This is a genomic window from Acinetobacter sp. YH01022, assembly GCF_013420235.1.
Lineage (GTDB): Bacteria > Pseudomonadota > Gammaproteobacteria > Pseudomonadales > Moraxellaceae > Acinetobacter.
In genome coordinates, this window is record NZ_VOYP01000006.1 from 1 (window position 1) to 57,671 (window position 57,671).

Below are 57,671 nucleotides of genomic sequence, written 5' to 3' on the forward strand. Positions count from 1 at the left end.
TTGTGCTGGCGACCATAGCAAGAGTGAACCACCTGATCCCTTCCCGAACTCAGAAGTGAAACCTCTTAGCGCTGATGGTAGTGTGGGATTACCCATGTGAGAGTAAGTCATCGCCAGCTCATTATTCTTAAAAAGCCCCTGCATAAAGCAGGGGCTTTTTTTTTGCCTAGAATTAACGAAATTTAAAAGCCAAGAATAAAAACCGCTATATACCTAGATATAAAAAAGCCCCGACAGGATGTCGAGGCCTTTTCGTATGGGTTAAACATATCACTCCTGATCTACCTCCGCATCCTGCTGTTTTGTACTTTTATTCTTGTTGTTTTAGAAACATCCTGTTTCGGTATGGGTTAAATATAGTTTGAACGCTGCCGCATGCCTAGCCTTCATTTTCTGCAGTCCATGTACGCGAAAGCATACAGTAGTGCTTTAAAAATATGCTTCTATGCCCAGATAAGGGCCTTTAAATTTGAGTTTGGTTTCTGCATTTGAACTTTCTTCCAGCTGAATGTCTAAAATGCGATACCCAACTCTGGCACCTACGTCAACCAAGAGGTTATCGATGAAGTTATATTTGAGTTCTGCTTGAGCATCGCTAATTTGTTCATCATTCAGTGCAGCAAAACTGGCTTCAGCTCGAGCACTTAAGCCGGTAAAGGGCAGGTTTACCCCGGCCTGGGCATAAAGCATCGGTAGCGTACTACTGACATCTAATGTGTCGGTATAGTTTTGCAGAATATCTCCGCTTAGACGTTTGGCCCCAAAGCCGACATCGGCATCGACAATATTGTCCAGTACTTCATAATATAGAATGAAATCTGTATAAGTGAGGTCGACCTGATGGCTTTTTACACCTTCAAAACTTTGATCGCTGTCAGCCTGTAAATGACTATGCTTAATTTTTGCATTGGGTAAAAATGGCACCGGATGTTCTACTGCAACCGAGAATGACAGCGCATGATCATCTTCAAGTTGTGCTTGGGGAAAGGACGATGCCGGTTGGGTTAAGTCGGTGCTGTAGTGCCAGTAATCAATATTGCCTTTAACCGCAATAACATCGGCTTGGGTGGAGCTGAATGCGCCCAGTCCTAGGGCTAAGCAAAGAATTTTGAATGATTGCATAAGAATCCTGAAGTGAGGTGAACTGTTATTTTTGGAAAATCTTTTTGTGACTTAAATGCAGCGGAAGCAAACTTAACTCAGCGCATCATATAGTGAATGATAAAAAATTGCATTGTTGTTGTTTCTCAAAATTACAGGAAATTTATCTCTCATCTTTAGTAAACGAGTTGAAAAAGCCATGCGGCATTTAATTTTTAAATCGTTATTCCACCACCATAAATAAGTAGATTGAAGCATCTTAAGATAACTTCAGGTTTTTATATGTAATTTATGTATTCCCAAAAGTTTATTATTCAATAATAAAGAGAGATTAAAAATAAGCCGATTAAATGAGCATTCAAACTCAACAGATTATAAAAATGAAATGTTTGGTAAATAAATTACAGAAAATTTTTATAAAAGTGAGTATTGTTAAGTTCATATAAAGGATGGGTATTGATCAACATTTTTAAGCAAAATTTGATCCTTACTGATCTGTTTGCAATTTAGAATACTGCACCCAAAAGGTGACCTCTAAATCAGACACAAGAATTATTTTTGAATGGTACTTTTTTTGCTTGCGATATAAACCCGATAACAAGCAGCAACTGAAGATACCGAAGGTTTAGGTGTTGTATGACAGATTCTCGTGAAAATTGGACCTCACGATCCGGCTTTATTATTGCCGCTATCGGATCGGCGGTCGGTTTAGGTAATATTTGGCGCTTTCCATACGTTGCCTATGAAAATGGCGGTGGTGCGTTTCTTATCCCTTATTTGATTGCTTTAATTACTGCGGGTTTACCGCTGTTATTTCTGGACTATGCGGTCGGGCATCGTAGCAGTGGCTCGCCTCCGAAAGCCTATCGTAAGCTATTCCGGGGAGGCGAAACCCTGGGATGGTGGCAAGTTAGTGTCTGTATCATTATTGGCTTGTATTATGCTAGCGTTTTAACCTGGGCAGGCAGTTACGTTTATTTCTCGATTGGTCAAATGTGGGGCAGCGACCCGGAAGGGTTCTTCTTTAAAACCTATTTGCAGACTTCAGAGGCAACAGGTTTTGACCCGCGTTTTGTCAGTCATATTTTTTGGCCATTGGCTGGAATTTGGGTACTGACCTTAATCATTTTATATGGTGGGGTGAAAAAAGGCGTTGAGCTTTCCAACAAGATTTTCATGCCATTATTGTTTGTTTTATTTACCCTGTTAGTGATTCAATCCCTACGTTTGCCGGGTGCAGTGGAAGGCTTGAATGCCTTCTTTACTCCGAACTGGGCAGCCATGATGGACTATAAAGTCTGGCTGGCGGCGTATGGCCATACCTTCTTCTCATTATCCGTCGGTTTCGGGATCATGGTGACCTATGCATCTTACCTGAAGCCGAAAACCAATCTAACCGGTTCAGGTTTAATTGTGGGCTTTGCCAATGCTTCAACTGAAATTTTAGCAGGTATTGGGATTTTCTCAGCGCTGGGTTTCATGGCGTATAGCTCGAACAGCAATGTACAGGACGTGGTGAGTGGCGGTATTGGGCTGGCCTTTATTGCCTTCCCTAAAATCATTTCCAGCTTGGGTGCGGGTGCAGATTTATTTGGTATCCTGTTTTTTACCTCATTGTTTGTTGCCGGTATTTCATCGATGGTCAGTATTTTGGAAGTTCCAATTTCTGCCATGATGGACAAGCTGAAATGGGGCCGTAAGAAAGCGGTTACCATTGTTGGTGGCGGTAGTGCCTTGGTTTCTATCGTTTTATTCTCCAGTGTCAATTCGATTAAACTGGTGGATATCATTGACCATTTCATCAATAACATCGGTATTATTGGTGGTGCATTAATTTCAATTATCAGCATTGCCTGGTTTAAGCGTTCAGCTTTGCTTGAGATCCGGAATCACGTTAATGCCATTTCAACCGTGCATTTAGGCAAAGGCTGGGATTTTACCCTAACGGTCATTACCTCGTTGATTTTATTGATTACATTGGCCATGACCATTTATAACTTGTTATTAAAAGGCTATGGTGACTATAGTATCAGTATGCAGTGGCTGTTTGGCTGGGGCTGTGTGATTTTCTGTGCTGTGGTGGCGTTTGTTTTAGCCAGAATGAAAGATCGCTAGGAGAATAAACATGAATACTTCAGCAATTGTCATGATGATTATCTCGATGCTGTTTTTATGGGGCGGATTGGTGTTATCTATTCTACACTTGATGAAACATCCGGAAGAACTGGATGAGGTGCTGGAAGAAGTGAAAGACCAACATACGCTTTAAATCCGTAAATACTTCAGTTTATACGGTTACAAAAGAAAGCCATTATCATTGACGATAATGGCTTTTTTGTTTCTTGAATACTTGTGTCTTGAATGGAGAATGCTGTTGCCCAACCTTGTGCTATCACAAGTCTGGGTCGCATTTGCACCGATCTTCCTGGCAGCATGGCATATCTCAATAAAAAAGGAGGGTTTTTGCTCCCTCCTTTTTTAAGTATATGGCTTAAGCTGTTTTCTGGATACGGCAATAGAAGAAACCATCGCCCCGGCCGACTTGCGGCAGCAATTGGCGACCATGGATTTGTTCAATGCCCCAGTTGGCTTCAATTTTGATTTCTTTGGCATCTGGATGGTTGGCGAAGAACTCGACCATTTGCTGTTCATTTTCTGCTTTTAAAATCGAGCAGGTGATGTAAAGCAAGGTGCCACCGACTTTCAGTTGTTGCCACATGTTGTCCAAAATCTGTTTTTGCAGTTGGACTGTTTTGGCAATATCAGTTGATTGACGCAGTAAACGGATGTCTGGATGACGGCGCATCACCCCAATCGCTGAACAGGGTGCATCTAAAACAATACAATCAGCCGGTTCAGGTGCTGTCCAGGTTACGGCATCTGCGGTGACAATTTCAACATGTTTGCCATCTAACAGCAGACGCTCCAGGTTTTCAGAAACACGTTTTAAACGTTTTTCATCCTGATCGAGGGCAATCAGTTTTTTCGGCTGATATTTCTCTAAAATGTGCGCAGTTTTACCACCTGGTGCCGCGCAGGCATCAATCACGATTTTGCCATTCAAGTTCGGCAATAAAGTAGCGCATAGCTGGGCATGCTCATCCTGTACCGAGAAACCGCCAGCTTCAAAGCCCGGTAAACTTGGAATGTGCAGGCTTTCGTCCATGACAATCCCGACTTCAGAAATTTCGCAGCGATGTGCATCGATGCCTTCATCTTCCAGAATGTCGAGATATTCGTCACGGCTGACCTGGCGTGTGTTAACGCGTAAAGTCAGTGGCGCAAGCTGTTTCAGCTCATAGCTGAGTTCAGCAAATTGATCGCCCCAGTCTTTTTTCAGACGTTTAGACAACCAGCTTGGTAAATTCGTCGCTTGTTCAAGCACGTCATAGAACTGCTCAGTTTCACGGGTAGCACGACGTAAAATCGCATTCACTACGCCACTTAAACTTTCCATTCCCAATTGTTTGGTTGCTTCAACGGTTTCAGAAATCGCGGCATGTGCAGCCACGCGGGTGCACAGCAATTGGTATAAACCAAGGTACAAACAAGTTTCAACCACTTGATTATCCAGTGGTTTAGAGAGTAATGGTAAAGTCAGTTGTTTCAATGCATGCCATTGACGTAAACAACCCAGTACCAATTCATGGAACAAAGCACGGTCTTTGTCTGACACGATGTTCATTTGCTGCGCCAGCACTGATTGCAGCGATTGACCATTTTGGACAGCCAATAACGTCTTCACCACCTGAGCACGTAAATTAAGGTTTTTGGCTGAGGCGTTGGGAGATTGCTTCATTATAAAATTTGTCCAATAGTCAGTTTTTGGGTTTGTAAAATTTGTACAGGGTTAAGCGGTTTAGCGCCCGGCCATTGTAAAGCAGTCAGCGTGATGACCGTGTTATTTGCACAGGCAACATGAACGCCATCTTTATCAATGGCAATGATTTCACCCGGTTGAGCATTTTCCGCAGTAGCATGAGATAACTTGGAATTCCACACCCGCAAGTTGTTTTTCTCGTCGAGTACAATAAATGCCACTGGCCACGGGTTAAAGGCGCGGATATTACGGTCAATCTGTATGGCATCCGTAGACCAATCAATTTCTGCTTCGGCTTTGGAAAGCTTGTGAGCATACACAGTCAATGCTTCGTCTTGCACTTCACGGGTCGCCAGGTAGTGTTGCAGTTTTTCTTCCGACGCTAAAACAGCTGCAATGGCACTTGCACCTTGTTCGGCCAGTTTGTCATGCAACGTTGCAGAAGTGTCGCTTGCTTCAATCGGACAGATGGTTTTAAACATCATGTCGCCGGTGTCCAGACCCGCCGCCATTTTCATGATGGTCACGCCAGTTTCAGCATCACCTGTGGCAATGGCACGCTGAATCGGCGCTGCACCACGCCAGCGTGGCAACAGTGAACCATGGATGTTGAGACAGCCATATTTAGGTGTATCGAGTACCACTTGCGGTAGAATCAAGCCATAAGCGGCCACCACCATCACGTCGGCATTTAAAGCTGCCAGTTCTGCCTGTGCAGCCAAGCCTTCTTCAGTCGAAGATTTAAAATGAAGCGGCTGGTAGACCGGAATATTATTGGCTAAAGCCAGCTGCTTTACAGCAGAAGCCGTGAGTTTTTGTCCTCGTCCAGCTTTGCGGTCCGGTTGAGTATAGACCGCAACAATGTCATGTTCGGTTTTAAGCAGTGCAGCCAATGCAGTGGCTGCAAATTCTGGTGTACCCGCAAAGATGATTTTCACACAAAAGCTTCCAAATAAACGTGATGTCTATTATAAGGCAAAAGCATTTATTCACCTAAATTGAGTCTGAATACAGACCGAAGAAGCCTATTTTTATAAAAAAAACTTATGCAAAATTTAAAAATTATTCATGAAAGTTTTGCATTGTCTGGCCGGGGATGGCGGTATAGTAGATTTCAGTTAAAGATTTTTGTCGTCAAATCACGAAGTTCAAATTATAGACCCATCTACCCCTATACTAAGATGAAAATGCCATCTTGAAAAACAATGGCTTGGTGTATGATAGGTTGGAAATTCGACTGATTTCATGCTCTCGATCTGTAAGATTTCGCCAGAGTGAATGAGCTCATTCAACTCAAGCACAAACTTTGTTGGAATAACACAATGCCTGACTATCGTTCAAAAACATCGACACACGGAAGAAACATGGCGGGTGCGCGTGGCTTATGGCGCGCAACTGGGATGAAAGATGAAGACTTTGGCAAGCCAATTATTGCTGTCGTCAACTCATTCACACAATTTGTTCCAGGTCACGTTCATTTAAAAGATCTTGGTCAACTCGTGGCTCGTCAAATTGAAGCATCAGGTGGTGTGGCCAAAGAATTCAATACCATAGCCGTGGATGACGGCATTGCCATGGGTCATGATGGCATGCTGTATTCATTGCCTTCACGTGACCTGATTGCCGACTCGGTGGAATACATGGTCAGTGCGCACTGTGCCGATGCCATGGTGTGTATTTCCAACTGTGACAAAATCACCCCGGGGATGTTGATGGCAGCGATGCGCCTGAACATTCCAGTGGTATTCGTGTCGGGCGGTCCAATGGAAGCGGGTAAAGTCAAAATCCGCGGCAACGACAAAGCGATTGACCTGATCGACGCGATGATCGTGGCGGCAGATGACAACTATACGGATGAAGAAGTGGCTGAATACGAACGTTCTGCCTGTCCAACCTGTGGTTCATGTTCAGGCATGTTCACTGCCAACTCAATGAACTGCTTAACTGAAGCATTGGGTCTGTCCTTACCAGGTAATGGTTCAACTTTAGCAACCCACGCCAACCGTAAAAAACTGTTTGAACGTGCAGGCTCGTTAATTGTTGAATTAGCTAAACGCCACTATGAACAGGACGATTACAGTGTATTACCACGTTCAATGGTAACCAAAGCATCGTATGAAAATGCCATGACGCTGGACATTGCAATGGGTGGTTCAACCAATACGGTACTGCACTTGTTGGCAGCTGCAAATGAAGCGGGCGTTGATTTCACCATGGATGATATCGACCGTTTATCTCGTAAAGTGCCAGTACTGTGTAAAGTCGCGCCTGCGAAAAATGATGTGCATATGGAAGATGTACACCGTGCCGGCGGTATCATGTCCATTCTAGGTGAACTGGATCGTGCTGGCTTACTGAATACGTCTGTGGGTACTGTCCACGAAGCAACCCTGAAAGATGCTTTGGACAAATGGGACATCATCCGGACTGAAAATGAAGAGGTTTACCAATTTTTTAAATCGGCACCGGGCGGCGTACCAACACAAACTGCTTTCTCACAAGACCGTTACTATTCGCGTTTAGATGGTGACCGTGAAAATGGCGTGATTCGCAATGCAGCACATGCATTCTCGAAAGACGGTGGTTTGGCCGTGCTTTACGGCAACATCGCACTGGATGGCTGTATCGTCAAAACTGCCGGCGTTGATGATTCAATTTTGAAATTCAACGGTACTGCCCGCGTATTTGAAAGTCAGGATTCTGCGGTAGAGGCGATCTTGGGTAATGAAATTAAAGCCGGTGACGTAGTCGTGATTCGTTACGAAGGTCCACGTGGTGGTCCGGGTATGCAGGAAATGCTGTACCCAACCAGTTACCTGAAATCGAAAGGTTTAGGTAAAGAATGTGCCTTGCTGACTGACGGCCGTTTCTCGGGTGGTTCATCAGGTTTGTCGATTGGTCACGTTTCACCTGAAGCGGCTGAAGGCGGTGCCATTGGTCTGGTTGAAGATGGTGATTTAATCGAAATCGATATTCCAAACCGTACTATCAACCTGGCTGTGGATGAAGCAACTATGGCTGCTCGCCGTGAAGCACAAGAAGCGAAAGGCTGGCATCCAGTGGAAGAGCGTCCACGTAAAATTTCCAAAGCCTTGAAAGCGTATGCCATGCATACCACCAGTGCGGCAAAAGGTGCGGTACGTGAAATCTAAGCTTTAGATTTTTACTAATAAAAAGCACTCCAGATGGAGTGCTTTTTATTGATTATTGAAAATAGCATGGTCGCATTTTATTTTGTGATTTTGAAATAGGATTGCGTAGACGATGTTTTCCTGATGCAGCGTCCTGAACAAGTTTAAAGCACTGCTTTTAAACGCAGTGCAAGACAGGAAAACAGCGACATCCATGTCACTTTATCATGTGATCTGATTCGGGTAGAAAAACAATAAATGGGTGAATGAGATACACAGAGTTTCACTTTTACATATCGTATGCCTTCTATACAATGATCTTAGAATAATTTGCCAAAGACTGAAGCTGAAAATCAGTCATCGCCAAGGAAGAAACCAATGAGTAAAGATAATATCCGTGAGCACTCTGCCCCGGTTTACGAAGGCATTGAAAATGCGCCGGCACGTTCCATGATGCGCGCGACTGGTTTTAAAGATGCCGACTTTAGCCGGCCTTTTATTGGTATTGCCTCAACCTGGGCCAATGTCACGCCGTGTAATATGCATATTGATGGTCTAGCGCGTGAAGTGGAAAGAGGCGTGAATGCCGCAAATGGCAAGGGGATTATCTTCAATACGATTACCATTTCTGACGGTATCTCAAACGGTACGGAAGGGATGAAGTACTCACTTGTCTCCCGTGAAATTATTGCCGATTCGATTGAAGCGGTGGTGGGTTGTCAGGCTTATGATGGCGTGATTGCGATTGGTGGCTGTGACAAGAATATGCCGGGCTGTATCATGGGCTTGGCGCGTTTAAATCGCCCAGGTCTGTTTATTTATGGTGGAACCATTAAACCGGGTGCTGGCCATACCGACATGATTTCGGTGTTTGAAGCCGTGGGTCAGCATGCCAAAGGCGAAATCAACGAGATTCAGGTCAAGCAGATTGAAGAAGTCGCATTGCCGGGACCAGGTTCCTGTGGCGGCATGTATACTGCCAACTCGATGGCTTCTGCAATTGAAGCCTTAGGCATGAGCTTACCGGGTTCATCGGCGCAGGAAGCGGTGTCTGAAGAGAAAAAAATTGACTGTCTGCGTGCCGGTGAAGCGGTGATGAACTTGTTACGTCTGGACATTAAACCGCGTGACATCATGACCAAGGCAGCCTTTGAAAATGCGATTAAAGTGCTGATTGCGCTGGGTGGTTCTACCAATGGGGTGCTGCATCTGTTGGCGATGGCCCATACTGCAGGTGTGGAACTGACTCTGGACGATTTTGTACGCATTGGGAAAGACATTCCTGTGGTGGCGGATGTGCGTCCATCGGGCAAATATCTGATGTCGGAACTGATTGCGATTGGCGGCATTCAGCCGCTGATGAAACGCATGCTGAATGCCGGCATGCTGGATGGTTCCTGCTTAACCGTAACCGGTAAAACCTTGGCTGAAAATCTGGCAGATGTAGAAGATTATCCAGAAGGTCAGCAAATTATTTTGCCCTTTGATGCACCCATCAAAAAAGACTCGCATCTGGTGGTGCTAAAAGGCAACCTGTCACCAACGGGTGCGGTAGCAAAAATTACAGGTAAAGAAGGCCTGTATTTTGAAGGTCCGGCACGCGTGTTCGAAGGCGAAATTGGTGCCATGCGTGGTATTTTAGATGGTGAAGTGCAGGAAGGCGAAGTGGTGGTGATTCGTGGTGAAGGGCCTAAAGGCGGACCCGGTATGCCGGAAATGCTGAAACCGACCTCGGCCATTATTGGTAAGGGCTTAGGAAAATCTGTAGCGCTACTCACCGATGGCCGTTTCTCAGGTGGCAGCCATGGCTTTGTGATAGGTCATGTCACGCCTGAAGCCTATGAAGGCGGGCCGATTGGTCTGGTGAAAAATGGCGATAAAATTTCCATTAATGCCGAAACCCGTGAAATGACACTGCATATTTCCGATGCAGAACTGGCAGCGCGTAAAGCAGCCTGGGTCAAGCCTGAACCGAATTATCGCTATGGTGCTTTGGCGAAGTTTGCCAAATTGACTACAGGTGCTGAAAAAGGGGCAGTGACCGATCTAAATTTAGATGTATAATTGATCATTACCTAACAAATTGTTATAAACCCTTGTAGCACACAAGGGTTTTTTTTCGAGGCTGATCTCATGTCACTGTTACGCCGTTGGTTTGATCCACTTCGATCGAGTTGGTTTTATCAAAAGCCGACCCGTCAGGTGGAATTATCTACGGAGCAGGGTTTAACCATCCACTTGCGTCTGGATGATGTCTATAGCTATCTGGCTGCACAGCAGTTACCTGAACTTGAAGAAATCTTGAGTGATGAGATCAAACCCTTAAAGGTGATCATTTCCAGTCGAACGGCAGAACCTCCCAATAACATGTCAGAAATGGAGTGGCAAAATTACTGCCTGAACGATGCCAAAATTCTGTCCAAACAGCATCGTTTTAGTTTCCATGAAACCCCCGAACAGCCGTCGCTTGAGGCCATTGCTCAAGCAGAAACAATCCTTCGCAATACTCCCTTACGCGGCCAGGATTTCCTGTATTTACTCGAAGACGTGTTCCACATGCTATGGCAAAAACAGTATGGCAAATTGCGTACTTTACATGCCATGGCCAGCCGCCATCATCCAGCGCAGAATTTTCCGGAACGAATTTTTAACGATAACGAAGTTTTGGTCAGCTATTTTGAATTTGGGGAGCGCAAGTATCATGCGGTGGATGATCTGCTGCGTTTAACCCGCCGTTTAAAACAACAAAAATTACTCACTGGTAATCCGATTTTCCTGATCAACCATATTGAATGGCGTGAACATCTGATCAGTGATGCCGAAGAACTGAATGAAATTCAGGCACTGGATCCGGAACTGGATTTATATATTGCTCTGGAAGACCCGATTTCCTGGCTCTTGTTGGCCTATATTAAAGAAGAGCTGGCCAATTTTTATAATATTCATCTCAATGTTTACCCGCTGTCTTATCACGGACGGGACCTGTTTGACTGGGGGCTGGCGACACGCTTGTCCAAACGTACCGAAGTGAAATTTACCCCGTTTTGCCGTCCTACCCAGCAAGCAACTTATGAGATGGCGAAACTGTTTTATAGCGTGCCTGAAGAGCAGCGTGTGGAAGCCATGTACAGCATTTTGCAGTCAGTCTGGACCAAAGGCAAAGACCTGTCATTCAGGCCGCATTTTGACCAGATCAAGCGTGATTTAGAGATCAATGAACTGAGTACTGAAGATATTGCTGCCAAATTAAAAGAAAATGACATACTCTGTGAAATGAAGTCTCAGCCCGATTTTCCTGTGCTCGAACTGCGCATTGATGGTCAAAGTTATGTGTTTAATAGTTTGTACCGGGTCTGGATGATCGAAAGTATTTTTAGTAATGTTTTAGAAGACCAATATAAAAGTGAAAATGATGATAGCAAAGATGAAGAAAGAGAAATGTGAGTCTTTAGAACAGGCCCGTGCACAGATTGATGCCATTGATACCGCACTCATTGAGATGATTGCCACCCGTCAGTTTTATGTCGATCAGGCTACGCGTTTTAAGCGTACTGTACAGGACGTACAATCTCCGGAACGGGTCGAGCAGGTCATTCAGAAAGTACGTGCACAAGCGCTAGACCAGGGAACCGATCCTGATCTGGTGGAATATTTATATCGTGAAATGATCCAGCGTTTTATTCAGCGCGAATTGAGAGAAATCCGACCATAATTTGATTGCGCGTGGTATAAGCTCAATATAAAAGCTCAACCTGTCCAATAAAAAAGATACCTGAAAAAGTGTCTGAACCGCGCTATTTCATCTGTTACACCAGACGGTAATAGGTATAGCGGACCTGATCATTCTTATAAACCGCATGACTGTTTTGGCGGAAATCAGATACCCATTGGCGGCCGGTATAGGCAGCAATATGGCCGTAAACATGCTTCTGGGTTCTGTTGATAATATAGATATCACCTTCTTGCGGATGATCAAAAGAAGGGTTGATTTTTTTATAGCCAATTGCCTGGAGGGTATGTCCCCAATCTGCAGCTGCCACTGGATGATTCAAAATTCGGGCACCTGCTGACTGTAGTGCAATGCGGATGCTTTGTGCACATTTTTTGGTACTGGTCGCCGACGACATGCTATGTAACTTTTGTGTGAATTTACGTACATCCAGAAAGGGAATGCCTTTATTTTTGGAATTTTTAGCGCCTGAACCTGCCTGGTTTTTCTGGAAATTTTGCGAGATTACCACCGTATTCTGATCCGCAGCATTAATCATATTGCTATGATGTCCATCATAAATCATTCTTCAATCTCTACCTGATTTTCAATTACTTTTAGAAAAAATAGACAGCATTTTTCAGAACTAAAACCCGAATATTCTTTCTTTCAATGGTACAAATGCAATGTTATTACATAGCCCATTCATGCGAAGCGCGTACTTTAAAGAGCTTTTATTTGAAAATCCACCTGTTTTAGTATGATAAATAACCAATTTAGGACGAGAAAAGCGCTAAATTTGCCGCAATCAGGACAGAAAATAAGGACAAGTTAGTTAGTAAATCATGTAGTTAAGATCAACTTAATAATATATTAATAATTGATGGATTTATTATGTAAACATGCAATTACTTGCTTAATTATTAATCAAAAATTAATATTTTGTCATATTTATAGTGGATATTTTTATTCTTTGCAGTCGCAAAAGCCTTAGCTTTTTCTTGAGATTTAGTCTGGAACAGGGTGACTTTTTAACTCCTCATATTCAAATTTCCTCAATCTCAAACATAAAAAAAGCAGCCTTGCGGCTGCCTGAAAATGTGTATTTATCTTTATGATTTATCGCCCAGGCTAAAGAACCAGTTCAGGATGAGGGCTGCAAACGTAGCGGTACCAATACCCCCCAGATTAAAGTTGCCGAATTGCAGGGCAAAGTCACCGGTGCCTAAAATAATAGTCACCGCAGCCACCATCAGGTTTTTGTTTTTAGAGAAATCAACCTTGTTTTCAATCCAGATTTTTGCACCGGCAATGGTAATTAAACCGAAGACCACAATCGATGCACCAGTTAAGATAGCAGTCGGAATGGTATGGATAATGGCACCAAATTTTGGTGAAAGTCCCAACAAAACTGCAAAGATACCGGCAAAAACAAAGATGATGGTGGAATAGACACGAGTCACCGCCATCACGCCAATATTTTCACCATAAGTGGTCATCCCCGGAGCACCGACACCACCCGATAAAGTGGTTGCAAGACCATCGGCAACAAAGGCTTTACCAATATGTGGATCAAGGTTTTCACCGGTCATGGCACCCACTGCTTTGATATGACCCAAGTTTTCAGCCACTAAAATCAAGGCAATCGGCGCAATAATCAGCATGGCATTGGCGTCGAATACCGGTGAGTGGAAGGTAGGAATACCAAACCAGTCTGCCTGTTGAATTGGAGCAAAATTAATGGGTGTGCCATGTCCCATCACATTGGAAACAATATAATAAATTAAGTAAGCTAATAATAAACCGATCAATAACAGCAGACGTTGCAGCAGGCCTTTGGTAAATACCGCAATAGAACCCATGCACATCACCGTGACCAGTGACATCCACATATTGAAGTTATTCCCTGCTACGCCTTTAACAGTCACCGGTGCCAAATTCAGGCCGATGATCATGACCACAGCACCGGTCACTACAGGTGGCATGAGTTTTTCAATCCATTTGGTTCCGGTTGCCATCACAATAAAACCAAAAATCGCATACAGAATACCGCAGGCCATAATACCGCCAGCGGCCAGGGCCAGATTGGTATTGGGTGCACCCGTACCCGATGCGGCATAACCCGTTGCTGCAATGACCACCCCAATAAAGGCAAAGCTGGAACCCAGATAACTCGGCACACGTCCCCCGGTCATCAGGAAAAACAGGATGGTACAGATGCCTGACATTAAAATAGCCAGATTAGGATCAAACCCCATCAGGAAGGGTGCAAGTACAGTCGCCCCAAACATGGCAAAAGCATGTTGTACACCCAAAACTACACTTTGTGCGGGCGGAAGGTATTCATTGGTACCGACAGGACGTGCATCGATACTGCCTTCGTACGGGCGCCATTTGGGAAACCAATTGGACATTTTTTGAGCACTCTAAAAACAAATTGTGCACATCATACGCTTCTTTTTTGGAAGATTTAATCATTGAAACAAAATTTTATTTATACTAATACCATGACTTTTCAAATATTTTTACCATGTGATAAAAATTTTAATAATTAAAAATAACGCTAAATCAATAGTTAATAGGTATGAAGATGGGTTGATACATTCATAAATATTTTTTGTTTTATTTATAAAAATAATGGGAAACTTTTGACCATAAGGTTGAAAAAAGCACATTGCAGGAATGTGCTTTTTCTATGGGAAATCAGAATTTAACCGGTATTACGCAATCCGGCTGCAATCCCGGCAATACTCACCATTAAGGCATGATCGACTGGGGTATGTTCTGCCTGACGTTCTGCCAGATAGCGACGACGGCGTTTCATCAGTTCCGCCTGGAGTAAATGCAGCGGCAGTAAATACGGTTTGCGTACCCGCATAGATTGATCCAGCACTTCATTGCTGCTGAGCAGTTTGGATTCGCCTTTCAGCGCCAGCAAGGTTTGTACCGCATCTTTTAAGCGCTGACGCAGTTCATTGCCCAGGACTTTTAAGTCTTCATCCTCGGTCAAATGTGATTCGTAATATAAGGCGACATTACTATCTGCTTTGGACAATACCATTTCCAGCATGTCAATCAGGGTCTGGAAATATGGCCATTGTTGCAGCATCTCATCCAGCAGTGGTTTTTGCCCTTGATGAATCACTTGGTTAATGGCTGCTCCAGTGCCTAGCCAAGCTGGAAGCATCAGACGGATTTGGGTCCAGGCAAAGACCCAGGGAATAGCACGTAAGGATTCAATCCCACCACTGACCTTGCGTTTTGCCGGGCGTGAACCGAGTGGCAACATTTGCAATTCCAGTTCCGGTGTAACCGTACGCAGGTATTTTACAAAATGTGGATTTTCACGCACAGTTTGACGATACACCTGTACCGACAAATCGGTCATGCTATGCATCAGTTCACGCCATTCATCCTTAGGCACCGGTGGTGGCAATAAGGTTGCCTCTAAAGTGGCTGCGGTATAAATCTCCAGATTTTGTAAGGCAATGCCTTCCAGACCAAACTTGAAGCGGATCATTTCCCCTTGTTCGGTCACGCGAATGGCACCGGAAATCGAGCCTGGCGGTTGTGAAAACAGTGCTTGCTGGGTCGGAGCACCCCCGCGGCTGATGGAACCGCCACGGCCATGGAACAGGGTGAGTTGTACTGCATGTTTTTTTGCCACCGCAGTCAGTTCTTCCTGCGCACGGTATTGCGCCCAGTTGGCAGACATAAATCCGGCATCTTTGGCTGAGTCGGAATAGCCAATCATCACTTCGTGCTTGCCCTGAATATGCTGTTTGTACCAGTGCATATTAAACAGGGTATTCATGGTGCTGGCTGCACCGTCCAGATCTTTCAGGGTTTCAAACAGGGGAACGACTCGAAGTGGATGCTTGATGCCTGCTTCTTTTTGCAGCAATAACACTGCCAAGACATCACTCGGATATTCCGCCATGGAAATAATATACGCACCCAGACTTTCTTCCGGTTGTTCGGCCAGCGTGCGCATGGTGGCAAATACTTCCTGGACATCCGGATGTTCAATCAGGCTTTGTTTCGGTTCATTCAGATGTTTTGGCAACAACGGACGTTTACTTTGCAATTCCTGCAACAGGAAGTTTTGGCGTGCCTGTTCGGTCCAGGTTTCAAAATTGCCTAGACCCAGATATTCAGTAATGGCAGAAATGGCCTGACGATGACGACCGGATTCCTGACGGATATCCAGTTTCAGCAGTTCAATGCCAAAGCAGTTGACGCGATGGATAAAGTCCAGCAGTTTGCCATTGGCAATTTCCGGCAGGTTGCAGGCAATCAGTGAACGGTAGCACAGCAATAAAGGCTGTAATAATTCATCTTTGCTTTTAATGACATGGCTATCATCTGCATCTTGCCCTTGCAGTTTTTGCGCCAGCCAGTGACGGGTGGCTTTGAGGCGTTCGCGGGTATCGCGCAGATATTCACGGTAGGGTTCGGGGTGGCTATGGCCCAGTGCCTGCATCAGTTCATCGCTGCAGTTTTGAATCGACAGTTCCCAGCGCAGGTCTTCCATATCACGCAGATATAAATCAGCCGCTTTCCAGCGCGACAGCCAGAGCACTTCCTGGGTAATGTTATGCGTCACATTCGGGTTGCCGTCACGGTCACCGCCCATCCATGAGGCAAAACGCACTGGTGCAACGGTTAAAGGTAAACGCTGGCCACAGTGATCTTCAACCATTTCATCCAGTTCGCGGATGAATTTGGGAATGGCATTCCATAGGGTTTGTTCAATAGTGGTAAAGCCCCATTTTGCTTCATCGACTGGGGTTGGCCGGTGCTGGCGGATTTCATCAGTCTGCCAGGCGGAACAAATCAGTTGTTTGAGTTCTTGCAGTACGGCTTTGCGTTCACGTGGGGTCAGTTTTTGTTGATCAGACTTAAACAGGCAGTCATTAATATCATCATATTTTTGAATTAAGGTACGACGGCTGACTTCAGTCGGATGTGCAGTCAACACCAGTTCAATTTTCAGTTCACAGATTTGCTTGAATAGCGTGTCGGCTGAAATTTCGTGATCTTTAAATTTCTGGAACAGATGATCGAGCGGATTGGGAGAGGGGGCATGTTCATCGAATTCACTCTTACGGCGACTGCGTACTACATTGTACTGTTCGGCAATATTGGCAAAATTCAGAAAGTGGGTGAATGCACGGGTAAGTGGAAGAATCTCATCATCTTCCAGACTCAGGAATAGTTGTTCAAGCTGTTTTTCGGCTTCTACCTGCCCATCACGTGCACCTTTGGACAGGGCACGAATCTGCTCCACCTGATTAAACAAATCTTGTCCCGCATGTTCCTTGAGGGTTTCTCCCAGTAAGTTCCCAAGTAAGCGTACATCCTCACGCAGTGGAGCATCAATTTGTTGAATCATTTTTTTCATTCTCCTAGGCTACTCCTTTGAATATACCCCGATTCAATGACATTCCAAGTAGGGGGCAGACAAAAGTCGGTAATTTTTTGCTGCTAAAACTAGCAATTGAGTTGCCGTTGGTGCAGTCAGGAAAATGGAATTACAGATTTTAAGATTTTTTCTGATATTTCAGCATAAAGATCTCAATACTGTTCAAGATAATCTGCTGTTTCTCTTCAGCAGTTGGAACTTCCCGGACCCCAAGCAGCACTTCATGATGGCGCAGGCCCAACAGTAAAGAAAGGATCAGTAAGGTCAGGTTTTTTAAAGTTTCTGGCTGAATAAAGCCCAATTCGATAGCCTGCTGAAAAAAGTTTTCCCACAGTGCATTCATACGCAGATGGCAGGCATTATAAAATGTCTGTGCCAGTGGATTTTGTTCCGCCGCCAGTTCCACCAATAAGCGTTCCAGTTTGATGGCTTCTGGCAAATTCGTGATATTGAGGGCCAGCTCACAGGCATGCACAAATTCTTGATAAAAATTACTGTCGGCTTGCAGGTTTAAGGGGCGAGCACTGAGTAATTCTTCGCATGTGGCAACAATGGCACAAACAAATAAATTGGCTTTATCCTGAAAGTGATTGTAGACCGTCAGTTTGGTGACACCCGCTTCCTGGGCAATCTGGTTCATGCTGGAACCATGGTAGCCACACCTTAAAAATAAGCTTTTTGCTGCAGTTAAAATGCGCTGACGTTTTTCTAAGTCTTTGGGGCGACCCACATTTATTTGCACAATTTTTTCCAAAAAAATGAAAAAGGTCATTGATTTGACCCTCGATTCCCAATTAATGTACCGGTAAGTATATTAATTAAAAAACGATCAGTTTAAGATAATGCTTATTTTGCCTTAAAAAACATTTTGAGATAAGAGCCAACCTCATGAGCACAATAAAGATTGCAGTAAAAACCGCCCTGGTCAGCATGATGATTATTTGCAGTGTGACTTTATTGGGCTGCAGTACGGAGGCAACTGAAACAGAACAGGTTCCGTTTGTGATGGTGACTCAGCCGAACAGTACTCATAATGAACAGAAAAGCTATGCTGGAGATGTGCAGGCACGCCAGCAAACAGCTTTGGCCTTCCGGGTGGGCGGACAGATTATCGAACGTTATGTCGATGTCGGTGATCAGGTCAAGGTGGGGCAGGTACTGGCAAAACTCGATGTGAAAGATGCCCAGCTGCAGCTCAATGCAGCAAAAGCTCAACTTGAAAGTGCTCAGTCTGCAGCAAAAATTGCCGCAGATGAACGGCAGCGCTTTAAGCAATTGCTGCCGATGAATGCGGTCAGCCGTTCGCAATATGATGCGGTGGATAATCAGTATAAGTCAGCGATGTCCGCGCTGAAACAGGCGCAATCCAACTATCAGGTCAGCAGCAACCAGACCGGTTATAACCAGCTGATTGCCAATAAAAACGGGGTGATTACCGCACGCAATATTGAAGTGGGGCAGGTGGTCGCGGCAGGGCAGGCTGCTTATCAGATGGCGATTGCCGGTGATCGTGAAGTGGTGATCGGGGTGCCGGAACAGGCCATTTCAGAGATTAAAGTCGGTCAGACGGCATGGGTCACTTTATGGTCCAAACCTGAAGATAAATTTGCCGGCTATGTGCGTGAAATTTCTCCGGCAGCTGATCAGTCCCGAACTTTTAGTGTCAAAGTCGCTTTGCGTGAAGGCAATGCTGCCATTCAGCTGGGCCAGAGTGCACGGGTATTTTTTAACAATAGCCAAAACAATGTACTCAGTGTGCCGTTGTCCAGTGTCTCGGCCAATGGTCAGCAGGCCTATGTCTGGGTGGTGAAACCGGACCAGACTATTCATAAGGTGGCCGTGAACCTGGGAGCCTACGGTCGTGACAGTGTGCCGGTATTGTCCGGTCTAAATCCGCAGGATTATGTGGTGATTGGCGGTGTGCATTTATTGCGTGAACAACAGAAAATCCAGCCGATCGACCGGGAAAATCGTGCCGTGAAAATTCGGGCAGGAGCTGCATCATGAATTTAGGCTCGAACTTTAACCTGTCGGAATGGGCCCTGAAAAATAAAGGCTTGATTCTTTATTTCATGCTGCTGCTCGGCATTGTCGGCATTGTTTCCTATTCCAAACTGGCCCAAAGTGAAGATCCGCCGTTTACCTTTAAGGTGATGGTCATCCAGACCTACTGGCCGGGTGCAACCGCACAGGAAGTGTCGTTGCAAGTCACTGACCGCATCGAAAAGGAGTTGATGAGTACCGGTAACTACGAACGCATCATGGCCTATTCACGTCCCGGTGAATCACTGGTGACGTTTGTCGCCAAGGATTCGCTGCGCTCAAACCAGATTCCCGATGTCTGGTATCAGGTGCGCAAAAAAGTGGGCGATATCCAGCATCAATTGCCGAGTGGGGTGCAGGGGCCGTTTTTTAATGATGAATTTGGCGATACCTTCGGAAATATCTATGTTTTGACCGGTAAAGATTATGACTATGCCATATTGAAGGAATATGCCGACCGTCTGCAACTGCAACTGCAACGGGTCAAGGATGTCGGCAAGGTCAATCTGGTGGGGCTGCAAGACCAGAAAATCTGGATTGAACTGTCTAATACCAAAGCGGTACAGCTCGGCATTCCGGTCACAGCCATTCAGCAAGCCCTGCAACAACAAAATACCGTGGCCAGTGCCGGCTTTTTTGAAACCGGCACCGACCGCATTCAGATGCGGGTCAGCGGTCAATTAAAAAGTATTGATGAACTTAAACAAATGCCCCTGTTGGTGGCAGGAAAAACTATTCAGCTGGGCGATGTTGCGGACATTTATCGTGGCTTTAGCGAGCCGGCCCAGCCACGCATGCGTTTTATGGGCGAAAATGGGATTGGCATTGCCGTATCCATGCGCAAAGGTGGCGACATTCTGGCTTTGGGTAAAAATTTAGAAGCTGAATTTGCCCATTTGCAAAAATCTTTGCCTTTGGGTATGCAGCTAAAAAAAGTTTCCGACCAACCGGTTGCGGTGAAACGCAGCGTGAATGAATTCATGAAAGTGCTGGCAGAAGCGGTGATTATTGTCCTGTTGGTCAGCTTCTTTTCCCTGGGTTTTCGTACTGGTCTGGTGGTGGCATTTTCCATTCCACTGGTGCTGGCCATGACCTTTGCCGGCATGAATCTATTCGATGTCGGACTGCATAAAATTTCACTGGGCGCTTTAATTCTGGCGCTCGGTTTATTGGTGGATGATGCCATTATTGCCATTGAAATGATGGCCGTAAAAATGGAGCAGGGCTATAGTCGGCTGGAGGCAGCAGGTTTTGCCTGGAAAACCACGGCTTTTCCCATGCTAACGGGAACCCTGATTACCGCAGCCGGCTTTTTACCGATTGCTACTGCTGCATCCAGTACCGGTGAATATACCCGTTCTATTTTCCAGGTGGTGACCATTGCCTTGGTAGTGTCATGGTTTGCGGCAGTCCTTTTTGTCCCCTATCTGGGCGATAAACTGCTGCCCGATTTTAATCAAGACCTGCTGCAAAAAGCGCCATGGTATCAGCGCTTATGGGCGCGCTTACGCAGGCAACCCGAACCGCAAGCTGTGCTACATCATGCCGGTGAGCATCATGATCCTTATCAAACCAAGTTTTATCAAAAATTTAGAGGTTGGGTGAGTCAGTGTATTAGCTACCGTAAAACTGTGATTGCGATGACAGTAGGTATTTTTGTGCTGTCGGTGCTGATGTTTAAACTGGTACCGCAGCAGTTCTTTCCGCCGTCTAACCGGGCTGAAATTTTGGTGGATTTAAAGCTGGAAGAAGGGGCATCACTCACGGCTACAGAAAATGCCGTGAAAAAGGTAGAAAAATTCCTGTCGACCAAACAAGGCATCGACAATTATGTGGCCTATGTCGGCACGGGTTCCACCCGTTTCTACTTGCCACTGGACCAGCAATTGCCACAAGCCAGTTTTGCACAGTTTGTGGTTTTGGCTTCATCCCTGGATGACCGCGATGAAATCCGCAAATCTTTAGATCATGAAATCCGTAAATTGCTGCCGGATGTGCGTACTCGGGTCTCGCTGTTGGAAAATGGTCCGCCTGTCGGTTATCCATTGCAGTATCGCGTTTCCGGTGAAGACCTGAATCTGGTGCGTCAATGGGCACATAAGGTTTCCGCCGTCATTGCAGAGAATCCGAACACCACTAATGTTCATCTGGACTGGGGCGAACCGAGTAAGGTCATTCAGCTGAATATTGATCAGGATCGCGCCCGTCAAATGGGAGTATCAACTTTAGATTTGTCACAATTCCTGAACAGTTCCATCAGTGGTGCTGTGATTAACCAGTATCGTGAAAAACGTGAACTGATTGAAATCCGTTTGCGTGGAGACCAGAACGAACGCATCAATGTGGAATCTTTGTCCAGTCTGGCCGTACCGACTGCCAATGGCGGTTCTGTACCTCTGGCGCAAATTGCCAAAATTGAATATAAATTTGAAGATGGCCTGATCTGGCATCGTAACCGTTTGCCGACCATTACCGTACGTGCCGATATTCGGACCAAGTTGCAGCCTGCCACCGTGGTCGGGCAACTTGCCGATAAAATGGATCAGCTACGGGCCGAATTGCCAGGCGGTTATCTGGTTGAAGTGGGCGGTACGGTCGAAGAGTCGGCTCGTGGACAAAACTCGGTCAATGCCGGTATGCCGTTCTTCCTGGCAGTGGTGATGACCTTGCTGATGATTCAGCTCAAGAGTATGTCTCGTGCATTTATCGTCTTTTTGACCGCACCTTTAGGCCTGATTGGAGTTGTACTGTTTCTGTTATTGCTGAATAAACCTTTTGGTTTTGTGGCAATGCTGGGAACCATTGCCCTGTCAGGCATGATCATGCGCAATTCTTTAATCCTGATTGACCAGATTGAACAGGACATTCAGGCTGGACATGATCCTTGGAATGCCATTATCGATGCAACCGTACGTCGTTGCCGCCCGATTGTGCTGACCGCTCTGGCCGCAGTATTGGCGATGATTCCACTCTCCCGCAGTATTTTCTTTGGTCCGATGGCAGTGGCGATTATGGGCGGTTTGATTGTGGCGACCCTGTTGACGCTGTTCTTTTTACCGGCATTGTATGCACAATGGTTTAAAGTGAAAAAAAATAGCCAAACGGAGTAATTTTTTGACAATAATCAGGTGCGAAACGTTGAAAACTTCAATATAGTAGCACCTAATATTTGTATACATTTTTATCAAGCAATTTACTGCATATTAAAACTCTAAACATGCGGTAAATGGGGTTGAAACGCACATGAAGCAAGACAACTTAAGCCGACTTCGCCGTTCCGTTGCGATTTCCTATGTCTTGATGTTTTTCGCGTTATTTACTGTGATTAGTGGCATATTTGCTTATTGGTTTGCGCGCAAAGTCACACAAGTGGATGAAGTGGAGGTCTGGCTTGAAGCCCAAGCCCTCTGGATCATGCGTAATATTGTGATTTATATGATTTTGGTATGTTTTGCAGCACTCTGGTTTATTCCGCTGATTTTCTTTTATTGGGATAGTGCAGTTTGGGTAAAAGGTTGTACCGTTGCAGGCGTGGTTTTCGCCATGATTGCCTTCTTATTCCTGTTGAATGCCTGGCTGAAAGGAATCTCCCGGTTTTTCAAAAATAAAGCCGTTTTCTAATCCGAGTAAATTTTTTTCCCCTCTTTCCCTTGTAAAATTTGTTTCTGTCCCCAATTTCACACCACAGTTAAGTATTAAATAAAATTCCGTGAGGAGCATCGCCAGACATGGCTAAACGTGATTATTATGAGGTTTTGGGCGTCGCTAAAACCGCTAGTGATGATGAAATTAAAAAAGCCTACCGTAAGTTGGCGATGAAATATCATCCAGACCGTAACCCGGACAACCCTGAAGCTGAAGAAAAATTTAAAGAAGCTGCCGAAGCTTATGAAATTTTATCCGACAGTGAAAAACGCAGCATGTATGACCGTATGGGGCACAATGCCTTTGAAGGCGGCATGGGTGGTGGTGGCTTCGGTGGTGGTTTCAGCACTGAAGACATTTTTAGTCAGTTTGGCGACATCTTTGGTGGCGCATTTGGTGGCGGTGGTGGCCGTGGTCAGCAACGTGCACGTCGCGGATCAGACCTGCGTTACGTGATGGAATTGACCCTTGAAGAAGCGGTCAAAGGCGTGAAAAAAACCATTACTTTTACTGCACCTGCACCGTGTGAGGACTGTGATGGTAAAGGCTCTAAAAATCCGAACGATGTTGAAACCTGTAAAACCTGTCATGGTACAGGTCAAGTGCGTATGCAGCAAGGTTTCTTCTCTGTTCAGCAAACTTGTAGCACCTGTCGCGGTCAGGGTAAAATCATCAAGAACCCATGTAATACCTGTCATGGTTCTGGTGTAAAAAACCGTCAGCAAACCCTTGAAGTGACTATTCCTGCTGGTGTGGACAATGGCGACCGCGTACGTTTAACCGGTAAGGGTGAAGCGATTCGTGACGGCCAGTCTGGTGACTTATATGTTGAAGTGGTGGTGCGCGAGCATGACATCTTCCAGCGTGACGGTGCCGACCTGTATATGGATGTGCCGGTATCTATTGCCGATGCTGCATTGGGTAAAGAAATCCAGATTCCAACCCTGGATGGCCGTGTCAGCCTGAAAATTCCTGAGGGAACTCAAACCGGCAAACTGTTCCGCTTGCGTGGTAAAGGGGTTAAACCGGTACGTACCAGCATGCAGGGTGACTTGCTTTGCCGCGTAGTGGTCGAAACTCCGGTGAATTTGACTGCGCGTCAACGTGAGCTGTTAAAAGAATTGCAAGAAACGATGGATGGTGAGGACAGCAAATCATCGCCTAAGAAAAAATCGTTCTTCGGTCTGTTTGATTAATTTCAGACACAGTTTAAAAAAAGGGGGGAATATTGAATATTCCCCCCTTTTTTTATAAGCGCTTATTCGATGATTGGTTTGTCAATAGCTTCGACATCTACCGATTGCGTTGCTGCTTCGCCAGCCGGTTCTTGCTTGGTCGCTGCCGGATTAGTTTCAGCTTTAGCCGGTGTAGAGCTATGGGTACGAATATTTATTTTGACTTGTGATAAGCTTTCCAAAGTATCTCCCGCTTGGATTGCCGGTTCTGCCCACGCTGTGCTGACGATGGTTGCCATAAAAACGGTTAATGCGATTTTTTTCGAATGCATGTTGATTTCCTTATAATTCATCTTTTGATCACTCGTGTTGCGTAGTCTGCGCAGAGATGTTTACAGGGAGATGAAAATCAGCAGCAAAATCATTTATTTTTAATGCTGAACTTTCAATACAGCAACCGGTCGGGGTTGAGCCATTACATCGTGCTTTGGCATAAACATTCATCATGACCGGTTTCTTTTTAAATAAAAAATTTCAGGCTGAAACTTAGTCTCGGTACATAGTTTTGATATAGTAAGAACAATTTAAAATCAACATTGGGAATATGTTATGTCAGCAGCTCCACGCATTGGTGTATTGGGTGCAGGCGGTCGTATGGGACGCATCCTTATTCAGGCCGTTAAAGAAGCAGGTTACCAGCTTGCAGCAGCAGTTGAACGCCCTGAAAGCAGCCTGATTGGTGCAGATGCAGGTGAGCTTGCCGGTATTGGTGCTGTGGGTGTAAAAGTGGTAGGTAGTCTGCAAGAAGTTTTGCAAGACTGTGACGTGGTGATTGATTTTACTGCACCAGTTGCAACTGCTCAGCATTTAAAATTATGCCGTGAAGCAGGGGTGGCAATTGTGATTGGTACCACTGGCATGAATGATGAACAAAAAGCCTATCTGGATGACAGCGCAACGCAAACTCCTGTTGTTTATGCTGCCAACTATTCGGTTGGCGTGAATGTTTCCATTAAACTGTTAGAACTGGCATCTAAAGTGTTTGGTGATACAGTCGATATTGAAGTGATCGAAGCACATCACCGTCATAAGGTCGATGCACCGTCAGGTACAGCACTGATGATGGGCGAAGCCATTGCCGATACTTTAGGCCGTAACTTAAAAGAAGTCGCGGTGTATGGCCGTGAAGGTCATACTGGCCCGCGTGATCGTCAAACCATTGGTTTTGAAACGATTCGTGGTGGTGACATCGTCGGTGAACACACAGTGATGTTTATTGGTGAAGGCGAACGTGTGGAAATTACCCATAAAGCCACCAACCGTATGAACTTTGCCGCAGGGGCCGTTCGTGCCGCAGCATGGGTCGTGGGTCGCGAAGCATGCAAATATGATATGAAAGACGTACTGGGTTTTAACGATATTCAGGTATAAAAAATCGTCAAAATCATTTATAACAATACAACAAAATTAAAATAAGAAGCTCAACGGAATGAAAAAAGTGATCTTGATGGCTTGTGCCGTAGCCTGTTTGGCTGCTGCACAGGCTAAACCTGTCGATAATGCCAAGCTCAGTATTCACAAGAATAATATTAAAGTCTGGACCTACCAGAACAGCCAAAATCCGGTATTTTTATACAAAGCCGAAACCACTTATGATACATCTTTCGAAAAAGCAGTGGGGCTGATTCTGGATGTCGACCATGCGGTGAAATGGGTACCGTATATGGGCAGCGTGAAAGTACTATCGCGCGATGATAAAAAAGGCGAATTTTTATTGTATATGGTGCTGGATTTTCCTTTTCCGCTGAAAGACCGTGATTTGGTGGTGCAAGGCAAAATGATAAAAGATGCTCAAGGCATCATCACGATCAAGAATAAAGCGGTTGATAAAGCTTATGCCAAAAATCCGGATTATATCCGTTTAACCCATTATGAAGGCGATTGGACCTTTCAGAAATTAGCCAATAATAAAGTCAAGGTTTCAACTTATGGTTATGCCAATCCTGAAGGTTCTATTCCTTTAACCTTTGTGAATATGTTTGTACAGCAGCAGCCTTATCAGATGCTGCAAAAGATGAAGACAGAACTTGCCAAACCCTCAAGTATTCCGCTGTTGCCTGAAGCCTTACGCTAATTAACAAAACGAAAAAAATTCCGCATTAGGCGGAATTTTTTCCTCATCGTATCTGATGAAATTTGAATTCAGCCGAATCACATAAAAATTAGAAGTCAGCTTTTAACACAATCCGGTAACGGGCCTGACCCGAATGCAGACGTTCAATCGCTTCATTCAGTTGTGACATTGGAAAAACTTCAATTTGCGGGGCAATATTTTTCCGCGCAGCAAATTTCAGTAACTGACGCAATGCAGCAGGCGAGCCAGTAGGTGAACCGGTAACCGATTTTGCGCCGCCAATCAGCATGCCGGCAGAGATCTGCATCGGTTCAAGTACCAGACCCAGCATATGTACCGTACCGTTTGGAGCCAGTGTGGTTAAATAGGCAGACCAGTCCAGAGTGACATTGACGGTACTGAGTAGCAAATCGAATTTACTACGTTGAGCTTTTAATGCGGCTGTATCACGGCTATTCACCACATGGTCTGCACCCATGGCTTTCAGTTCTTCAGTTTTATCTAAGTTAGACGTGAATGCGGTAATTTCACAGCCCCAAGCTTTTAGCAGTTTGATTGCCATATGCCCTAAACCGCCAATCCCAATCACACCCACATGATGAATGGCCTGAATCTGGTGTTTTAAAATCGGATCAAATACGGTAATCCCGCCACAGAGCAGCGGACCGGCACTTTCCGGATCCAGATCTTCGGGCAGGGGAATCACCCATTGCCAGCCTGCACGGACTTTATCGGCAAAACCACCGGCATGACCCACAATGGTCGCTTTTTTTTCACCGCTACACAGGACTTGCTGGCCCGATACACAAGGATCACAATGCTGGCAACTTTCAGCAGTCCAGCCAATGCCCACGCGTTGTCCCACTTTCAGACCTTTGGCCTCTGAACCCAACTGAATGATAGTGCCAATAATTTCATGTCCGGCCACCACGGGATAAACTGAAGATTTCCAGTCATTATTGATTACTGAAATATCGGAATGGCATAAACCACAATATTCGACTTTGACTTCCACCTGATGCGGCTGGAGTTCTCCGGCATCAAACTGATAGGGTTCAAGTGCTGCACCGGCCTTTAAGGCTGCATAAGCATGGATGAGATTGTCATTCATGGCGGAATCCTTTTATGGTTATAGTCACGTGTTAAGTTGATTTAAAAGTGCAATTATTTTCATGGTCATCGACCATACCGACAGCCTGCATAAAAGCATAGCAGGTAGTGGGTCCAACAAATTTAAAGCCTTTCTTTTTTAAGGCTTTGGATAGTGCAAGGCTAATATCTGTTTGGACCGGTGCCTGACGATAATCCGGCACATCATTGTGTAGGATCTGATGTTGAACAAAGCTCCATAACCAGTTGCAAACATTGATCTGTTGTGGTTTTAGTTCTTGGCTTAAATGCTGCCAGGCCATGGCATTATCACGAATGGCTTTGAGTTTGCCGATGTGTCGGATCAGGCCGGCATCCTGGAGTTTATTTTCCAGTTCTGCATCACTGAACTGGGCGATCTTGGCAATCGGGTATTGAAAGAAATGCTGCCGATAGCAGTCACGTTTTTTCAGTACGGTAATCCAGGACAGACCGGCCTGCTGTCCTTCCAGACACAGCATTTCAAATAAATGCGCCTCATCATGACTGGCTTTGCCCCACTCATGATCATGGTAGGCCATATACAGTGAATCATTCGAGCACCAAGCACAGCGTTGAACCGACATTTTTGATGCTCCTGACCAGGTTTAAAGCTTGAATTCAGTCCATTGATCTTGCTGGTTATCCCAGTAATACAGTTCGGCTTGCGGTAAGTCCGCGAATTGAATCCACATGTCTTTGCCGGCTTTTTCTGCAAAACCGGTACTGATCAAAAGCGCCTCTTCGGTAATTTCCATCACCCAGCCTTGGTGGGTTTCTCCTGCCAACACAATTTTTTGTTGATTGCCTGATTCAGCAAATTCGACCAAACGATTGATCAACGCTTCTGACATGAATAATTCCTAAAAATTAACGTAAATAAGGATAGGGATTCACCACACCACGACCCTTACCCTCCAGGTAAATAGCATAGTGTAAATGCGGTGCCGTATGACGTGCATTACCGGTATTGCCAACATAACCAATCAGATCACCTTTTTTGACATAATCGCCGACATTTAAGCCGCGTTTATGATCATCTAGATGGGCATAGTAATGCCAGCTTCCACCGGGTCCCAGAATCCAAACCACTTTACCACCCAAATTGTTATTGCGTAAGTCGGCAATGAGGCCTTCTGTGGCACTCAATACTTTTGTTCCACGTGGAGCCATAATATCGATGCCTTCATGGGTACGGCCATGACTACGCGAAGCTCCCCAAGTATCCTTTAACTGTCTGGCTTTGATATTTTTTACCGGTATAGGCAATGATGATTTCAGTTGCATACTTTTCAGCTTTTGCACCTGAGCCGGTGGGAGCGGGGTAGAGGACGGTTTTTGCGGCGTCGAGGTACATGCCGCAATCCACAAAATGCTAAAACCCAAGAATAAGGCTGAAATAAAACGTAGCACTGTTCATCCTTTTTTCATTCTAATCTATATGAAATTATTCGAACTACAGTGCCTGACTATCTCATAAATTTAATGCAGAGATCAATTTTTTCATTGCGGTGGGCAGCCCCATAGCCGTTGCACTTTGGGGGGCTAACCATGTGCCATTCAGTTCGATTGCCAGATGTTCCTGCTGGTCAGGATCGACTGCAAAGCAGAGGGCTTCCAGTTGCCAGGTAAAGTGAGTAAAACTATGCATGATTTGCGTCCGTTGAATCACTTTTTTTAAACCTAAAGATTGGTACAGTTGTTCAAATTCGGCAGGATTTTCAATAATCGGCAGGCACCACAAACCACCCCATAAGCCACTATTGGGGCGTTGTTGCCATAACCATTGATCATGAGACTGAATTAGCAAAACTTGTGCTGATTTTACCGGAACAGGTTTTTTGGCTTTTTTAAACGGCAGCTCAGTTTCCAGTCCCTGTTGATGGGCCTTGCAGTGCTGCTGCATCGGGCAATATAAACACAAGGGTTTTTTCGGCGTACAGATGGTTGCTCCCAAATCCATAATCGCCTGGGTATAGTCATGATTGCGCTCAACCGGGCACAACTGTTCTGCCAGTTGCCACATGGCACGTTCATGCACCGGTTTGGACAGGTCATCTTCAATGGCAAAGAAACGTGCCAATACCCGTTTGACATTGCCATCCATAATTACGCCGTACTGACGCAAACCGAGGGACATCAGTGCCCCGGCAGTGGATGGGCCAATTCCGGGAAGCTCGATCCATTCTTCTAATGTCGCTGGAAAATGACCTCGACGAGCCACCATTCCCGCAGCTTTATGCAAATTTCGGGCGCGGGCATAATAACCCAGACCGGCCCAATACGGGGCTACATCATCCCAACTGGCCTGTCCCAAATCTGCTACCGTCGGAAAGCGTTCGATAAAACGCTCGAAATATTGCAGCACGGTTTTCACTTGAGTTTGCTGCAACATAATTTCTGAGACCCAGACTTTGTAGGGGTCGTCCGCGACTTGCCAGGGCAAATCATGGCGGCCATGAACGTCAAACCATGAAAGCAGGGCATTGGCAAAAGAAAACTGTGACATGTGAACCGTAGCGTGGGAATATACGAATAGTATAACGAAAATTGCCCAGTACTGCGGTGCTGTCCAAAGCAAAAAAAATGATGCCGAAGCATCATTTTTTGATGGATAAAGTCCAATCCATTTCATTCGCTGCTCATGCCCCAACGCTCGTCAAGTGTCAATGTTTGGCCTTCATAGCGTGGAATAACATGAATATGCAAATGTTCATCAACCTGGCCAAATACCGCACCATCATTAAAGCCAATATGAAAACCTGTAGGATGGTAACGTAGCTTTAATTCATTACGGGCAAGCTCAAGCAGAGACATCAGGCTTTTGCGTTCTTTGTCCGTGATATCAAAAAAAGAACTGACATGACGTAAAGGAACAATCACGGAATGACCTTTGGATAAAGCATTTGGTTCGGGTAAAATGACCCCGAAATCATTTTTATCAATGATGTCATATTCATCAAAATTGCAATATGCACAATTATTTGTAGTCATTGTTATATCCTCTCTAAATTATCCATGTCAGTGGATCGGTAAAAATAGCCAAACGATCTTTACCTTCATTGTTATTCACCAAGTCGTGTTTTAAATAATTCATACATGGCAGATAAACCTTGTTGTTCGGCTGCTACGTTATAGCCCAGATCAATACCATTGGCTTTGGCACGTTCGTCTGCCAGCGGGTTGCTAAAACCATGTTTAGCATCTTCGAAGACAATCACTTCATGCTCGACTTGAGCAGCATGCATCTCTTCTTTAAAGCGTGCGACATCGTCCAGGCTGACCATACTATCCAGTTCTCCGTGGAGCACTAAAATTTCAGCTTTTACCTGTCCGGGCTGTGCAGGGGTTTTCGGAGTTAAGTTACCATGGAAAGTCACCACAGCTTTTAAATCCGCACCAGAACGAGCTAGATCAAGTACCACTTTGCCGCCATAACAAAAGCCTATAGCTGCCAGTTTATCTGCATTTACTTCTTCTTGTGCAGCTAATGTGGCTAAACCTGAAGACGCACGGGTCACAATTGCTTCAGGATCATCAAAGGTTTGCATCATCCATTCGCTGGCTTGAGGAACAGCTGTGGTGACTTTTTTATCTCCGTACATATCAATGGCAAGAGCGGCGTAGCCGTGTTCGGCAAGTTCACGTGCACGTTGTTCGGTGTAATCATTTCGTCCCCACCATTCTGGTGCCACAATAATGCCAGGGAGCGGTTTTTCCGATTCAGGTGCGGCAAAGTATCCGATCAAATGTGTTCCATCTGGGGCAGTGTACTGAATTTCGCGAGTTTTAATGCCGAGAGCCATGGATTCAATCCTTGTAATAAATAAAAAATGTCTGAATTAAAAAGTATAGAAAAGAATTTCTTTAATGATTGTACAAGATTGTTCAACTTTGACGACATACTAAGATGCATAAATTGAAACATGCTTTTAATTCAGCAGAATATGTATCTAAATATTTAATAAATAAGGAGTTAATATTATTTTTAGGTGTTGGGAAAAGAGAAAATAGATCGGCAGGATTTCAGAATAATGACCTCTTCCAGAACGGAGCGCAACATGTGCCAGAGTATCTCATCCATGCTAAAAATGGCGAGCAGTCATAACTGTTGGGGGAGTTTCAGATTGACCCACTCGCTATTTTGAAATGAGATAGTGACTGACCGATTACTTGCTGGATTTGGGCAATACTTCAAGCAGTTCGACATCAAAAATCAAGGTGCTATTCGGTTCAATCACATCGCCGGAGCCAATTTGACCGTAGCCAAGTTGTGCCGGAATGAAAAAGCGATATTTGGCCCCTTCGTTCATCAGCTGTAAGCCTTCCGTCCAGCCTTGAATTACCTGGCTGACCTGAAATTCCGCTGGCTGGTTTCGGGCAATCGAGCTGTCAAACACGGTTCCATCAATGAGCCGGCCTTCATAATTGACTTTAACCACGGAATAGGGCTTTGGCGATTTTCCGTTGCCCTGTTTTAAAATCTGATACTGTAAACCTGATTTGGTGCTTTGAACACCTTCTTTTTTGGCATTGGCTGCTAAAAATTCCGCCCCAATTTTGGCATTGGTTTCGGCTTTTTGTTTTAATTCAATCAGCTGTTTTGCTTCACTTTGCTTTTTATGCTGGTTCAAAACACGAGCCATTTCTTCATCGGTCAGGGCAGATTTACCGCCTTGCGTGGCTGTCTTTAGACCCAGTATGAAAGCCTCCAGGTCTAAATCTTTAAACGAGTCAGCATTGCTACGTCCCATTAAGTAACCGAAGCTGTAACCAACCTGTTCCTTTAAACTGCTGCTATTGGTCACCGTTTTTGCAAAACTTGCCGTTGTGCACATGCATAAACAAAGTAGTGTTATAGATGTTTTCATTTTCTTATCTCAAGATAAAGAAAGGAGAGCAAAAGCTCTCCTTAAAACTATTATTTTACTTTAATCAGTTCAACATCAAAAATCAGGGTGCTATTGGCAGGAATTGTGCCCGGAACACCTTGTTCGCCGTAGCCTAATTGTGAAGGAATATAAAGGGTGGCTTTACCGCCTTCTTTCATCAGTTGCAAGCCTTCAGTCCAACCGGGAATGACCTGATTCAGCGGGAATTCAATCGGTTGGCCACGTTCAATCGAGCTGTCAAATACCTTGCCATCGACCAGTTGGCCTTTGTAATGAACGGTAACCACAGAAGTAGCAGTCGGCTGTTTACCTGTACCTTCTTTGGTGATTTTGTACTGCAAGCCTGAAGCCGTGGTTTTCACACCTGGTTTTTTCGCATTTTCAGCCAAGAAATTGTCACTTGATGATTGAGCTGTTTTGGCTTGGTCCAGCTGTTTCTGTTGCATCTCTTTTTGGAACTGCTGATAGGCTTGTTGAAGTTCTTGTTCTGTATAAGCCGGTTTATTACGAGCATGCCCTTCACGTACACCTGTAACAAAACTGTTAATGTCTAATTCAGGCGGGGTTTGATGTGCGACTTCATAACCGAGCGCATAACTGATTTTTTCAACAGCAGAGGCATTTTTTGATGCTTTTGATGTCACGGTAGCCGGGTTTTGAGTTGCATAATAAACAGGTACAAGTGCAGCACCGCCTAAAAGAACAGCGACAGCGATGGGTAAGGCTTTACTCATAGGTTTTCCCAAAATCATTTTATATTAAAAAAGTTGCATTAATTTTAGCAGACTTTTCTATGCAGCACGTTTCGAGCGAATCGTGGTGTACAGAAATCCAATATATTCTTATCAACCCAACTATTCTATAACAGGCTGAATATAGAAAACATTTCTCATACAATAAAATATCTGTTTTTTATTTCCATAAAAAATAAGCCTCAAAAGCAAAAGCCAGTGATTTCCCACTGGCTTTCAGCCTACAGCGTTTTAAACGATATCGATGAAAAAGATTTAATCATTGTCTTTTGAGGCTTTATAACCATAAGTATAGTTATAGCCATAGCCATAGCCATAGCCATAAGCGCCCGAGCCACGTTGAATATCATTCAAAATAAAGCCATTGACCTTAACATTGACTTGTTCAAAACGATTGACAGTTAATTCCAGTTCTTTCATCTGTGATTTTGCATATCGTGCGATGACTAAATTCACACCCGCATATTGTGAAATGATAATACCGTCTGTTACTGCCAGTACAGGTGGGGTATCGATAATAACGTGATCATAACGGGGTGAAATTTGTTCTAGAAGTTCCGAGAATTTTGCCGAACTTAAAAGCTCTGAAGGATTCACCGGACTTTTACCACGGGTAATTACATCCAGGTGGGGAACGTCAGTGGATTTAACAATACTTTCAAGTGTTTGTTGACTATTTAAATATTCAGCCAAACCGGATTGGTTGTCATGGTTGAAATATTTGTGTAAATAACCACGACGCATATCACCATCAATAATTAATACCCGCTTATTACTTTGTGCCAAAATTACTGCTAAGTTTGCAGAAATAAAAGATTTACCCACTTCAGGAGCAGGGCCAGAAATCATGATGATATTGTTTTTGGCTTTGCTTAAAGCAAAGTGAATTGCAGTACGCATACTGCGTAAGCTCTCGATGGCAATATCATCACTATTTTTAATGGCTAAAATAGGAATATGCTTTTTCTTTTTCAGAAGCTTAATCCGACTTTCTTGAATCGGTGAACGCGGAACAGTGGCATAGACCGGTAAATCCAGTTCATTTTCAATTTGATCTGCATCTTTAATCCCTGAGCGCATCATATTGCGTAATAAAGCCAGTAAGGTTCCTAGGAAACCACCCAGGAATATGGCCAAAATTAAAATTTGCAGTTTCTTTGGTTTAATTGGTTCAATTGGCAATACAGCTGTATCTACAACCCGGACATTGCCAATTTCACCGGCTTTGGCAATACGTAATTGCTGGTACGAGTTAAGCAGGGCTGTATAAAGCTGCTGTTTGACTTCAACCTCACGGTAAAGCTGCAAATAGCGGCGTTGCAAGTCTGGTAACTGTTTTAATGTGCCATTCAGCTCGGCAATTTTCTTATTGATTGCACCCAGTTGAGCATTCATTTGTTGCATCACTGGATGTTCATTGGTGTATTTTGCAGAAGCTTCCGCCAGTTTCTGCTCCAGTTCAGCTTTGGAGGTTTCAAGCTGAATGCTCTGGGTTAAATACAGTTCAGATTCTTTGGTCACATCAACAGTATTATACTGTTGGCGGAATTTGTTGAATTCTCGTTCAGCCACATCAAGCTGCTGTTTTAATTCTGGTAACTGCTCTTCAAGAAATTTAAGCGTTTGTGCGGTTTCAGCGGAGCGACGTTCAATATTTTGGTGGCTATAGGCAACCAGAATTGAGTTAAGGACTTTGGTAATATGCTCTTTGTCTTGACCTTGATAATTTAGGCCCAAGATGCCGGTCAGTTTGCCTTTTTCGGCCACAGAATAGTTATTTGTGATTGAACCCATTGCTGCGGGTAAAGACATTTTTTGAATATTATAGCTGTCTTTTAATGGGTCTTGAGTGTAAATGGCAACTTTCCAGGTTCCGGATGCTGAGCTGTGTTGGCTCTCCTGGTTGATCGGACCACTAATAACCACTTGCTGGGTTGCTGTATCTGTTAGAGTGAATTTATTGTCATTAAAATTAAGCAGCAAATTTTTGTCTAAATAGTCAGGTGGAACTTCAAACTTGCGAACCTCAAAGGACTGGGCATCATCCTTAAATAAAACAGATTTGTTTTGATATTGGGTTTGATAATCATGGGGGTGTAATAAACGATCAAAAAAACTGTTTTCTGTGCCTGAAATTTTTAAATCGAGATTTAAGTTTTTAATAACAGAACCCAGTACCAAACGGGACTTGAGAAGTTCTATTTCAGCTTGAGCTGGTTGCTTCTGCTCAATCATATTGGATAAATCACCCAATAAAGCAGCAGAGGTTCCCTTACTTTCCTCTACTTGTACCAGGGCATCCACTGAATAGGTATCCGGCGTTGTTTTTAAATACAGCAGTGCAGAAACCAGACTTAAAATGATGCAGAGTGCTATCAGTTTCCATTGCGCAATCAGTGAAAAGAAGAGTTCTTTTAAATCAATAGTATCTTCAGTATTGGTATTTTGGCTCATAATTTTGCTATCAAAAAGTTAAATATGTTGTGTCCAGTCGCTAATACAATCCCGTATTAACTGACAGGTTTCATCAAAGACCAATTGCTCATGCTGGTAAGGGTCAGGAACGTTTCTGCCTTGCCAATGCCCTAAGCGGAAAGTTTTTCCTTTCGCAAAAGGCCAGGTCTGCTCTATATGCTTTTGCTGATTTTGACTCATGACTAGAATCAGATCGGCCTTTTTAATCAAATTGGCATTCAGTTTTTTGGCAATATGCGCGCTCATATCAATGCCTAGGCGCTGCATACACAGGCTAGCTTTTTGATCTGCAGCATGACCGGTTAAACCGGAAATACCTGCAGACTCAATATGCAGTTGCGGATACTGTTGTTTTAAGAAATATTCAGCCATCGGACTACGACAGATATTGCCTACACAAACCACGAGAATATTCTGAATTTGCATTATTGCCCCAGGCGATCCAAATTATAAAGTGCATTCGAGAAAGGAATAATTTGGTTGACCACACGTTGCCAGCGGGCTAAACCTGAAGCATCGACATAGACAATATCATTGCTGCGCATTTTGAATTTATTGGCCAAACCAAAATCGGCAATACTGGTTAAATCTAGTTGATACACTTCTGTGGAGGTATCTACAGCATTGCTACGGACGACATAAATTTTACTTCGACTTGCAGACAGCGGATTTAAACCTAAACTTTCACCTAAAACATCACTTAAACTCATACCTTGATCGCGCATTGGCAGGGATTGGTTTTTACCCGATTCACCCATGACGTAAATTTTTTGGTTTTCACGTGAATTGACATATAAAGTGTCATTGGGTTGGATCAGCAGGTTATGTAAGGACAGTCCGGCTTTTTCCAGCTCAATACTATTGAGCTGATAGCTCCGGCCCTGTCTGACCAAGGTAATCGAGGTGTTATCGCCTTGTTGCGTATTCACCCCACCTGCCATGCCTAAAGCGGTATATACACTGACAGGTTGATCACTGAGCGCAAATTGTCCACCTTTCATCACATTGCCTTGTACCGAAAAGCGTTGACCTTGATAAGACAATACCCGGGCAATCACATCCGGTGTTTTTAAATAACGAGACAGCTGGTTGCGTAATTCCTGATTAACCTGTGTTAATGATTTTCCTGCTGCTTTATAACGGCCAATCATAGGAAACTGGATATAGCCATTTTGGTCAATTTGATAACCATTGGCCTGAGCAGATTGTTCACTACTAATTGAACTTGTAGGCGGGGTTATGTCTGGATAAGCCCAAAGATAAATAGAAAGAATATCTCCAGGACTCAATTTATAATTTTTATGGGAAGTATGAAATAAATGGGCATAATCCTGACGAATATTAATTTCAGCCGGCTGCACGGCAAACAGCGATTCTTGAGTGAGTTTGATTACATTGACTTGAGTGCCCAAATCCGTTTGATAAACCCCTTCACTAGGTAAATCATAAGTTTGTAAACCAGAAGTGATTGCACAACCAGTCATTCCTAAACTCAGTGCAAACATAACGCTATAACGGTAGTAACTCACTCGAAATCCTGTTTATAAAAATAATTTGAAATTAATATATGGGCGTAACTTGTCCAATAAATGAAATTTGAACAATAATATTTTATACCACTAATGTTTTGTTACCTAGTCTAAGATGTTGTTGAATCGTAAGATGTTGGGTATAGGTGTGGAAATACTACTGGGTTATCTTTAAATAAGAAATAGCAAGAAAATTAAATTTATTTATTGTGTGATGTTTTTGGCGTTTATCAACCCTGATTTTAAGATTGGCATAAATTGCCCGTTTGAATGATCTCTCCTATAAAGACAATATTTTACAATTAAAATTACTGCAATTTCTGTTATATTATAATGCTATTTACAACGTCACGATGATCAAGAATTCATCGATCGCATAGGCTTCTATATGTTACAACTCTCTGAACTGAAAATAGCAATTATTGGGCTAGGTTATGTCGGTTTACCCTTAGCTGTAGAGTTTGGAAAACAGGTTTCTGTTGTTGGTTTCGATATTCATCAAAAGCGTATTGATGAATTAAAAAGCGGTCAAGACCATACCTTAGAGGTCTCACCTGAAGAATTAAAACAATCTACTTATTTAACCTATACTGCAAATCTAGAAGATCTAAACGACTGCAACTTCTTTATTGTGACGGTGCCGACCCCGATTGATGAATATAAACAGCCGGATCTGACGCCACTGGTCAAAGCCTCGCAAAGTATTGGTAAAGTTCTGAAAAAAGGCGATATTGTTGTTTATGAGTCAACGGTTTATCCGGGAGCCACTGAAGAAGTCTGCATTCCTGAATTGGAAAAAGTATCCGGTCTAAAATTCAATCAGGATTTCTTTGCGGGTTATAGCCCAGAGCGCATTAATCCGGGTGACAAATTGCACCGCGTGACCAATATTCTTAAAATCACTTCAGGTTCTACGCCTGAAGTCGCGGATTTTGTCGATCAGGTCTATAACCTGATTATTGAAGCCGGCACTCATAAGGCATCCAGCATTAAAGTGGCTGAAGCGGCAAAGGTGATTGAAAATACCCAGCGGGATGTCAATATTGCGCTGATTAATGAGCTGGCCTTGATCTTCAATAAAATGGAGATTGATACTGAAGCGGTACTTGAGGCTGCAGGCACGAAATGGAACTTCCTGCCGTTTCGTCCGGGTCTGGTCGGCGGGCACTGTATCGGGGTCGATCCGTACTATCTCACCCATAAAGCGCAAGCGATTGGTTATCACCCTGAAATCATCTTGGCTGGCCGCCGTTTGAATGATGGTATGGGCGCCTATGTGGTGACTCAGTTAGTGAAAGGCATGCTGAAAAAGCGCATTCAGGTGGAAGATGCCAAGGTGCTGATTTTAGGCTTAAGTTTTAAAGAAAACTGTCCGGATATCCGTAATACCCGCATTATTGATATCGTCAATGAACTGAAAGAATATCACGTGAATGTAGATGTTTATGACCCATGGGTAGATCGTGCCGAGGCCGAGCATGAATATGGGATTGATCCTGTTTCGACATTAACAGAAAACAGCTATGACGCCATTATTCTGGCGGTGGCACATCATCAGTTTAAAGAGATGGGCGTAGAGAAAATTCGTGCCTTGGGCAAAGCGGAACATGTTTTATATGATTTGAAATATGTACTTGCACAGTCTGAATCTGATCTTCGTTTGTAATTTAAAAAGTGTTAGGAAGTATCGTCATGAGTCAATATCAGCTGGTTTGTGAACAGTTAAAGCAAGCACCGAAAACGTGGCTGGTCACGGGGGTTGCCGGTTTTATTGGCTCCAATCTGTTAGAAACACTGTTAAAACTTGATCAAACTGTTATTGGTTTGGATAACTTCGCTACCGGTCATCAATATAACTTAGATGAAGTACAGTCATTGGTCAGTGCGGTGCAATGGGCAAAATTCACCTTCTATGAAGGCGATATTCGTAATTTGGAAGATTGCCAAAAAGCCTGTGCCGGCGTGGATTATGTCTTGCATGAAGCCGCTCTGGGTTCAGTACCACGTTCGATTGCTGATCCGATTACCACTAATGCCACCAATATCAGCGGCTTCCTGAACATGCTGACGGCTGCACGTGATGCCAAAGTCTCTAGCTTTACCTATGCCGCCAGTAGTTCAACTTATGGTGACCATCCGGCACTACCTAAAGTTGAAGAAAATATCGGCAAGCCACTTTCGCCTTATGCGGTCACCAAATATGTAAATGAGCTGTATGCTGAAGTCTTTGCCCGAACTTATGGCTTTAAAACGATTGGTTTGCGTTACTTTAATGTCTTTGGCAAGCGTCAGGATCCAAACGGTGCCTATGCAGCCGTGATTCCAAAATGGACAGCGGCCATGATTGCCGGTGATGATGTGTTTATCAATGGCGATGGTGAAACCAGCCGGGATTTCTGCTTTATCGATAACACGGTGCAAGCCAACATTCTGGCAGCGACCACAGCCGATGATGCCGCAAAAAATCAGGTCTATAACGTCGCAGTGGGTGACCGTACCACCTTGAATGATTTGTATCGTGCGATTCAGGCTGCACTGGCTGAAAATGGCGTGAACTATACGAAAGATGCCGTATACCGTGACTTCCGTGCCGGAGATGTACGCCATTCTCAAGCCAGCATTGCCAAAATTGAGAAAGCCCTGGGCTATGCACCAGAGTTTCGAATTGATGCCGGTATTCAGCTGGCCATGCGCTGGTACGTTAAAAATCTGACATGATTGCGCGTATTTTCGCCAAATATCAGTCGATTGGCTTAATCACGTCGAGTTTATTAGTAGGTGCGATAATCACATTTATCGCACTTCCTTTTTTAACGCGCCTTTATTCGGTTCAGGATTTTGGTGAATATGGCATTGCATTGGCTGTAGTCAGCGTTTTATCGACCATTGCCAATTTGCGTCTCGATCAAGCCTTACTGGTCGCGGAAGAGCAGGACAAAAAAAGCCTGATCTTTGAAGGAGCGATGTTCTCCACAGCTATTGTAGCGGTCAGTGCTATCATCTTAAGTTTTATTTTTGATGTTGCTGTGGTCGCTGCCATTTGCAGTGGCGTGTTGGCCAATACCCTGATTCAAACTATCTATAATTATAAATTTGCCGCGCATGCCGAATATTTCTGTGCCGGACTGAATATTTTGCGTAGCCTGATTGTGGTGCTGGTACAGCTGGGTTTGCCCTTGTTGATGAGCATCAGCCTGGTCAACAGTTACAGTGTCAGTTCAGTGCTGATGCTGCTGTTTGTACTGATTTATATTGTAAAAAATCAGCTTTATCAGGTCAGTTGGCAGGCATTTAAGCACTATCAGGATTTTATTTATTCCAATACGCCACATGCCTTGCTGAACAGCTTTTCGCATAACTTGCCTTATTATGTGGTCTCGCATTTTGTCGGTGTGCAGGCGATGGGCTTCTATGCCATTGTGGAGCGGACTTTGCGGGTGCCGATTAATTTAATGTCGCAAACCATTCGCCAGTTTTTTATCCGCAAATTTAAACATCTGGAAAATAGTCAGGAAGCCCTGAAAAGCAGTGTACTGCTGAGTCTGCTGTCTCTGCCGCTGTTTGCCGTGTTTTTTGTGCTGCCAGAATCCCTGTATTTATGGGTATTTGGCAAAGACTGGGTCGGCATTTCTACCTATTTCCAGATTTTGGCCTTGGGCTATTGGGCCATTTTTTGTAATCCGCCCAGCTCGGCCTTCCTGATTGCACAGCGTAGTAGCCATGTGCTGTTTAGATTGCAGATTATTGAGTTATTGATTAAATTCGTTTTATTTTTCGGCCTGTATCTACTGGTAGAAGATAAAATCTATATGCTGCTTGCCGTACCGGTTGCCTTGATTTTTTATAACTTTGCCATTTTATTCTCTGTGTGGAGTAGCAAAAAGTGATGTTTTTTAAAGCTTTAAAACTCATGAACTGGTTCACTGCACAATGCCGCAAGGTGCTTTATAATCAGGCCTTTGCTACCCGGTTTAAATATTTTGGCAAAGGCACTACGCTTGAAATTGCAGGTCAGGTGCGTATGGGTAAAAACGTCTATATCGGCGATCAGGTCAGCCTGATTGTGGAACCAGGCGCAATGCTCAGCATTGCCGACAACAGCTTTATTGGTGAAAGTTGTTATATCAAATGTTTTGGTGGCAATATCAGTATTGGTCAGGATGTCAGCATCAATTCCAAGTCATTTATCAATGGCTGTGGTGGAGTCAGCATTGGCGACAATACCCGCATTGGCACGCAAAGTATCATTATTGCCAGTAACCATAAATTTGATGATCCGAATATCTTGGTGAAAGACCAGATTACCAAGCAGGGGGTCAGCCTGGGGGAAAATATCTGGCTGGGTGCCCGGGTGACGGTTCTGGATGGCGTCAATATTCCGGACAATAGTGTAATTGGAGCGTGCAGTCTGGTTTCCAAAACGCTTGCCGAGCCGGGAATATATGTCGGCATTCCTGCCAGAAAAATCAAATAAGCCTGGCAATGCAATTATATGCCTGAAGCCAATTTAGGCGTAAAATAGCCCACTTCTCGCATTTTTTGTTTTGCTGCTCTAAAGGTCATGCGCATGGCATTGATAAAATCCGTCTTCAATACACTCTTTGACCTGGTCTATTTTATGGCCAAAGGCAGTGTGGCTTATGCGCGGAAAAAAGGGGTCAGCGTAGGTGAACATTGCCGCATTTATATTAAAAGCTGGGGCTCGGAACCCTTTCTGATTGCTATTGGCGATCATGTTACCGTAACTTCCGGGGTGAAATTTATTACCCATGATGGCAGTACCTGTCTGGTCAAAGACCAGCACGGCAAACGCTATCAACGCTTTGCCCCGATTCAGGTCGGTTCGCATGTGTTTATCGGAGTCAATACAATTGTTATGCCGGGGGTGAAGATTGGTTCCAATGTCGTGATTGGGGCCGGTTCGGTAGTGACCAAAGATATTCCGGATAACAGTGTGGCGATTGGTGTGCCCGCCAAGGTGGTTTCAAGTTTTGCGGACTACGCTGCCAAGATTCAAGCCAGCTGTGCCAGCGATTCGGAACTGGCCGGCATCCATGATTATCAGCAGCGTGTGCAACGTGCAATGGCTCTGCAAGCTTCTAAAAGCACAGATTAATTTTTTCCATTTTTAGGTATTGTTATGCTCAATAAAATCATGTTTTTTTTGCCGAGCTTAGGGGGTGGTGGGGCAGAACGTACCGTGATTCAGTTGGCCAACAACCTGGTCCAGCTGGGACGCAAAGTGGATGTGGTGGTCTGTGACATCAGCGGGGTAAAAGGCAAACTCCTGCCCGAGGTTGATCCGCAGATTCAATTGATTGATTTAAACTGTGGCCGTGTTGCCAATGCCATTTTCCCACTAAAAAAACTGTTGCAGGCGGTGGAGTATGATGTGCTGGTGGCGACCCAGACCCATACGAATATTATTGCTGCCCTGGCCAGACGTTTAGCCAAAAGTCAGGTCCGGTTGATTTTGCGCGAGGTTTCCACGCCTTCAAAAAATTTGAAATTGCAGGGCATGGCAAAGTGGCTGCTGAAAACCCTGGTCAAAATGACCTATCCAGCTGCCAGTCAGGTGGTCTGTGTCTCCAATGGCGTGCTGGATGATTTTCGTGAATATTATGCCTATTCCAAGAACAATTTAGTCACCATTTATAACCCGGTGATTGACGAGACCTATGCTGAAAAATTGCAGGTCGCGGTTGAGCATCGTTTCTTTCAGCCAGAACATAAAGTCATTCTGGCAGTCGGGCGTTTAACCGAAGCAAAAAATTTTGATTTTCTGATTCGTTCTTTTCATGCCTTGTATCAACAGCACCCGGAAACCCGCTTGATTATTCTGGGAGAAGGGGAATTACGCGGTGAACTAGAGCAATTGGTTCATGACTTAAGCTTAAGCGATGTGGTTGATCTGCCCGGCTTTGATCCCAATCCCTATGCCTATTTTAAATATGCCGAGCTGTTTGTCTTGAGTTCCAACTGGGAAGGCCTGCCCGGGGTGTTGATTCAGGCTTTGGCTTCGAAAATTAAAGTGGTGAGTACCAATTGCCCGAGCGGGCCAAAAGAAATTTTGGCTAATGCTAAATTTGGCTTGCTGGTGGAATGTAATGATCAGGCGGGCATGACTGCGGCGATGCAGCAGGCGATTTTCGGTGAATATGTCACGTATGATGACACTGAACTGGCTGTACATTGTCTGCAATTTCATAAACATACCGTGCAACAGCGTTATCTGCAGCTGATGGAGCGCTCCGCATGAATCAGCCGAAACCAGTCATGGTGCATGTGATTACCAACTTTGCCGGAGTGGGCGGGGCAGAGATGATGCTGGCGCGCCTGATTCAGCAGACCCGCGACCAGTATGCGCATGTGATTATCGCACTGATGAAAACATCGGAGGTGTATGCCGAAACCCTGGCGCAATGCCAATCCTATTATGCATTGGGCTGGAACGGGCTGAATACACTGGGGACGATTGCTAAGCTGCGGCATTTGCTCAAGTTCATTGCGCCAAAAACGGTGCAGTGCTGGATGTATCATGCCAATGTATTGACCAGCTTAAGTTGCATCGGTCTCAGCCCAAAACCCGAGATTTTTTGGGGCATTCATCATTCGCTGGCCTCTCCCAAAGAAGAATCGCTGAGTACCAAAGTCGCCCTGGTCATGAGTAAAGTTCTGGCCGCGCAGCCCCAAGGCGTGATTTATTGCGCGCATTCATCCTTGCAACAGCATCAACGCTTTGGCCTGAAAAATAGTAATACTCAGGTGATTGCCAATGGCGTGTTTCTAGACAAGTTCCAGCCCAATCCTGAACTGCATCAACCGATCAGCATTGGTTTTGCCGGACGTTATCATACGGCAAAAGGCTATCCCTATCTGTTTGCGACTCTGGCAAAACTGAAAGATCAGCCGATTATTTTTAAAATTGCCGGCAGTGGGGCAAGCTTAGAGAATCCCGAAGTTAAAGCCCTGTTTGAGCAATTCGGGCTAGATGAAAACAAAGTGCATCTGCTCGATCAGGTTTCCGACATGCCGGCATTTTATCAGTCGGTGGATGCCTTTTTGATGACCTCGATTACCGAAGGCTTTCCCAATGTGCTGGTCGAAGCGATGGCATCCGGCCTGCCCTGTATCAGTACCGATGTCGGCGATGCTAAATATATAGTTGATGAGCTGGGTGCCATTGTGCCGCCACGTGATCCGGAGGCGTTGGCCAATGCCATTTTGGATTATGTTCATTCCAGCCAGGCGGAAAAATTACAGTTGAAACAAGCCAGCCGTGCATGGGTGGAACAACATTTTAGTATTGAAAGCGTGAGTCAGCAGTATCTGGACATGTGGAGACAAGGTGCATGAAGTTTTTGATGATTTGCAGCTTTTTGCCGTCCGTTCTGAATTTCCGTGGCAAGCTATTGGAAGCCATTGCTGACCGCGGTTTTGAAATTCATATTATGGCCCCTGACTTAAAATCTTTTCCAGACGAGACGGCTAAACTCCGAGATTTGGGGTATCGTGTTCACTGGATTCCTATGCATAGAACCGAAGCAAATCCAATTTATGACCTAAAAGCCTTATTTGTGATTTATCGTTTGATTCGCAAAATTCAGCCGAATTATGTACTGTCCTATACCATTAAACCAGTAATCTACGGCACGCTAGCGGCATGGCTCGCAAAAGTCCCACATAAATTTGCATTAATTACAGGTTTGGGGTATGCCTTTCAAAATGTCGAATCAGGCAAGCGTAGTATTTTTCAAAAGTTGGTACATAGCCTATATGCTCAAGCACTGAAACATACTGAAAAAGTCTTTTTTCAGAATCCGGATGATTTAAAGCTGTTTCTACAGATGCAATTGCTCAATGTGAACAAGCCAACTGTAGTGGTGAATGGTTCAGGGGTGAATGTGCAGGATTTTAATGTAATGCCATTACCGCTCAATAAAGAAGGACAGGTAAAAGCTTCTTTCTTGCTGATTGCTCGTTTGCTCGGTGATAAAGGCGTGCGTGAATATGCCGAAGCGGCTCGTATTGTCAAAGCGCAATATCCTGAAACGGAATTTCATCTGGTCGGCTGGATAGATGACAATCCTTCTGCGATTTCGCAAGCTGAGCTGGATACCTGGATACAGGAAAAAACCGTGAAGTATTGGGGTAAACTGAGTGATGTACGTCCGGCCATTGCGGCAAGTTCGGTCTATGTATTGCCTTCTTACCGGGAAGGAACCCCGCGTACCGTGTTAGAGGCCATGGCGATGGGGCGTGCCATTATTACCACCGATGCTCCGGGCTGCCGTGAAACGGTGAGCAATGGCGTAAATGGTTATTTAGTCGGGGTGAAATCGGTCGATGATCTGGTGCAAAGCATGCAGTATTTTATTGAAGACTCCCAGCTGATTACCTATATGGGGCAGCGTTCCCGTGAAATGGCACTCAATAAATATGATGTATATCAGGTTAATGCCCACATGATGTCAGAAATGGGACTCTAATTTATTAATCTTAATTTGTTTATCCAAATCACTGATTTTATATATTTGATTGATATATGTATATTATTTATGTTTTAAATTTAAACATATTTTTGGTGGATTAAATAATTCATTATTATAAATTAATCAATTATTTTTTTGTATTTTATAAAAATGAAAAATTATTCGTATAAAAAAGATAATTAATAGAAGAAATATTTAATAATATTTCAAATATTGCTAGAATGTGCCATTTTAAAAATTAAATATAATCGATGAGGGATTGTCTGTGAGAAAAATTCTTTTAGTCTTTGGTACAAGACCGGAAGCAATTAAAATGGCGCCTCTGGCGTTGCAGTTAAAAGACAATGACGAAAGCTTCGAAACAAAGGTGTGTGTAACAGGTCAGCATAGACAAATGTTGGATCAGGTACTGGAACTTTTTAACTTAACACCAGATTTTGACTTAAACTTGATGAAGCCAGGACAAACCTTGTCTGATATTACTTCTGGTGTATTGAAAGGCTTAGAGCAAGTTTTTGCTGAATGGACACCAGATGTTGTGTTAGTGCATGGCGATACTGCCACAACTTTTGCCGCCTCTTTAGCTGCGTATTATCATAAAATTACGGTTGGTCATGTAGAAGCAGGTTTGCGTACTGGCGATATTTATTCACCTTGGCCTGAAGAAGCAAATCGTAAACTTACAGGCGCGTTAACCACTTATCATTTCGCGCCGACTCAGTCTTCTTATAATAATTTAATTAAAGAAAATATAGACCCGAAAAATATTACCATCACAGGCAATACAGTTATTGATGCTTTGCTTACTGTAAAAGAAAAGGTTGAAACAGATCGGGCGGTTATTGCTCAGTTTGAGCAGCAATTTAACTTTTTAGATTCGACAAAAAAACTAATTTTGGTGACTGGTCACCGCCGAGAAAACTTTGGTCAAGGCTTTTTAAATATTTGTACAGCATTGGCAAATATTGCAAAACAGTACCCTGATGTGCAAATTGTATACCCTGTACACTTAAACCCAAATGTACAAAAGCCTGTGAATGAATTGCTATCGGGTATTTCTAATATTTATTTAATAGCACCGCAAGACTACTTACCTTTTGTGTATTTAATGAACCGCAGTTATTTGATTTTAACCGACTCTGGCGGTATTCAGGAAGAAGCCCCTTCTTTGGGTAAGCCAGTATTGGTGATGAGAGATACAACCGAGCGCCCAGAAGCGGTAGAGGCAGGAACAGTCAAACTTGTAGGCACAGATGCAGCACTTATACAACAGTCTGTGATTGAGCTATTAGAAAATACAGACTTGTACCAAACGATGGCGGCAGCGCACAACCCGTATGGTGATGGTACAGCGAGTCAACAAATTATTCGTGCTTTAAATAAATAAATTGAGTAAAAAATGCAGAAGTTCAAACATATTTGTGTCATTGGTTTAGGTTATATCGGTTTACCAACTGCGGCTACCTTTGCTGCGCATGGGGTAAAAGTTACAGGTGTAGATGTTAACCCACATGCGGTAGATTTGATTAATCAGGGCAAGGTTCATATTGTAGAACCAGACCTAGATGCTTTGGTGCGTGACGTTGTTGCACAACAAAAGCTTTCTGCACAATTAAGCCCTGTTGCTGCAGATGCTTATATTGTAGCTGTACCGACCCCTTTTAAAGATAAGCATGAACCAGACTTAAAATATATTGAATCTGCAGCGAAAGCGCTTGCATCACAGTTGGTGAAAGGGAATTTAGTTATTTTAGAATCTACTTCGCCTGTAGGTGCAACTGAACAAATGGCGGCATGGCTGAGTGAGGCTCGTCCAGATTTGACTTTCCCTCAGCAGGTTGGTGAACAGGCGGATATTCTAATTGCTCACTGCCCAGAGCGTGTATTACCTGGCAAGGTCTTGCAAGAGCTAATTAGTAATGATCGTATTGTGGGAGGAATGACCCCGCGCTGTTCGCAAGCGGCAATTGATTTATACAAGGTTTTTGTAAAAGGTGCATGTATTGAAACCAATGCTCGTACTGCAGAAATGTGCAAATTGACAGAGAATTCATTCCGTGACGTCAATATTGCCTTTGCTAATGAGCTTTCTATTATTTGTGACAAGTTAGATATAAATGTATGGGAGTTGATTCAGCTTGCGAATCGTCACCCGCGAGTCAATATTTTACAGCCAGGTCCTGGAGTAGGCGGGCACTGTATTGCGGTTGACCCATGGTTTATTGTGTCTAAAACACCAGAGCAAGCCCGTTTAATTCGCACTGCACGTCAAGTGAATGACAGTAAACCTGAGTGGGTGATAGATCAGGTAAAAATTAAGATTGCAGAGTTTTTACAGGCGAACCCTGAAAAAACCATTAAAGATGTAACTGTAGCTTGTTATGGCTTAGCTTTTAAACCGGATATTGATGACTTGCGTGAAAGTCCAGCTTTAGAAATTACCAAACAATTAGCTGAACAAGGCTTAAATATTTTAGCTATTGAGCCTAATATTCAAAGCTTGCCATCAGGGTTACCCCAAAATGTAAAATTAATTGATTTTGATAATCGTACACAAGCAAATATCCATTTGATTTTAGTAGCACACCGTAAATTTAAAAATATGACAATAACGAGTGAGTATATTTTAAATACAGTCGGTATTTAATAAGAATGAATAATATTTTCTTTTCTCTTGGGGCAAATATTGCCTCAAAGATGATTATATTGTTAATTAATGTGATTAGCTTTAGGTTATTACTTCCTGAAGAGTACGGAGTAATATCTCTATTGTTGGCGATGACAGCAACAATTGGTGCTATTTCTGGAATGGGAGCTTCTGTTGCAGTAAATAGTATCGTTGCTCGTAATGGTTTCACTAGTTTAAGTGCTTTATTTGTAAAGTATAATTATTTTATTTCTTTCCTTTTTTCTATAATCTTAGCAATCTTTATTTATGTATTTTATTTAGATGATATTAATCAACTACCTTCGTGGCAAATTTTTTCTTTTATATTATTTTTCTCTTTATTTAGTTCATTAAATTCAATTAGTGAAGCAGTTTTGGTTGGACTTAAAGATTTTAAAAAGATTTTTATTAATAATTTTACTAGCTTTCTTATCTTTCTCCCTATTTCATTGTATTTAATTGTTGAGTTAAAAGTATTAGGTGTATTGATTAGTCTAATAGCTTATAGATTTTTATTATTTGTTATTAATTTTTATTCGGTTGGTAAAACAGGATTGCTGGAATTTAAGTCTGGTGATACAAGTGAAAAAATAAAAATATATCAAAAATTTAAAGAGCTTTCGATTCCTGTAATTTTTTCAGGTTTATTGGTGGCGCCTGTTATAGGTTTGGCATTTAAGATTGTTTCTAGTCAAGAGCAAGGTTTAAGTCATTTGGCATATTTTAATATAGTGTATCAAGTATATTTGGTTGCAATCTTTATTCCTAATGCTTTAAATGGTTATTTTATATCAAAATTCTCTAGTAAAAATGAAGAAAATGAAAATAATTTTTTGAAAATAGCAAAAAACAACTTTTTCTTTGCACTAGTGATAGCATCTTGCTTGTTTATTTTCCAAAAATTGTTTTTCATCATAGTTGATGATTACTCAGTAGATCTTGTAAATAATTATTATATTATGTTGGGCACAATTGTATTCTTTAGTTTAAATGCAGTTTTTGCTAGTTATTGGCCTTCAATAGGAAAAGCTTGGTTTGGATTTTATATGAATATAATTTGGGCAATTGTATTGCTTATAGTCACATTTGTTTTTTCTAAATATGAAATTTCAGCAGCATTATCTTGGGCATTTTTTATAGCCTATTTAGCTTTAACTATAGTGCAACTTTTAAGTTATAAGGTGTTAAGTTATGCAAAAAAATAAGACTATTTGGGTGTTGTTACGTTCGCATGTAGTTGCCTTACCACCTATAATGACGGTTTTACAGTGTCTACTAGAATTAAATCAATTTAAAGTTGGCTTCATATCTACTCAAGCTAGTGGTTTAATTCATGAAGATCTTGAAGAGTATATTGTTGACCAAAAACACAATGTAAATAAAATAAATCGAATTATAAATTATCTAGAATATAGAGCTTTAGTCAATAAAACTTTAGATAAGCATTTGAAATCTGAAGATTTGGTTTGGGTAGGGTCTTTAGATACGGCTCTAGCCTGTAAAGGATTAGGTTTTTTTGCTAAGAATCCTTATGTATTACATTTACATGAATTGTATGATACACATCAAGACAAGCTAAAATCGATAAAAAACATTGCACAGAATGCAAAGCATGTAGTTGTTCCTGAGCTAAACAGAGCTGGGATCTTGCAAGTTTGGCTTGCCTTAAAGAATAGGCCGATTGTATTACCAAACAAGCCTTATAGACATCCGAGAAAGAAAAATTTAGAGCCTACACATGAGTTAACTCGTAATATTTTACAGGAATATAAAACAGATAAACCTATCATTCTATATCAAGGGCATATAGGCGGTGACCGTAATTTAATGCCCATAGCTGAGGCTATGAGAGAGTTACCAGAATATGAATTTTGGCTGTTAGGTCCAGATCATGGTTATGCTGAAAAGTTGGTTGCGACTTCACCTAATGTAAAATATGTGGGCAGTGTTCCTGCACCTTATCATTTGGAAATAACGAGTTATGCCAGTATTGGTATTATGAGTTATGATCTCATCAATTTAAATAATTTATATTGTGCACCAAATAAGGTGTGGGAGTATATTGGTTTTGGTATTCCATTCCTATCTAATGATTGTTTGAGTTTGAGAGAATTTGATAGTTTTAGTTTGATTTGTGATTTTGAGAAAAATAATATAGTAAATTTTATTAAAAAATTTCTAGTTAAAATGGATATCTTAAGCTCTCATTGTAATTCTTATTATGATGATCTAAATATTAAGAATATTATTCTTGATTTGGTGGGATAGATGGTTTTTTTTATTTCAATATTAAATCTCATTCTGAACATATTTGGAAGTTATTCCTCTTATAGAAGAAATAGTATACTAGTCTTATTTTGGATTGGTCTGGCATTTTTTATATCAATTCCTTTGTTTGTTGATTCTTTTATGGTTTTAATTAATAAGGCAAAAGAATGGGAGGTTTTTTTATTTTTACAAGATGAAAATCATGATTTTTCATTTGAAAAAACAAATATGCTTTTAATGTCTTTATATATTTTATTATTTAATATTTTTTTCCTAATTGGAGAGAGATTTTCTAATATAAAAGTAAATTTAAAAGAAATAAAAATCGATAAAATTCAATTTGAGCGATTTTTATTATTGTTAAATTATATTTTTTTCTTGGTTTTTTTGCTAAATTTTAATGGGGAGTGGTTTGTTGCCGATTTTACTAGAGATGTTAATTTTTACTCCCAAATTAGTGTTATATTTATTTGTATTTGTACATCTGCAACCTATGTCTTAGGTTTAACTGGGCATAAATTTTTAGCGATCTTAAATTTATTGCCAGCAGCCTTAGTATCTTTTATTACATCTGAAAGACCATATTTAGCTCCAGTAATTGGTGTTTGTTTTCTTCTTCTCATAGCAAATAAAAAAAATTTAATAAAACCTGTTATTTTTGGTTTTATTGCATTATTTTTATTCCGCGGAGTACGTGCGATAAGTAATGATGATAAGGCTTCAATAATTAGTATGTTTTTTTCACGTGATTCAGCTACTAGTGTTTTATATTATGTTTTCCAAAACCCTAATTATTACAGTGGATTAACAGAAGCTAAGGCAAGTATATTCATGTTGTCAACGGGTTTGATTCCTACATTTATTTGGAGTGAAAGAAATTTTAGTTTAGTCGATATCCCGGCTATTTTAGCGCAGGATAGATTTGGGTGGACATTTGGTACAATTCACCCTAGTTTACATGGTTGGGTTTATGTTGATTTAGGATGGTTTGGATTAGTATTTGCTTTGATTTTAGGTTTTGCTTTAAGTAAGTTAAATGAAATTTCAGCTCAATACTCTCTTAGAATGTACTCAATAAGTATAGTTGCAATAAGTATGTTTATTTTTGTGGGATTAAGGGGTTCCTTACAAGTTGGTTATTCTAAAGCTTTTTATATTTTTTTCATTGGTATTTTAATTTTTTACTTTTATAAAATTTTAATAAAAGCCTTTCCAAGGAAATCATGATGAATTTAATAATTTGGATGAATCAACCATCTCACCATCAAGCACAATTTTTCGATGCATTAAATGAGAACTTTAATGAATTTAGAGTGAATTATTATAGTCATATCCCATTGAGTCGAGCTGAAATGGGTTGGAGTAAAGATATCCAATTAAAAGGATATGAGCAGTATATAAATCCAGAAAATTTAGAAATTGATCTATTGGAATTAAAAAAATATATCCATATATTGCCAGGATATGGTCATCCATTTTTAATTAAATTAAGAAATATTTTTTCAAAGAATAATATTAAATGGGTGCATTGGAGTGAAAAGGCCTCTACTGGGTGGAAATGGTATGCTTCATATTATAAAAAAACTATCCATGCTTATTATATTAATAAATATGCATTAGGCGCTTTAGCAATTGGTGATCATGCTAAAAATGACTTTATTAAATGGGGTATTCATAAAAATAAAATAGAAATATTACCTTACTCATTTAATGATTTACAGGATTATCCTTCTGATAAGCAAATATTAGATTTTAAAAAAGGAAGAAAATTATTTCTTTTTGTGGGGCGGTTAAGTTTCCTAAAAGGAACAGATTTATTAATAAAAGCATTTTATGAAAAATTTTATAAAAATCCTGAGTGGTGTTTAGTTCTTGTTGGTAATCAAAAAGATAAAACTAATTATCAGGATTTAATTGATCAGTTAGGTTTAACTGATCAAATCTTTATAAGAGGGGTAATACCTGCTCATAAAATAAGTTCAGCCTATAAATCTTGTGATGTTTTTATTCTTCCAAGTCGATATGATGGTTGGGGAATGGTCGTAAACGAAGCTCTTTATTGTAATAAACCTATAATTGTTTCAGATGCTGTCGGAGCCTCTACTCATTTAATTAAAGATGATCACAATGGTTATATATTCAAATCTGCTAATTTTGTTGATTTGTCTAATAAAATGTTAAAATATAAAAATGAAGATTTGCTTTTAAAGCATAGTTCTCATAGTAAAGCAATCTTTAAAAGGTATAGTAGTGAAACTTTAGCTATGAACTTAGTCAAAATTTTACAAAAGTGGTTAGATCAAAATGAAAATATTAATTGATTGTAGTTTATTGACGATAGGTGGAGGTGTACAAGTTGCATTAAGTTTATTATTAAATATTGCTAAAGATAAACAGTTTCAATCTATTATTGTGGCAACTCGTCAGATCGACCAACAATTACCTGATGAGATAAAAAAATTATTCTATGCATATTATGTATTAGATAGTGTACCTATATATAAAAAGTATCAGCAAGCTCATTTTTTTTCAAAGTTAGAAGAGAAATATACACCTGATTTAGTTTTTACAGTATTTGGACCTTCTATGTGGCGTCCGAAAGCACCCTGTCTTCAAGGTTTTGCATTAGGGTTAATGTTTTACCCTGAAGTTCAGGATATTTTAAACTATAGTTTGCTTAAAAAAATTAAAATTAAAATAATGTATTTTATTAAAAGGAATTTATTTCTAAAAAATTCTGATTATTATGTTGTTGAAACTTCTGTTGTTAAAAATAATTTAAAAAATCTTCTAAATCTGGAGAGTAATCATATTTTTGTTATTGAAAATAGTTACAATCCATATTTTGAAGAATATTTTAATAGAAAGATGAGTGTAAAAATTTCAAAGGATGAGTTTAATTTTTTGGTTCCTTCCTCTTACTATCCGCATAAAAACTTAGAAATTTTAGCAAATGTCGTAGATTTACTTTATATAAAGAATTTTAAAAATATCTATTTTAATTTTATGATAGAAGATAAATATTTTGAGGCACTTACTAGGTTAGTGGTTAATAAAAATGCCCAATATATGTTAAAAAACTTTGGCCCAATTGCAAGTTCGAATTTACCTAAATATTATGCTGATTGTGATGCTGTAATTTTACCTACTTTAGCTGAATCTTCAACAAGTGCTTATCCAGAATCTTTTATTTCTAAAAAACCTCTCTTAACATCAGATCGTGACTTCTCAAGAGGCTTATGTGGAGAGGCTGCTTTATTTTTTGATCCTTTAGATGCTGAGGATATAGTAAACAAAGTGATTACTATATATCAAGATGAAAAACTTAGGGTTGCTATTGTTGAAAAAGGTGTTGATCAGCTTAGTAGAGTCTATATTTCGGCTGAAGAAAAATGGAAGAAACAAAAAAACCTTATACAAAATTTAATTGACTTAAATTAAATAGTTTTATCGAGATATTTTGATGAGTTATATCAATTACGCTAAACAGAATCTAACCCGTATTCCTTATAGTTTAGGCAAATATATTGCTCTTGTACCCTATGGTATACGTCCTGGTATGAGTACTATATATTCACTTAGAAAAAATGAAATCGAAAATTTTAATGAGTTTTATTCCTATCAATATAAGCAGTTTATTTTTGAAAAAGTCAAAAATATAAGTGTTTATGCTTATACCAATATAGAATTTTATAAAAAGCTGTATAAAGCTTCTGGGGTAAATCCTAACCAATTTTCTCATTTTAGTGACTTATTTGAGTTGCCAATTATCAGTAAAGCTGAATTGCAAGCTGTTTCTATTGAAGAACGCTCAAATATAAAGCTAAAAAAATCTATTGCGAATACAGGAGGGAGTAGTGGGCAACCTTTATCATTCTATATAGAACCAAGCTCTATACCGCATGAATGGGCACACATGCATACTATTTGGGCTAAATTAGGCTATAAGCAAAGCGATTTAAAAATTGTTTTTGGTGGGCGAGCTGACGTCAAAAATATTATGGAATATGATGCAGTACGTCATCAGTTGACTATTGATATTTATAAGAGCCCACAACAAATCGCAGATACCCTGTTAGTAAACTTTAAAAAATATAAGCCAAAATATTTACATGGTTATCCAAGTGCAATTTTTGATTTTGTTATTTGGCTTGATCTTTATAAACATCCCTTATTACCTGTATTAAAACAACATATACAAGGGATGTTCTTGGGTTCAGAATTTCCATCCCCAGTTCTTAGAAAAAAAGTAGAAGAGTTGCTTTCTTGTAGTTCTGTGTCGTGGTACGGACATACAGAAAGGGCAGTTCTAGCATACGAAAAAGATGAGCAATATACCTATAGCCCATTTGTATCTTATGGTTTTGCAGAAGCAATTCAGAATGAACAAGAGGATTATAGTCTAGTTGCAACAAGCTACTATAACTATGCTTCTCCACTTATTCGATATGATACTAGTGATTTGATTGAACCCAATATTCAAGATGGATTGCTTGTAGATTTTAAAATTAGCAGTGGGCGTAATGGTGAATATGTACTAGATCGCCATTTAAATAAAATTTATTTAACTGCTTTAATTTTTGGCCGTCATCACTCAATTTTTGATTACGTGCAGCATGTGCAAGTGAAACAAATAGAAGCTGGTAAGGTTACATTTTATATTACTTCAAACCATAACTATTCCCATGAATTTTTAATAGATAAAATGGATTTAAGTAATGTAGATTTAGACTTCTCTTTTGAGGTTATTCAATCTCCTATTAAGACAGCTGCTGCAAAAGTCCCATTATTAATCAAAAATTAACTATAGAATTCCTGAGCAAACTTATGAAACAAATCCTCCAAGATATGGCAAAAGGCGGTACAACCGTAACAGAAGCACCAGTACCACAGTGCTCTAGAGGGCATTTACTTATTTCCACTACTACTTCGCTTATTTCAGCAGGTACAGAGCGCATGTTAGTCGGCTTTGGTAAAGCTTCTATGTTAGACAAAGCTCGCCAACAACCAGAAAAAGTAAAAATGGTACTTGAAAAAGTCCAAACAGATGGGCTGCTTACTACCTATGACGCAGTAAAGTCCAAACTGGCACAACCTTTACCACTTGGTTATTGTAATGTTGGTATAGTTCATGAGGTTGGAGCGGGTGTAGACGATTTTAAAGTAGGTGATCGTGTCGTTTCAAATGGTCCACATGCAGACATAGTCAAAGTACCGAAAAACCTATGTGCAAAAATACCCGACAATGTAGCCGATGAAGCAGCTTCTTTTACAGTTGTTGCTAGTATTGGCTTACAAGGCATTCGTCTGGCACAACCAACCATAGGTGAAAGCTTTGTGGTTACAGGTGCAGGCTTAATTGGCTTACTCACCATTCAAATGCTAAGAGCAAATGGCTGCCGTGTATTGGCTATTGACTTTGACCAAAGCAAACTCGAACTTGCCAAACAGTTTGGTGCAGAAGTCTGTAACCCTGCCAAAGGTGAAGACCCTGTAGCTGCAGGTTTAGCATTTAGCCGTGGTGCAGGGGTAGATGGTGTCATTATTACTGCATCAACTAAAGTGAGTGATCCTGTTACACAAGCCGCACGTATGAGTCGCAAACGCGGACGTATTATTTTAGTTGGTGTAACAGGTTTAGAGTTAAATCGTGCAGACTTCTATGAAAAAGAACTTAGCTTTCAGGTGTCATGTTCTTATGGACCAGGTCGTTACGATGCTGCTTATGAAGAAAAAGGACAGGATTACCCGGTAGGATTTGTTCGCTGGACAGAACAGCGTAACTTTGTTGCAGTGTTGGATATGATGGCGGCAGGCACATTAAATGTAGATGCCTTAATTACCCATCGTTTTGAATTTGAAGATGCGCCAAAAGCTTATGATGTTTTAACAGAAGATAAATCAGGTTTGGGTATTTTACTTAAATACAATTCGGCCGTAGAAACACGAACAGAAAAGAAAGTCATTTTAAAACCAATTCAGATTGATGCACAAAATGCTGTCGTTGGTTTTATTGGTGCAGGCAATTATGCTTCACGTATTTTAATTCCTGCATTTAAAAAAGCGGCTTCACAACTGCATACCATTGTAACTTCTGGTGGTATTAATGGGGTGATTCATGGTGAAAAGGCAGGATTTGCAGAAGCATCGACAGATATAGATGCTTTATTAAATAATAAAGATGTAAACACTGTAGCAATTGCAACACGACATAATAGTCATGCCTACTTTGTAGAAAAAGCACTGTTAGCGGGTAAAAATGTTTTTGTAGAAAAGCCATTGGCATTGACGGTAGAAGAAATAGAGAAAGTTGAACAGGCTTATAATCACAATATAGAAAATAAACAATATGCTCGTGTCATGGTGGGCTTTAACCGTCGCTTTGCATCTCAAGTACAAAAAATGAAAGCCTTGCTAGACACGGTTAAAGAGCCTAAAAGCTTTATTATGACTATGAATGCAGGTGCGATTCCTGCAGATCACTGGACACAGGATAATGCGGTAGGTGGTGGGCGTATTATTGGTGAGGCATGTCATTTCATAGATTTAATGCGTTTTTTAGCAGGTTCAAAAATTGTGTCTGTTCAAGCGAGACGTATGGGTGAAACCGATGCTGTACAAGTCCTTGAAGATAAAGCAAGCATTACTTTAGGTTTTGAAGATGGTTCATTTGGAACAATTTTCTATTTGGCGAATGGAGCATCAAGTTTTCCTAAAGAGCGAGTAGAAGTCTTTGCTGCAGGCCGTGTATTACAACTGGATAACTTCCGTAAACTTAAAGGTTTTGGCTGGTCTGGCTTTAACAAAATGAATTTGTGGCGTCAGGACAAAGGGCAAGATGCTTGTGCGGCTGCTTTTGTTGAGAGTATTCGTCAAGGCAAAGAGTCACCTATTCCAGCAGATGAAATTTTTGAAGTTGCACGTATGACCATTCAAGCCGCTGAAATTTTACGGGCTCAGACATGAGTGTATTTATAAAGGGGAAAACAGCCTTAGCATTAGGGCTGTTTAACTTATTTCGAGTTTTTAAATACCGTTTAGGTGTCAAAACAGGGTTAAATCCTGTACAAAAACTTGCTGCAAAAATGCCTGAGGGGCAATTTTTTAATACTACGTCCGAGTGTACTAAGGTAAAAAACTTTCCTAAAACCTTACAGGCTTTTGGTTATTTGGAATATCCTTTAACACAGGGTATTCCCAACTGGTTTTATAGTCCGTTAACCCAGTATGAGTTTCAAAACAGTCATTTGGCTTGGTATAAAATTCCAGATTTTGATGCAAATG

General features: G+C 42.1%; 51 protein-coding genes and 1 rRNA gene (1 of these 52 running past the window's edge). 31 read left to right on the top strand and 21 right to left on the bottom strand.

The features are described 5' to 3' along the window. Positions 1–4: 4 nt before the first annotated feature. Positions 5–119 (top strand): 5S ribosomal RNA (gene rrf / locus FTT87_RS02930). A gap of 310 nt (positions 120–429) precedes the next feature. Here rrf and FTT87_RS02935 read toward each other — a convergent pair. Next, entirely contained in the window at positions 430–1,122 is a 693-nt protein-coding gene (locus tag FTT87_RS02935; RefSeq protein WP_086197764.1) for a TIGR04219 family outer membrane beta-barrel protein, read from the bottom strand. Positions 1,123–1,737: 615 nt separating this feature from the next. On the opposite strand from FTT87_RS02935, the gene FTT87_RS02940 reads away from it, so the two are divergent. Then, positions 1,738–3,216 (top strand): sodium-dependent transporter, encoded by a 1,479-nt coding sequence (locus FTT87_RS02940; RefSeq protein ID WP_086197762.1) that lies wholly within the window; start codon positions 1,738–1,740, stop codon positions 3,214–3,216. Positions 3,217–3,226: 10 nt separating this feature from the next. Then, complete coding sequence (locus FTT87_RS02945) at positions 3,227–3,370, top strand: methionine/alanine import family NSS transporter small subunit (protein WP_086197760.1); 144 nt, start codon at positions 3,227–3,229, stop codon at positions 3,368–3,370. A 222-nt stretch (positions 3,371–3,592) separates the two neighbouring features. Here the strand turns inward: FTT87_RS02945 and rsmB are convergent, their stop codons facing one another. Together rsmB and fmt are read right to left on the bottom strand one after the other, a co-directional pair. Then, on the bottom strand, positions 3,593–4,900 hold the full coding sequence (gene rsmB, locus FTT87_RS02950) for a 16S rRNA (cytosine(967)-C(5))-methyltransferase RsmB (protein WP_180043848.1): 1,308 nt from the start codon (positions 4,898–4,900) through the stop codon (positions 3,593–3,595). Then, entirely contained in the window at positions 4,900–5,859 is a 960-nt protein-coding gene (gene fmt / locus FTT87_RS02955) for a methionyl-tRNA formyltransferase (RefSeq protein ID WP_180043850.1), read from the bottom strand. Before fmt ends, rsmB begins: the two co-directional genes overlap by 1 nt. A gap of 384 nt (positions 5,860–6,243) precedes the next feature. Between fmt and ilvD (FTT87_RS02960) the strand changes: the two genes are divergently transcribed. The 4 genes from ilvD (FTT87_RS02960) (at position 6,244) to FTT87_RS02975 (ending at position 11,764) form a co-directional block, all read left to right on the top strand. Further along, positions 6,244–8,073, top strand: a complete 1,830-nt coding sequence (ilvD, locus tag FTT87_RS02960; RefSeq protein WP_086197804.1) for a dihydroxy-acid dehydratase — start codon at positions 6,244–6,246, stop codon at positions 8,071–8,073. 357 nt (positions 8,074–8,430) lie between these two features. Further along, positions 8,431–10,116 carry a dihydroxy-acid dehydratase gene (gene ilvD, locus FTT87_RS02965; RefSeq protein ID WP_180174325.1) on the top strand — a complete coding sequence of 562 codons (1,686 nt, stop codon included), beginning with the start codon at positions 8,431–8,433 and terminating at the stop codon, positions 10,114–10,116. A gap of 69 nt (positions 10,117–10,185) precedes the next feature. Further along, positions 10,186–11,496: a hypothetical protein gene (locus tag FTT87_RS02970; RefSeq protein WP_180174326.1), complete on the top strand. Its 1,311-nt coding sequence runs from the start codon at positions 10,186–10,188 to the stop codon at positions 11,494–11,496. After that, positions 11,477–11,764, top strand: coding sequence for a chorismate mutase (locus FTT87_RS02975; protein ID WP_180043858.1), 288 nt, complete (start codon positions 11,477–11,479; stop codon positions 11,762–11,764). The genes FTT87_RS02970 and FTT87_RS02975 overlap by 20 nt, the downstream gene beginning before the upstream one ends. A 94-nt stretch (positions 11,765–11,858) precedes the next feature. Here the strand turns inward: FTT87_RS02975 and FTT87_RS02980 are convergent, their stop codons facing one another. The 4 genes from FTT87_RS02980 to FTT87_RS02995 all read right to left on the bottom strand — a co-directional run bounded on the left by FTT87_RS02980 (position 11,859) and on the right by FTT87_RS02995 (position 17,928). Further along, on the bottom strand, positions 11,859–12,347 hold the full coding sequence (locus FTT87_RS02980; protein WP_180174327.1) for a CHAP domain-containing protein: 489 nt from the start codon (positions 12,345–12,347) through the stop codon (positions 11,859–11,861). Positions 12,348–12,873: 526 nt separating this feature from the next. Then, on the bottom strand, positions 12,874–14,175 hold the full coding sequence (locus FTT87_RS02985) for a solute carrier family 23 protein (protein ID WP_180174328.1): 1,302 nt from the start codon (positions 14,173–14,175) through the stop codon (positions 12,874–12,876). A 296-nt stretch (positions 14,176–14,471) separates the two neighbouring features. Further along, positions 14,472–17,156 (bottom strand): phosphoenolpyruvate carboxylase, encoded by a 2,685-nt coding sequence (ppc, locus tag FTT87_RS02990; protein ID WP_180043862.1) that lies wholly within the window; start codon positions 17,154–17,156, stop codon positions 14,472–14,474. 148 nt (positions 17,157–17,304) lie between these two features. Continuing rightward, positions 17,305–17,928 carry a TetR/AcrR family transcriptional regulator gene (locus FTT87_RS02995; protein ID WP_180174329.1) on the bottom strand — a complete coding sequence of 208 codons (624 nt, stop codon included), beginning with the start codon at positions 17,926–17,928 and terminating at the stop codon, positions 17,305–17,307. 146 nt (positions 17,929–18,074) lie between these two features. Here FTT87_RS02995 and FTT87_RS03000 point away from each other — a divergent pair, with 146 nt between their 5' ends. The 4 genes from FTT87_RS03000 (at position 18,075) to dnaJ (ending at position 24,070) form a co-directional block, all read left to right on the top strand. Further along, positions 18,075–19,193, top strand: a complete 1,119-nt coding sequence (locus FTT87_RS03000; protein WP_180174330.1) for an efflux RND transporter periplasmic adaptor subunit — start codon at positions 18,075–18,077, stop codon at positions 19,191–19,193. After that, positions 19,190–22,339 (top strand): efflux RND transporter permease subunit, encoded by a 3,150-nt coding sequence (locus FTT87_RS03005; RefSeq protein WP_180174331.1) that lies wholly within the window; start codon positions 19,190–19,192, stop codon positions 22,337–22,339. Before FTT87_RS03000 ends, FTT87_RS03005 begins: the two co-directional genes overlap by 4 nt. Positions 22,340–22,472: 133 nt before the next feature. Then, positions 22,473–22,850 (top strand): hypothetical protein, encoded by a 378-nt coding sequence (locus tag FTT87_RS03010; RefSeq protein ID WP_086176574.1) that lies wholly within the window; start codon positions 22,473–22,475, stop codon positions 22,848–22,850. Positions 22,851–22,957: 107 nt separating this feature from the next. Further along, positions 22,958–24,070 (top strand): molecular chaperone DnaJ, encoded by a 1,113-nt coding sequence (dnaJ, locus tag FTT87_RS03015; protein ID WP_180043870.1) that lies wholly within the window; start codon positions 22,958–22,960, stop codon positions 24,068–24,070. A gap of 62 nt (positions 24,071–24,132) precedes the next feature. Here the strand turns inward: dnaJ and FTT87_RS03020 are convergent, their stop codons facing one another. Beyond that, complete coding sequence (locus FTT87_RS03020; RefSeq protein ID WP_180174332.1) at positions 24,133–24,381, bottom strand: hypothetical protein; 249 nt, start codon at positions 24,379–24,381, stop codon at positions 24,133–24,135. A 28-nt stretch (positions 24,382–24,409) separates the two neighbouring features. After that, positions 24,410–24,556 (bottom strand): hypothetical protein, encoded by a 147-nt coding sequence (locus FTT87_RS03025; RefSeq protein WP_180082073.1) that lies wholly within the window; start codon positions 24,554–24,556, stop codon positions 24,410–24,412. Positions 24,557–24,658: 102 nt separating this feature from the next. On the opposite strand from FTT87_RS03025, the gene dapB reads away from it, so the two are divergent. Both dapB and FTT87_RS03035 read left to right on the top strand, forming a co-directional pair. Then, complete coding sequence (dapB, locus tag FTT87_RS03030; RefSeq protein ID WP_086196765.1) at positions 24,659–25,480, top strand: 4-hydroxy-tetrahydrodipicolinate reductase; 822 nt, start codon at positions 24,659–24,661, stop codon at positions 25,478–25,480. A 58-nt stretch (positions 25,481–25,538) separates the two neighbouring features. Beyond that, positions 25,539–26,183, top strand: a complete 645-nt coding sequence (locus tag FTT87_RS03035; protein WP_180174333.1) for an START domain-containing protein — start codon at positions 25,539–25,541, stop codon at positions 26,181–26,183. Between the two features lie 88 nt (positions 26,184–26,271). On the opposite strand, the gene FTT87_RS03040 is transcribed toward FTT87_RS03035, so the two are convergent. The 12 genes from FTT87_RS03040 to FTT87_RS03095 all read right to left on the bottom strand — a co-directional run bounded on the left by FTT87_RS03040 (position 26,272) and on the right by FTT87_RS03095 (position 36,935). Further along, positions 26,272–27,294 (bottom strand): NAD(P)-dependent alcohol dehydrogenase, encoded by a 1,023-nt coding sequence (locus FTT87_RS03040; RefSeq protein WP_180174334.1) that lies wholly within the window; start codon positions 27,292–27,294, stop codon positions 26,272–26,274. A 31-nt stretch (positions 27,295–27,325) separates the two neighbouring features. After that, complete coding sequence (locus FTT87_RS03045) at positions 27,326–27,898, bottom strand: DNA-3-methyladenine glycosylase I (RefSeq protein WP_180082077.1); 573 nt, start codon at positions 27,896–27,898, stop codon at positions 27,326–27,328. A gap of 21 nt (positions 27,899–27,919) precedes the next feature. Further along, positions 27,920–28,165: a hypothetical protein gene (locus tag FTT87_RS03050; RefSeq protein ID WP_180042687.1), complete on the bottom strand. Its 246-nt coding sequence runs from the start codon at positions 28,163–28,165 to the stop codon at positions 27,920–27,922. Positions 28,166–28,181: 16 nt separating this feature from the next. Next, positions 28,182–28,724 (bottom strand): M23 family metallopeptidase, encoded by a 543-nt coding sequence (locus tag FTT87_RS03055; RefSeq protein WP_180042686.1) that lies wholly within the window; start codon positions 28,722–28,724, stop codon positions 28,182–28,184. A 61-nt stretch (positions 28,725–28,785) separates the two neighbouring features. Then, positions 28,786–29,820 carry an A/G-specific adenine glycosylase gene (gene mutY, locus FTT87_RS03060; RefSeq protein WP_180174335.1) on the bottom strand — a complete coding sequence of 345 codons (1,035 nt, stop codon included), beginning with the start codon at positions 29,818–29,820 and terminating at the stop codon, positions 28,786–28,788. A 122-nt stretch (positions 29,821–29,942) separates the two neighbouring features. Then, entirely contained in the window at positions 29,943–30,305 is a 363-nt protein-coding gene (locus FTT87_RS03065) for an HIT family protein (protein ID WP_180042684.1), read from the bottom strand. 71 nt (positions 30,306–30,376) lie between these two features. Continuing rightward, positions 30,377–31,117, bottom strand: coding sequence for a dienelactone hydrolase family protein (locus tag FTT87_RS03070; protein WP_180174336.1), 741 nt, complete (start codon positions 31,115–31,117; stop codon positions 30,377–30,379). A gap of 363 nt (positions 31,118–31,480) precedes the next feature. After that, positions 31,481–32,182, bottom strand: coding sequence for an FKBP-type peptidyl-prolyl cis-trans isomerase (locus FTT87_RS03075; RefSeq protein ID WP_180174337.1), 702 nt, complete (start codon positions 32,180–32,182; stop codon positions 31,481–31,483). A gap of 50 nt (positions 32,183–32,232) precedes the next feature. Continuing rightward, on the bottom strand, positions 32,233–32,937 hold the full coding sequence (locus FTT87_RS03080) for an FKBP-type peptidyl-prolyl cis-trans isomerase (RefSeq protein ID WP_086196753.1): 705 nt from the start codon (positions 32,935–32,937) through the stop codon (positions 32,233–32,235). A 273-nt stretch (positions 32,938–33,210) separates the two neighbouring features. After that, entirely contained in the window at positions 33,211–35,409 is a 2,199-nt protein-coding gene (locus tag FTT87_RS03085; protein ID WP_180174338.1) for a polysaccharide biosynthesis tyrosine autokinase, read from the bottom strand. Positions 35,410–35,427: 18 nt separating this feature from the next. After that, positions 35,428–35,856, bottom strand: coding sequence for a low molecular weight protein-tyrosine-phosphatase (locus FTT87_RS03090; protein WP_180082082.1), 429 nt, complete (start codon positions 35,854–35,856; stop codon positions 35,428–35,430). Continuing rightward, on the bottom strand, positions 35,856–36,935 hold the full coding sequence (locus FTT87_RS03095) for a polysaccharide biosynthesis/export family protein (protein WP_180082084.1): 1,080 nt from the start codon (positions 36,933–36,935) through the stop codon (positions 35,856–35,858). Before FTT87_RS03095 ends, FTT87_RS03090 begins: the two co-directional genes overlap by 1 nt. A gap of 412 nt (positions 36,936–37,347) precedes the next feature. On the opposite strand from FTT87_RS03095, the gene tviB reads away from it, so the two are divergent. The 18 genes from tviB to FTT87_RS03185 form a co-directional block, all read left to right on the top strand. Next, positions 37,348–38,625, top strand: a complete 1,278-nt coding sequence (gene tviB / locus FTT87_RS03100; protein ID WP_180174339.1) for a Vi polysaccharide biosynthesis UDP-N-acetylglucosamine C-6 dehydrogenase TviB — start codon at positions 37,348–37,350, stop codon at positions 38,623–38,625. A 26-nt stretch (positions 38,626–38,651) separates the two neighbouring features. Beyond that, complete coding sequence (locus FTT87_RS03105) at positions 38,652–39,677, top strand: NAD-dependent epimerase/dehydratase family protein (protein WP_180174340.1); 1,026 nt, start codon at positions 38,652–38,654, stop codon at positions 39,675–39,677. Beyond that, positions 39,674–40,846, top strand: coding sequence for a lipopolysaccharide biosynthesis protein (locus tag FTT87_RS03110; protein WP_180174341.1), 1,173 nt, complete (start codon positions 39,674–39,676; stop codon positions 40,844–40,846). Before FTT87_RS03105 ends, FTT87_RS03110 begins: the two co-directional genes overlap by 4 nt. Further along, positions 40,846–41,433 (top strand): DapH/DapD/GlmU-related protein, encoded by a 588-nt coding sequence (locus FTT87_RS03115; protein WP_180174383.1) that lies wholly within the window; start codon positions 40,846–40,848, stop codon positions 41,431–41,433. Before FTT87_RS03110 ends, FTT87_RS03115 begins: the two co-directional genes overlap by 1 nt. Before the next feature lie 93 nt (positions 41,434–41,526). Next, entirely contained in the window at positions 41,527–42,075 is a 549-nt protein-coding gene (locus tag FTT87_RS03120) for an acyltransferase (protein WP_092820092.1), read from the top strand. Between the two features lie 24 nt (positions 42,076–42,099). Further along, positions 42,100–43,218 carry a glycosyltransferase gene (locus FTT87_RS03125; RefSeq protein ID WP_180174342.1) on the top strand — a complete coding sequence of 373 codons (1,119 nt, stop codon included), beginning with the start codon at positions 42,100–42,102 and terminating at the stop codon, positions 43,216–43,218. Continuing rightward, the gene (locus tag FTT87_RS03130; protein WP_180174343.1) at positions 43,215–44,315 is read left to right on the top strand and encodes a glycosyltransferase; all 1,101 of its coding nucleotides are present in this window, start codon (positions 43,215–43,217) and stop codon (positions 44,313–44,315) included. The genes FTT87_RS03125 and FTT87_RS03130 overlap by 4 nt, the downstream gene beginning before the upstream one ends. After that, the gene (locus FTT87_RS03135; RefSeq protein ID WP_180174344.1) at positions 44,312–45,448 is read left to right on the top strand and encodes a glycosyltransferase family 4 protein; all 1,137 of its coding nucleotides are present in this window, start codon (positions 44,312–44,314) and stop codon (positions 45,446–45,448) included. The genes FTT87_RS03130 and FTT87_RS03135 overlap by 4 nt, the downstream gene beginning before the upstream one ends. Positions 45,449–45,716: 268 nt before the next feature. Then, positions 45,717–46,838, top strand: coding sequence for a non-hydrolyzing UDP-N-acetylglucosamine 2-epimerase (wecB, locus tag FTT87_RS03140; protein ID WP_180174345.1), 1,122 nt, complete (start codon positions 45,717–45,719; stop codon positions 46,836–46,838). Between the two features lie 12 nt (positions 46,839–46,850). Next, a complete protein-coding gene (gene wecC, locus FTT87_RS03145) occupies positions 46,851–48,098 on the top strand; it encodes a UDP-N-acetyl-D-mannosamine dehydrogenase (RefSeq protein ID WP_180174346.1) in 1,248 nt (415 codons plus the stop codon). Between the two features lie 5 nt (positions 48,099–48,103). After that, complete coding sequence (locus FTT87_RS03150; protein ID WP_180174347.1) at positions 48,104–49,324, top strand: polysaccharide biosynthesis C-terminal domain-containing protein; 1,221 nt, start codon at positions 48,104–48,106, stop codon at positions 49,322–49,324. Next, entirely contained in the window at positions 49,311–50,387 is a 1,077-nt protein-coding gene (locus FTT87_RS03155) for a hypothetical protein (protein ID WP_180174348.1), read from the top strand. Before FTT87_RS03150 ends, FTT87_RS03155 begins: the two co-directional genes overlap by 14 nt. After that, positions 50,388–51,614, top strand: a complete 1,227-nt coding sequence (locus FTT87_RS03160) for a hypothetical protein (protein WP_180174349.1) — start codon at positions 50,388–50,390, stop codon at positions 51,612–51,614. Further along, positions 51,611–52,708, top strand: a complete 1,098-nt coding sequence (locus FTT87_RS03165) for a glycosyltransferase family 4 protein (protein ID WP_218954186.1) — start codon at positions 51,611–51,613, stop codon at positions 52,706–52,708. The genes FTT87_RS03160 and FTT87_RS03165 overlap by 4 nt, the downstream gene beginning before the upstream one ends. Further along, on the top strand, positions 52,692–53,828 hold the full coding sequence (locus FTT87_RS03170; RefSeq protein ID WP_180174351.1) for a glycosyltransferase: 1,137 nt from the start codon (positions 52,692–52,694) through the stop codon (positions 53,826–53,828). The genes FTT87_RS03165 and FTT87_RS03170 overlap by 17 nt, the downstream gene beginning before the upstream one ends. 22 nt (positions 53,829–53,850) lie before the next feature. After that, entirely contained in the window at positions 53,851–55,191 is a 1,341-nt protein-coding gene (locus FTT87_RS03175) for a hypothetical protein (protein ID WP_180174352.1), read from the top strand. A 23-nt stretch (positions 55,192–55,214) separates the two neighbouring features. Beyond that, a complete protein-coding gene (locus FTT87_RS03180; RefSeq protein WP_180174353.1) occupies positions 55,215–57,353 on the top strand; it encodes a bi-domain-containing oxidoreductase in 2,139 nt (712 codons plus the stop codon). Next, positions 57,350–57,671, top strand: the beginning of a protein-coding gene (locus FTT87_RS03185) for a heparinase II/III family protein (protein WP_180174354.1). Its footprint extends 1,487 nt past the window's final position; the window shows 322 of its 1,809 coding nt (coding positions 1–322); it begins with the start codon at positions 57,350–57,352; the stop codon falls past the right edge of the window. The genes FTT87_RS03180 and FTT87_RS03185 overlap by 4 nt, the downstream gene beginning before the upstream one ends.

Excerpts from the sequence above, each read along its gene's own strand:
- FTT87_RS02935 (WP_086197764.1), bottom strand. The coding sequence starts at position 1,122 with ATGCAATCATTCAAAATTCTTTGCTTAGCCCTAGGACTGGGCGCATTC.
- FTT87_RS02940 (WP_086197762.1), top strand. The coding sequence starts at position 1,738 with ATGACAGATTCTCGTGAAAATTGGACCTCACGATCCGGCTTTATTATT.
- FTT87_RS02945 (WP_086197760.1), top strand. The coding sequence starts at position 3,227 with ATGAATACTTCAGCAATTGTCATGATGATTATCTCGATGCTGTTTTTA.
- rsmB (WP_180043848.1), bottom strand. The coding sequence starts at position 4,900 with ATGAAGCAATCTCCCAACGCCTCAGCCAAAAACCTTAATTTACGTGCT.
- ilvD (WP_086197804.1), top strand. The coding sequence starts at position 6,244 with ATGCCTGACTATCGTTCAAAAACATCGACACACGGAAGAAACATGGCG.
- ilvD (WP_180174325.1), top strand. The coding sequence starts at position 8,431 with ATGAGTAAAGATAATATCCGTGAGCACTCTGCCCCGGTTTACGAAGGC.
- FTT87_RS02970 (WP_180174326.1), top strand. The coding sequence starts at position 10,186 with ATGTCACTGTTACGCCGTTGGTTTGATCCACTTCGATCGAGTTGGTTT.
- FTT87_RS02975 (WP_180043858.1), top strand. The coding sequence starts at position 11,477 with ATGAAGAAAGAGAAATGTGAGTCTTTAGAACAGGCCCGTGCACAGATT.
- FTT87_RS02980 (WP_180174327.1), bottom strand. The coding sequence starts at position 12,347 with ATGATTTATGATGGACATCATAGCAATATGATTAATGCTGCGGATCAG.
- FTT87_RS02985 (WP_180174328.1), bottom strand. The coding sequence starts at position 14,175 with ATGTCCAATTGGTTTCCCAAATGGCGCCCGTACGAAGGCAGTATCGAT.
- ppc (WP_180043862.1), bottom strand. The coding sequence starts at position 17,156 with ATGATTCAACAAATTGATGCTCCACTGCGTGAGGATGTACGCTTACTT.
- FTT87_RS03000 (WP_180174330.1), top strand. The coding sequence starts at position 18,075 with ATGAGCACAATAAAGATTGCAGTAAAAACCGCCCTGGTCAGCATGATG.
- FTT87_RS03005 (WP_180174331.1), top strand. The coding sequence starts at position 19,190 with ATGAATTTAGGCTCGAACTTTAACCTGTCGGAATGGGCCCTGAAAAAT.
- FTT87_RS03010 (WP_086176574.1), top strand. The coding sequence starts at position 22,473 with ATGAAGCAAGACAACTTAAGCCGACTTCGCCGTTCCGTTGCGATTTCC.
- dnaJ (WP_180043870.1), top strand. The coding sequence starts at position 22,958 with ATGGCTAAACGTGATTATTATGAGGTTTTGGGCGTCGCTAAAACCGCT.
- FTT87_RS03020 (WP_180174332.1), bottom strand. The coding sequence starts at position 24,381 with ATGCATTCGAAAAAAATCGCATTAACCGTTTTTATGGCAACCATCGTC.
- FTT87_RS03025 (WP_180082073.1), bottom strand. The coding sequence starts at position 24,556 with ATGATGAATGTTTATGCCAAAGCACGATGTAATGGCTCAACCCCGACC.
- dapB (WP_086196765.1), top strand. The coding sequence starts at position 24,659 with ATGTCAGCAGCTCCACGCATTGGTGTATTGGGTGCAGGCGGTCGTATG.
- FTT87_RS03035 (WP_180174333.1), top strand. The coding sequence starts at position 25,539 with ATGAAAAAAGTGATCTTGATGGCTTGTGCCGTAGCCTGTTTGGCTGCT.
- FTT87_RS03040 (WP_180174334.1), bottom strand. The coding sequence starts at position 27,294 with ATGAATGACAATCTCATCCATGCTTATGCAGCCTTAAAGGCCGGTGCA.
- FTT87_RS03045 (WP_180082077.1), bottom strand. The coding sequence starts at position 27,898 with ATGTCGGTTCAACGCTGTGCTTGGTGCTCGAATGATTCACTGTATATG.
- FTT87_RS03050 (WP_180042687.1), bottom strand. The coding sequence starts at position 28,165 with ATGTCAGAAGCGTTGATCAATCGTTTGGTCGAATTTGCTGAATCAGGC.
- mutY (WP_180174335.1), bottom strand. The coding sequence starts at position 29,820 with ATGTCACAGTTTTCTTTTGCCAATGCCCTGCTTTCATGGTTTGACGTT.
- FTT87_RS03065 (WP_180042684.1), bottom strand. The coding sequence starts at position 30,305 with ATGACTACAAATAATTGTGCATATTGCAATTTTGATGAATATGACATC.
- FTT87_RS03070 (WP_180174336.1), bottom strand. The coding sequence starts at position 31,117 with ATGGCTCTCGGCATTAAAACTCGCGAAATTCAGTACACTGCCCCAGAT.
- FTT87_RS03075 (WP_180174337.1), bottom strand. The coding sequence starts at position 32,182 with ATGAAAACATCTATAACACTACTTTGTTTATGCATGTGCACAACGGCA.
- FTT87_RS03080 (WP_086196753.1), bottom strand. The coding sequence starts at position 32,937 with ATGAGTAAAGCCTTACCCATCGCTGTCGCTGTTCTTTTAGGCGGTGCT.
- FTT87_RS03085 (WP_180174338.1), bottom strand. The coding sequence starts at position 35,409 with ATGAGCCAAAATACCAATACTGAAGATACTATTGATTTAAAAGAACTC.
- FTT87_RS03090 (WP_180082082.1), bottom strand. The coding sequence starts at position 35,856 with ATGCAAATTCAGAATATTCTCGTGGTTTGTGTAGGCAATATCTGTCGT.
- FTT87_RS03095 (WP_180082084.1), bottom strand. The coding sequence starts at position 36,935 with ATGTTTGCACTGAGTTTAGGAATGACTGGTTGTGCAATCACTTCTGGT.
- tviB (WP_180174339.1), top strand. The coding sequence starts at position 37,348 with ATGTTACAACTCTCTGAACTGAAAATAGCAATTATTGGGCTAGGTTAT.
- FTT87_RS03105 (WP_180174340.1), top strand. The coding sequence starts at position 38,652 with ATGAGTCAATATCAGCTGGTTTGTGAACAGTTAAAGCAAGCACCGAAA.
- FTT87_RS03110 (WP_180174341.1), top strand. The coding sequence starts at position 39,674 with ATGATTGCGCGTATTTTCGCCAAATATCAGTCGATTGGCTTAATCACG.
- FTT87_RS03115 (WP_180174383.1), top strand. The coding sequence starts at position 40,846 with ATGTTTTTTAAAGCTTTAAAACTCATGAACTGGTTCACTGCACAATGC.
- FTT87_RS03120 (WP_092820092.1), top strand. The coding sequence starts at position 41,527 with ATGGCATTGATAAAATCCGTCTTCAATACACTCTTTGACCTGGTCTAT.
- FTT87_RS03125 (WP_180174342.1), top strand. The coding sequence starts at position 42,100 with ATGCTCAATAAAATCATGTTTTTTTTGCCGAGCTTAGGGGGTGGTGGG.
- FTT87_RS03130 (WP_180174343.1), top strand. The coding sequence starts at position 43,215 with ATGAATCAGCCGAAACCAGTCATGGTGCATGTGATTACCAACTTTGCC.
- FTT87_RS03135 (WP_180174344.1), top strand. The coding sequence starts at position 44,312 with ATGAAGTTTTTGATGATTTGCAGCTTTTTGCCGTCCGTTCTGAATTTC.
- wecC (WP_180174346.1), top strand. The coding sequence starts at position 46,851 with ATGCAGAAGTTCAAACATATTTGTGTCATTGGTTTAGGTTATATCGGT.
- FTT87_RS03150 (WP_180174347.1), top strand. The coding sequence starts at position 48,104 with ATGAATAATATTTTCTTTTCTCTTGGGGCAAATATTGCCTCAAAGATG.
- FTT87_RS03155 (WP_180174348.1), top strand. The coding sequence starts at position 49,311 with ATGCAAAAAAATAAGACTATTTGGGTGTTGTTACGTTCGCATGTAGTT.
- FTT87_RS03160 (WP_180174349.1), top strand. The coding sequence starts at position 50,388 with ATGGTTTTTTTTATTTCAATATTAAATCTCATTCTGAACATATTTGGA.
- FTT87_RS03165 (WP_218954186.1), top strand. The coding sequence starts at position 51,611 with ATGATGAATTTAATAATTTGGATGAATCAACCATCTCACCATCAAGCA.
- FTT87_RS03170 (WP_180174351.1), top strand. The coding sequence starts at position 52,692 with ATGAAAATATTAATTGATTGTAGTTTATTGACGATAGGTGGAGGTGTA.
- FTT87_RS03175 (WP_180174352.1), top strand. The coding sequence starts at position 53,851 with ATGAGTTATATCAATTACGCTAAACAGAATCTAACCCGTATTCCTTAT.
- FTT87_RS03180 (WP_180174353.1), top strand. The coding sequence starts at position 55,215 with ATGAAACAAATCCTCCAAGATATGGCAAAAGGCGGTACAACCGTAACA.